The sequence below is a fragment of the Vibrio sp. E150_011 genome, from assembly GCF_053544015.1.
On sequence record NZ_JBHFOL010000025.1, the window covers coordinates 1 to 52,694 of the forward strand.

Annotated in this window: 46 protein-coding genes, 1 tRNA gene and 2 pseudogenes; 11 read left to right on the forward strand and 38 right to left on the reverse strand. The window is 45.3% G+C overall.

What is annotated here, in order from left to right:
* Positions 1 to 404: pseudogene (locus tag ACE1OE_RS22560) on the forward strand (diaminopimelate decarboxylase family protein); the annotation flags it as partial.
* Between the two features lie 351 nt (positions 405 to 755).
* On the opposite strand, the gene ACE1OE_RS22565 reads toward ACE1OE_RS22560, so the two are convergent.
* Positions 756 to 2,324: a phospholipase effector Tle1 domain-containing protein gene (locus tag ACE1OE_RS22565; RefSeq protein WP_449212332.1), complete on the reverse strand. Its 1,569-nt coding sequence runs from the start codon at positions 2,322 to 2,324 to the stop codon at positions 756 to 758.
* A 470-nt stretch (positions 2,325 to 2,794) separates the two neighbouring features.
* Here ACE1OE_RS22565 and ACE1OE_RS22570 point away from each other — a divergent pair, with 470 nt between their 5' ends.
* Together ACE1OE_RS22570 and ACE1OE_RS22575 are read left to right on the forward strand one after the other, a co-directional pair.
* On the forward strand, positions 2,795 to 3,241 hold the full coding sequence (locus ACE1OE_RS22570; protein ID WP_449212333.1) for a hypothetical protein: 447 nt from the start codon (positions 2,795 to 2,797) through the stop codon (positions 3,239 to 3,241).
* Positions 3,242 to 3,244: 3 nt separating this feature from the next.
* A complete protein-coding gene (locus tag ACE1OE_RS22575) occupies positions 3,245 to 3,787 on the forward strand; it encodes a hypothetical protein (RefSeq protein WP_449212334.1) in 543 nt (180 codons plus the stop codon).
* A 631-nt stretch (positions 3,788 to 4,418) separates the two neighbouring features.
* Here the strand turns inward: ACE1OE_RS22575 and ACE1OE_RS22580 are convergent.
* Positions 4,419 to 5,708 carry a phosphoenolpyruvate-utilizing N-terminal domain-containing protein gene (locus ACE1OE_RS22580; RefSeq protein WP_449212335.1) on the reverse strand — a complete coding sequence of 430 codons (1,290 nt, stop codon included), beginning with the start codon at positions 5,706 to 5,708 and terminating at the stop codon, positions 4,419 to 4,421.
* A 193-nt stretch (positions 5,709 to 5,901) separates the two neighbouring features.
* Between ACE1OE_RS22580 and ACE1OE_RS22585 the strand changes: the two genes are divergently transcribed.
* On the forward strand, positions 5,902 to 6,507 hold the full coding sequence (locus tag ACE1OE_RS22585; RefSeq protein ID WP_102471447.1) for a GntR family transcriptional regulator: 606 nt from the start codon (positions 5,902 to 5,904) through the stop codon (positions 6,505 to 6,507).
* A gap of 78 nt (positions 6,508 to 6,585) precedes the next feature.
* On the opposite strand, the gene ACE1OE_RS22590 is transcribed toward ACE1OE_RS22585, so the two are convergent.
* The 12 genes from ACE1OE_RS22590 to ACE1OE_RS22645 all read right to left on the reverse strand — a co-directional run bounded on the left by ACE1OE_RS22590 (position 6,586) and on the right by ACE1OE_RS22645 (position 17,366).
* A complete protein-coding gene (locus ACE1OE_RS22590; protein WP_102471446.1) occupies positions 6,586 to 6,846 on the reverse strand; it encodes an HPr family phosphocarrier protein in 261 nt (86 codons plus the stop codon).
* Positions 6,836 to 7,297 carry a PTS sugar transporter subunit IIA gene (locus ACE1OE_RS22595; protein ID WP_449212336.1) on the reverse strand — a complete coding sequence of 154 codons (462 nt, stop codon included), beginning with the start codon at positions 7,295 to 7,297 and terminating at the stop codon, positions 6,836 to 6,838. Before ACE1OE_RS22595 ends, ACE1OE_RS22590 begins: the two co-directional genes overlap by 11 nt.
* Entirely contained in the window at positions 7,298 to 7,813 is a 516-nt protein-coding gene (locus ACE1OE_RS22600; RefSeq protein WP_372060898.1) for a YjbQ family protein, read from the reverse strand.
* Positions 7,810 to 8,499 carry a triose-phosphate isomerase gene (locus ACE1OE_RS22605; protein ID WP_449212337.1) on the reverse strand — a complete coding sequence of 230 codons (690 nt, stop codon included), beginning with the start codon at positions 8,497 to 8,499 and terminating at the stop codon, positions 7,810 to 7,812. Before ACE1OE_RS22605 ends, ACE1OE_RS22600 begins: the two co-directional genes overlap by 4 nt.
* A complete protein-coding gene (locus ACE1OE_RS22610) occupies positions 8,492 to 9,328 on the reverse strand; it encodes a class II fructose-bisphosphate aldolase (RefSeq protein WP_372060895.1) in 837 nt (278 codons plus the stop codon). Before ACE1OE_RS22610 ends, ACE1OE_RS22605 begins: the two co-directional genes overlap by 8 nt.
* 4 nt (positions 9,329 to 9,332) lie before the next feature.
* On the reverse strand, positions 9,333 to 9,620 hold the full coding sequence (locus ACE1OE_RS22615; protein ID WP_449212338.1) for a PTS sugar transporter subunit IIB: 288 nt from the start codon (positions 9,618 to 9,620) through the stop codon (positions 9,333 to 9,335).
* Positions 9,617 to 10,975: a PTS galactitol transporter subunit IIC gene (locus ACE1OE_RS22620; RefSeq protein WP_372060894.1), complete on the reverse strand. Its 1,359-nt coding sequence runs from the start codon at positions 10,973 to 10,975 to the stop codon at positions 9,617 to 9,619. Before ACE1OE_RS22620 ends, ACE1OE_RS22615 begins: the two co-directional genes overlap by 4 nt.
* Before the next feature lie 822 nt (positions 10,976 to 11,797).
* Positions 11,798 to 12,925, reverse strand: a complete 1,128-nt coding sequence (locus ACE1OE_RS22625) for an HNH endonuclease (RefSeq protein ID WP_449212339.1) — start codon at positions 12,923 to 12,925, stop codon at positions 11,798 to 11,800.
* Positions 12,915 to 13,541 carry a class I SAM-dependent methyltransferase gene (locus ACE1OE_RS22630; RefSeq protein WP_449212340.1) on the reverse strand — a complete coding sequence of 209 codons (627 nt, stop codon included), beginning with the start codon at positions 13,539 to 13,541 and terminating at the stop codon, positions 12,915 to 12,917. Before ACE1OE_RS22630 ends, ACE1OE_RS22625 begins: the two co-directional genes overlap by 11 nt.
* Positions 13,542 to 14,048: 507 nt before the next feature.
* A tRNA-Ser gene (locus ACE1OE_RS22635) sits at positions 14,049 to 14,136 on the reverse strand.
* 139 nt (positions 14,137 to 14,275) lie between these two features.
* Positions 14,276 to 14,725 carry an L-alanine exporter AlaE gene (locus ACE1OE_RS22640; RefSeq protein WP_449212341.1) on the reverse strand — a complete coding sequence of 150 codons (450 nt, stop codon included), beginning with the start codon at positions 14,723 to 14,725 and terminating at the stop codon, positions 14,276 to 14,278.
* A gap of 424 nt (positions 14,726 to 15,149) precedes the next feature.
* Positions 15,150 to 17,366, reverse strand: a complete 2,217-nt coding sequence (locus ACE1OE_RS22645) for an ATP-binding protein (RefSeq protein ID WP_449212342.1) — start codon at positions 17,364 to 17,366, stop codon at positions 15,150 to 15,152.
* A 196-nt stretch (positions 17,367 to 17,562) separates the two neighbouring features.
* On the opposite strand from ACE1OE_RS22645, the gene ACE1OE_RS22650 reads away from it, so the two are divergent.
* The gene (locus ACE1OE_RS22650) at positions 17,563 to 18,132 is read left to right on the forward strand and encodes a UPF0149 family protein (RefSeq protein WP_449212343.1); all 570 of its coding nucleotides are present in this window, start codon (positions 17,563 to 17,565) and stop codon (positions 18,130 to 18,132) included.
* A 226-nt stretch (positions 18,133 to 18,358) separates the two neighbouring features.
* Here the strand turns inward: ACE1OE_RS22650 and ACE1OE_RS22655 are convergent, their stop codons facing one another.
* From ACE1OE_RS22655 to aspS, 20 genes are all read right to left on the reverse strand, one after another.
* Positions 18,359 to 19,660 carry a BamA/TamA family outer membrane protein gene (locus tag ACE1OE_RS22655; RefSeq protein WP_449212344.1) on the reverse strand — a complete coding sequence of 434 codons (1,302 nt, stop codon included), beginning with the start codon at positions 19,658 to 19,660 and terminating at the stop codon, positions 18,359 to 18,361.
* Between the two features lie 241 nt (positions 19,661 to 19,901).
* Positions 19,902 to 20,936 carry a potassium channel family protein gene (locus ACE1OE_RS22660; protein ID WP_449212345.1) on the reverse strand — a complete coding sequence of 345 codons (1,035 nt, stop codon included), beginning with the start codon at positions 20,934 to 20,936 and terminating at the stop codon, positions 19,902 to 19,904.
* Between the two features lie 102 nt (positions 20,937 to 21,038).
* On the reverse strand, positions 21,039 to 22,100 hold the full coding sequence (nadA, locus tag ACE1OE_RS22665; protein WP_449212346.1) for a quinolinate synthase NadA: 1,062 nt from the start codon (positions 22,098 to 22,100) through the stop codon (positions 21,039 to 21,041).
* 244 nt (positions 22,101 to 22,344) lie between these two features.
* The gene (ybgF, locus tag ACE1OE_RS22670) at positions 22,345 to 23,133 is read right to left on the reverse strand and encodes a tol-pal system protein YbgF (RefSeq protein WP_449212347.1); all 789 of its coding nucleotides are present in this window, start codon (positions 23,131 to 23,133) and stop codon (positions 22,345 to 22,347) included.
* A gap of 31 nt (positions 23,134 to 23,164) precedes the next feature.
* Entirely contained in the window at positions 23,165 to 23,686 is a 522-nt protein-coding gene (gene pal / locus ACE1OE_RS22675) for a peptidoglycan-associated lipoprotein Pal (protein WP_102471429.1), read from the reverse strand.
* A gap of 29 nt (positions 23,687 to 23,715) precedes the next feature.
* Positions 23,716 to 25,050: a Tol-Pal system beta propeller repeat protein TolB gene (gene tolB / locus ACE1OE_RS22680; RefSeq protein ID WP_372060978.1), complete on the reverse strand. Its 1,335-nt coding sequence runs from the start codon at positions 25,048 to 25,050 to the stop codon at positions 23,716 to 23,718.
* 31 nt (positions 25,051 to 25,081) lie between these two features.
* Positions 25,082 to 26,107 carry a cell envelope integrity protein TolA gene (tolA, locus tag ACE1OE_RS22685; protein WP_449212348.1) on the reverse strand — a complete coding sequence of 342 codons (1,026 nt, stop codon included), beginning with the start codon at positions 26,105 to 26,107 and terminating at the stop codon, positions 25,082 to 25,084.
* Between the two features lie 13 nt (positions 26,108 to 26,120).
* Positions 26,121 to 26,564 carry a protein TolR gene (tolR, locus tag ACE1OE_RS22690; protein WP_372060871.1) on the reverse strand — a complete coding sequence of 148 codons (444 nt, stop codon included), beginning with the start codon at positions 26,562 to 26,564 and terminating at the stop codon, positions 26,121 to 26,123.
* The gene (gene tolQ / locus ACE1OE_RS22695) at positions 26,564 to 27,250 is read right to left on the reverse strand and encodes a protein TolQ (RefSeq protein ID WP_102471425.1); all 687 of its coding nucleotides are present in this window, start codon (positions 27,248 to 27,250) and stop codon (positions 26,564 to 26,566) included. The genes tolR and tolQ overlap by 1 nt, the downstream gene beginning before the upstream one ends.
* Positions 27,240 to 27,662, reverse strand: a complete 423-nt coding sequence (gene ybgC / locus ACE1OE_RS22700) for a tol-pal system-associated acyl-CoA thioesterase (RefSeq protein WP_449212356.1) — start codon at positions 27,660 to 27,662, stop codon at positions 27,240 to 27,242. The genes tolQ and ybgC overlap by 11 nt, the downstream gene beginning before the upstream one ends.
* 234 nt (positions 27,663 to 27,896) lie before the next feature.
* Positions 27,897 to 28,199: a cyd operon protein YbgE gene (ybgE, locus tag ACE1OE_RS22705; RefSeq protein ID WP_102471423.1), complete on the reverse strand. Its 303-nt coding sequence runs from the start codon at positions 28,197 to 28,199 to the stop codon at positions 27,897 to 27,899.
* Positions 28,192 to 28,299: a cytochrome bd-I oxidase subunit CydX gene (cydX, locus tag ACE1OE_RS22710; RefSeq protein WP_000270284.1), complete on the reverse strand. Its 108-nt coding sequence runs from the start codon at positions 28,297 to 28,299 to the stop codon at positions 28,192 to 28,194. Before cydX ends, ybgE begins: the two co-directional genes overlap by 8 nt.
* Before the next feature lie 12 nt (positions 28,300 to 28,311).
* Entirely contained in the window at positions 28,312 to 29,448 is a 1,137-nt protein-coding gene (gene cydB, locus ACE1OE_RS22715; RefSeq protein WP_102471422.1) for a cytochrome d ubiquinol oxidase subunit II, read from the reverse strand.
* Between the two features lie 15 nt (positions 29,449 to 29,463).
* The gene (gene cydA / locus ACE1OE_RS22720; RefSeq protein ID WP_102471421.1) at positions 29,464 to 31,050 is read right to left on the reverse strand and encodes a cytochrome ubiquinol oxidase subunit I; all 1,587 of its coding nucleotides are present in this window, start codon (positions 31,048 to 31,050) and stop codon (positions 29,464 to 29,466) included.
* Between the two features lie 561 nt (positions 31,051 to 31,611).
* Positions 31,612 to 32,616: a Holliday junction branch migration DNA helicase RuvB gene (ruvB, locus tag ACE1OE_RS22725; RefSeq protein WP_102471420.1), complete on the reverse strand. Its 1,005-nt coding sequence runs from the start codon at positions 32,614 to 32,616 to the stop codon at positions 31,612 to 31,614.
* Positions 32,617 to 32,646: 30 nt separating this feature from the next.
* Entirely contained in the window at positions 32,647 to 33,258 is a 612-nt protein-coding gene (ruvA, locus tag ACE1OE_RS22730) for a Holliday junction branch migration protein RuvA (RefSeq protein WP_102471419.1), read from the reverse strand.
* Positions 33,259 to 33,363: 105 nt separating this feature from the next.
* Positions 33,364 to 34,806, reverse strand: a complete 1,443-nt coding sequence (locus ACE1OE_RS22735; protein ID WP_449212349.1) for a methyl-accepting chemotaxis protein — start codon at positions 34,804 to 34,806, stop codon at positions 33,364 to 33,366.
* Positions 34,807 to 35,137: 331 nt separating this feature from the next.
* Positions 35,138 to 35,659, reverse strand: a complete 522-nt coding sequence (gene ruvC, locus ACE1OE_RS22740) for a crossover junction endodeoxyribonuclease RuvC (protein WP_102471418.1) — start codon at positions 35,657 to 35,659, stop codon at positions 35,138 to 35,140.
* A gap of 2 nt (positions 35,660 to 35,661) precedes the next feature.
* Positions 35,662 to 36,405 (reverse strand): YebC/PmpR family DNA-binding transcriptional regulator, encoded by a 744-nt coding sequence (locus ACE1OE_RS22745; protein WP_102471417.1) that lies wholly within the window; start codon positions 36,403 to 36,405, stop codon positions 35,662 to 35,664.
* A 210-nt stretch (positions 36,406 to 36,615) separates the two neighbouring features.
* Positions 36,616 to 38,391, reverse strand: coding sequence for an aspartate--tRNA ligase (aspS, locus tag ACE1OE_RS22750; RefSeq protein WP_449212350.1), 1,776 nt, complete (start codon positions 38,389 to 38,391; stop codon positions 36,616 to 36,618).
* Positions 38,392 to 38,611: 220 nt separating this feature from the next.
* Between aspS and ACE1OE_RS22755 the strand changes: the two genes are divergently transcribed.
* From ACE1OE_RS22755 to ACE1OE_RS22780, 6 genes are all read left to right on the forward strand, one after another.
* Positions 38,612 to 39,478: a DUF72 domain-containing protein gene (locus ACE1OE_RS22755; protein WP_449212351.1), complete on the forward strand. Its 867-nt coding sequence runs from the start codon at positions 38,612 to 38,614 to the stop codon at positions 39,476 to 39,478.
* Between the two features lie 280 nt (positions 39,479 to 39,758).
* The gene (gene cmoA, locus ACE1OE_RS22760; protein WP_102471414.1) at positions 39,759 to 40,487 is read left to right on the forward strand and encodes a carboxy-S-adenosyl-L-methionine synthase CmoA; all 729 of its coding nucleotides are present in this window, start codon (positions 39,759 to 39,761) and stop codon (positions 40,485 to 40,487) included.
* Between the two features lie 21 nt (positions 40,488 to 40,508).
* Positions 40,509 to 41,486, forward strand: coding sequence for a tRNA 5-methoxyuridine(34)/uridine 5-oxyacetic acid(34) synthase CmoB (gene cmoB, locus ACE1OE_RS22765; RefSeq protein WP_449212352.1), 978 nt, complete (start codon positions 40,509 to 40,511; stop codon positions 41,484 to 41,486).
* A gap of 150 nt (positions 41,487 to 41,636) precedes the next feature.
* Entirely contained in the window at positions 41,637 to 42,371 is a 735-nt protein-coding gene (locus tag ACE1OE_RS22770; RefSeq protein WP_372060864.1) for an ATP-dependent zinc protease family protein, read from the forward strand.
* A gap of 54 nt (positions 42,372 to 42,425) precedes the next feature.
* Positions 42,426 to 43,931 carry an inactive transglutaminase family protein gene (locus tag ACE1OE_RS22775; protein WP_449212353.1) on the forward strand — a complete coding sequence of 502 codons (1,506 nt, stop codon included), beginning with the start codon at positions 42,426 to 42,428 and terminating at the stop codon, positions 43,929 to 43,931.
* A gap of 3 nt (positions 43,932 to 43,934) precedes the next feature.
* Positions 43,935 to 44,906, forward strand: a complete 972-nt coding sequence (locus ACE1OE_RS22780) for an alpha-L-glutamate ligase-like protein (RefSeq protein ID WP_102471410.1) — start codon at positions 43,935 to 43,937, stop codon at positions 44,904 to 44,906.
* Positions 44,907 to 45,942: 1,036 nt separating this feature from the next.
* Here the strand turns inward: ACE1OE_RS22780 and mukB are convergent.
* The 4 genes and pseudogenes from mukB to ACE1OE_RS22800 all read right to left on the reverse strand — a co-directional run.
* Positions 45,943 to 50,391: a chromosome partition protein MukB gene (mukB, locus tag ACE1OE_RS22785; protein WP_449212354.1), complete on the reverse strand. Its 4,449-nt coding sequence runs from the start codon at positions 50,389 to 50,391 to the stop codon at positions 45,943 to 45,945.
* Entirely contained in the window at positions 50,388 to 51,134 is a 747-nt protein-coding gene (mukE, locus tag ACE1OE_RS22790) for a chromosome partition protein MukE (protein WP_449212355.1), read from the reverse strand. Before mukE ends, mukB begins: the two co-directional genes overlap by 4 nt.
* Complete coding sequence (gene mukF / locus ACE1OE_RS22795) at positions 51,115 to 52,452, reverse strand: chromosome partition protein MukF (RefSeq protein WP_102471407.1); 1,338 nt, start codon at positions 52,450 to 52,452, stop codon at positions 51,115 to 51,117. The genes mukE and mukF overlap by 20 nt, the downstream gene beginning before the upstream one ends.
* Positions 52,449 to 52,694: pseudogene (locus ACE1OE_RS22800) on the reverse strand (tRNA uridine 5-oxyacetic acid(34) methyltransferase CmoM); the annotation flags it as partial. The gene mukF and the pseudogene ACE1OE_RS22800, both read right to left, overlap by 4 nt.

Below are 52,694 nucleotides of genomic sequence, written 5' to 3' on the forward strand. Positions count from 1 at the left end.
TTTTTGCTCGTACTACTGAGGTATCTGGCCCAATCTGTATCCCATCAATCTGGGAAAGTGGCGCGGTTATGCCGAAGCTGGTACCAAACGATGTATTGGCCATCATGGATGTGGGTCACTACGCTGAGTCTCAAGCAAGCCAGTTTAACTCACTACCACGCCCAGCAACCGTATTGGTTAAAGATGGCGAAGCTGAGCTAATCAAACGCGCTGAAACGGTTGAAGATGTATTTGCTACACAAATTCTTCCAGAGCGTTTCAAAAAAGCAAAAGCGGAAATTGAAAAGAAAACAGCAAAGCCAGCTGCAAAAAAAGCAGCCACTAAGCGCCGTGTTGCAAAGACACCGAGCTACGTGAAAGCAGCAAAGTCTGTGAAAGTTAAAGCAACAAAAGCGACGAAGTAAGTCAGTCAGCAACCGTTGCTAATATGAGTAATCAAAGCGCCCATTGGGCGCTTTTTTGCGTTTAGGCTTCTATTCTGAATTAGTTAGTCATAAGTGAGGGAGGTATAGTCATATTGAAATTTAAGGATAAAAAGTGCCAACCGAATGCGGCTCTCCCCATACAGAAAAAACAGTAGGCATAGAAGTGAAGCGATAGAATGTAACATCGCAGATACGAAACAACATAACGGTTAACGATATGCTCGCTTCCATGAACTGGCTAATGTGTAAATGCAACATTGGTTAGCGGCTGCCGCTCAAAACAATAAGAAAATAGTATTAGTAGTGAGCTACCTGTCAATAAATTAACCACTAACACCGTTCAATAAGCACCCTTAAACTTCCGCTATTATTACCATACTTAATACTCAAATCATTGGCAAAGAGCTTGAGCTCTCCAGTGGCTGTGACTTGATAATCGCCATTCTGCCCGACAGCCTTCGCGTTAGCCTCTTCACTCCCAACTGCGGCACACAAAGTAAACCAATCCGCTTCTGGTACGCGTCGTAATTTCTTCAACATACGAATTGGCAATTCCGCTATCCCTAACCGAACAACATCACAGTTCCAGCCATCACCATCACACGAGATATCGGCACCATCGTGCCATTGATCGCCTTCTACTACAGTTATTTGATAACGCTCACCTTGTTCAACCAGTATTCCAGTAAAGTTATAGTATTGCTCTGCCGCCACAACTCGTGTCACCGTTTCACCTTTGTCGAGCACAGTCCAGTTAACTGAAGAGGCATCAATATGAGTCGTCAAGTTAGGACATTCTATCGGGGTGTTAACAAAGTCATACCAGATATTGTGAGGTGTATTCAACAGCGATTTCGAGCGATAATTATCATCACGATGCACGCGCTCGGCGACCGAATTGTGGATTAGCGGCCGTAAGCTAGGGTTTATATCATCACCTTGAATCACACAACACTGGCGGTCATGCAAGGTAAGGTTATCGATTATTGGCCACCTTTTCTGTCGATGGTTTTTACCCATTGGATTGGGGTTGCGCTGGAGATCATCAACGCCAATCATTCCCTTTATAGACTCTGGGCATGCTGCATCGATAGACGCTTGACTGGGTAAGATAAAACGGAGCGATGGACAGGTGTTGTCACGACTCATATGCTCGAGCCATTTTATCGCGTGACTCAGTGCGATATCCGATAGTCCATCACGATAATAGCCACCTCCCACATCCGAATGGGCACCAAGAAACCAAATCTCATGCACACGTCTCGCCTCATGATTCATTAGAGTAGGCTGAAAAGCTTTACGTTTCTCATCCAAACTCACCAGATGAACCGCCTGTTTTACCGTAGGGGCTAATGTGCAGCCATGCTCAAACACCACATCATAAGCTGGCCTTTTTCTCGTGTTTAAGTCTGGTAAGCCAATACTCGCAACTGTGTCAAACACACACAGAAAAACGAATGGCGTCGTGTGTTCCCCCTGAGATGAATGTTCCTTACCGATAATATTCACAAAACGGCGTGCTAATGCTGCTCCCCGAGAAAAGCCAATAACCAATATTTCATCACCTAGCTGATAGTGTGCATTAAAGTCTACTTTTGCTTTATTGAGAATAGCGGCTACATTATATCTCTCAGGCGCTAACCCTTGATTAATTACCCGATTAAGCCACCCTCCATACGTACCAACACCTTGGTAGTAAAAGCAGTTGTTAATGGTATTTTGTTGCGACTTGCCATATTGTTCGCCCTCTAGAAATAGGTTCCCTCCCATCATTAAGTGCAGTTTTAATACATTGCTTATATTGTTATCTTCTTGTTTAACTAAACCTTCAACCTTTTGTTTAGCGTCCGCAGGTTCATTTCCAGTTCCATCAAAGCTAAATACGTGAAATGCTGTCATAACCACCTCTGTAAAAAATATACTTTTAGTAACAGTAGGCATATATGTTCAACGTAGTAATACCAGCAGTCAAAAATGTTAGCTAGGTAACAATATCTAAGGTTATAAACAAGCAATATCATTAATTACCACTTATTTATTCTTTGTAAGTCAAAACCGAAGTTCCACCAATATTCATGCACATTATCAATCACTAAATCATTTGAAATGGTAATCGATTCATCAAAAATTAGTTATATAGACAAGCATCTCAAAAAGACAAATATTATCATCAGGTAAACCCCTACTAGTTTACAGTTCCGTACCCAAATATGACAGTTGTTAACCTAAGAAAATCAAGACTAAGGTCACAGTAGAACTAGGGTGATTTTGCCAACACCTATATGATGAACTAGTGTAGATATATTTAAGCAAGAAGAAAAATGACTTTTTGTAATATATACAAATAATTACGAAGACAAGGAGATGTAATGAAATACGTACTGCTCTTCACCCTGTTAGTTATGCCTTTTTGTAGTTGGTCTAACGATACTATCACACTGAAGATTTTAGATAGTTTTGACCAAAAGCACTTCACTCAAGCAGATGGTGTCACTAGTGTAAAAACAGATAATAGCATAATAAAAGTATGGGCTTGGGTTAAATTTAGCTCTGATACACCACTAATCAAAGAGCAGAAGTATTACTTTGAGTGGGAGTATGACAACGGTAACGGTACCGTAAAGTTAGAGAACCACACAAATAATGCCGACGTTTACACCCGTCAAAGGCGAGAAGATAGAATTGAGGATTACACTTGGCTAGTTAAAAGGATTTGGCCCGTCAACAAAGGAAAATACATCTTCAAGGTTAAGGTTATAGAGCCCAGTTCAAATAAACTAGTAACTTTAAAATCCTCAACAGTACATGTGGAGTAGAAAATGAAGAACCTAAGAATTTCATTTTGCATTCTGATGTTTTCATTCAGCAGTCATGCTAGTCAGAATGAAAGCCAACTTTTGCTAGATGAGCTTGATCAAACTCAAATTAAGCTAGAGCGTGACATTCAGTCTCTTGATTCAAATTTAAAGGGTCTTGAGAGTCGCGTAATTCGATTTAATAAAGATATCATGCAGATCAATAGCATAAAAGAAGGGGTAAACGAGAAGTACAAGGAAATTTCCTCTATCGAGGCTAAGTATCAAAACATTTTTGAACAAATTAGTGAACAAAAGTCTCAGAATAGCCGTCTGAATGAAAAAATAAACAGTTTAGAAAAAGAGATTATTCGTATTCAGGGTGAAATAGGCTCTTCTGAACAGCTTATTGCTTGGATTACAGTCATAGTCTCCATCATTATCGTTTTGATCGGACTGTTTTTCTCTAAGTTGTTTTTAAATTTGTATACTAATTATCATGTTGTCTGTTCTCATTTACCAAAAGATGTACTAGATAAAGCTGAAGGCCGTTTTTCAAAAGAGTAAACAACATTTGTCTCGGCACGAGCGTGTAAAGGCTAAGAGTGAATATTGAGACTTAACGAAGTAGTAAGTTGGTATCAAACCAGTCAGTACCTTGACGCCAATGCATGTTACGAAACGACATTTAAAATGAGATCGCACCCGTTATAAACAAAGATATCACCTATACCCTCCGCTTTGGGTGTGAGGATCAGCCAAATAATATCCCAACGATGGAAGGTAACAACCGGGGGGGTTTGATGTGCTTATCCGCCATTACAACCCGAGTGAATCCGTGAGTAAAGGCGAGAAAAGCTATAACCCTGTCACCATGGTTAAGAAAGTAGGCTAACTTTCGCTAAGGAACAAACAAGCGTAATAAAAATGCTGTGACACCGATTAGACAGACACTTGTATGGTAGCGTGGCTTTTTAAAGCGAATACAAGCAAGGCAGAATCAAGAGCAACCACTAGATGTTGAACCCATTCATCAATCAGAGAGCCATTACACTTAGGCTTTAATCAAAAAAAAGCTCCATCTTACGATGGAACCTAGTGAGTCATGGCCATGGAGGGTGATCAAAATAAGTGTTTAGCCTATGACCTTAAGGCCATTCACTCATCGGCTACCGTCGACAATCTGATCGCCTCAACATTAATCACTCACGATGGATTCAAGAAAGCGATTACGTCTAAATATGTCTCTCGCATCCGCTTCATTAGTTACGGCTAAATACGCTACCGTAAGCGCCTCCATTTCAGCGTAGGATAAGTAACGAATCACCGACTTAAAGCGAGCCCCACTCGATTCATTGATATAAAACCCTCGAATCCCCATACCTACGGCAAGTACAATTAACCGCTTATCTACGTGGCTCGTTATTTTAGCGCTTACCGATTTTCCGCTCTTAATCATCGACTGGACGCATTGATAGAATGTTTGTAGGGATGAAAACTCCCAGTCAAGTAGCTTGTCCATTCCCTCGAGTACGACAAAGTCGACAGTGGAGAGAACAGACGGATCAAATGGCAATGTTTTTGCGTTAACTTGCACACCAACCGATAAATCCTCGGCTCTATTAAAGGTATCCAAATCGCTACAACGTAGGGGTGAAATCGACTTAACTTGTTCGAGATTAAGTATCCCCCTTACCTGACGAACATTAGTTTGGGATTTCAAAAGCGAGGCGGCAACTCTCAATTCTTCAGCAATCTCCATTGGCTCTAACTCTGCTTCGCGGTAATCGATATCGAGACGAATGGCCTTCATATCAATATTATCAAGCGCGCTCAGAGCCTGTTTATCATTAAGGTTAAGTTTCGAACTGCTGATGAGTATGTTCGCAGGAACCATAGATCTTTGCTTGTTTTCCAGTGAAAAGACCAAATCGATTTCAATGTTATCCGTCGTTCGAGCATCTAGGCCGCGGTAGTATTCTGCCAATATCGTACTGTTGTTGACTCGTTCTAGTAATTGGGTGACGTCTAGTGTTGAGCTATCCCCAGCGTCACTATTACTGTCTCGGTGTTGTGGGCTGAACTCAGAGCCAAGCAACCTCTTGAGCAGGTCTTTCCTCATACTTTCGAATCGCAACGCCTCGTTTGAATAATCGGCGACGTTGAGCTGCTGTATAACATCAACGAAGGAATGTACGAGTTCATCTACAATGGTGTCAGCACTGTAAACATTGCGTCTGATATTCTCCTTAATAGCCGCTTGATTCTCGGGTTTTAAAAGCGCTGTAGCGTGTCGCTCAAACATTTTAGCTAACTCAGGTTTTGCCTCATACTGAGCCTCACTTCCAAGCAATCCCATTTTCTGAAATAGTGTTCCCATGGCGACGTCATATTTATCAATTTCATCTTTGTAATGGGATTTGATGTGCGTACTTGTGTGCTTCTTGATTGCTTTCGCCAACGCGATGGGGGTAACTATTACGTTCATTGGTTGATCTCCCTGATGAGCCACCTTAATGATGTATCTGTACAATTATTCAGTTACTCGATAATCCGTTCGAGATATAATGTTGAAAGGACATAACTCATTGTTACTGGCATCACGCCCACTCAAGATACACGAACTTATTAATGGTTAATCTTGTGTTATAAAGGTCCTAATTAGAATTTTGGGGTGTTACATGAAAGCAAGCCAACGTGCTTATGAATCCATACTTAATATGATTCAAACGAATGAAATCAAAGATGCTGTCGTCGAAAACGACCTTACTGAGTTATTGGACACCAGTCGCACTCCTGTAAGGGAAGCCATAGCACGATTAATTGTTGAAGGCTGGGTAGAAGTCCTAGAAAACGGCGGTAAGGTTGTTTGTAAAATAACCGTTGATCAAGCACGTGAAATATTTCAAGTCCGCATGAGCCTCGAGTCATTGTTACTAGAACTCGCTTGGTCTGAAATTGATCGAGAAAAAATCGCTCAGATAAAAGAGCAGTGCGAGCACGTTGCCTCAAACGGTGATTATGAGCACATGCCTCAAATAATGAATGACTTCTATCAAGAGCTAAATTCGAAATCAAATAACAAACTCCTAGCTGAACACATTAACGTCTTACATAACAAAGCCAATCTCATTAAAGTTGAGCTTATTGACCAGGTTAAGAAAAAATCAGTCGAAGAAGTGATCGCCCTTCTCGAGGATATTTGCAACGAAGACCAAGAAAAAGCAGCTCACCACCTAAAATTCCATTTGGCAGCATGTTACTACCGACTATTTGGCGAGCTATAAGCGTGAGTCCATACCTGTAATCTGTAATCTGTAATCAATAGTGCACAATCTCCATAACGGGAGGTTGTGCACTCATACTTACTTAAAGTTGCTACTAATCGACTTCACAATTTCACTTACGGCGACATCTTCATCTGCCCCGTCGGCCCAAATTGTTACTTTCCCTCCCCCTTTTACACCCAGCTTCATCAACGCCATAATTGACTTCGCGTTCGCCTTTTTGTTGTCATATTCAAGGAAAACATCGGCATCGAATTTTTTTGCAGACTTAACCAATAGCGACGCTGGTCTCGCATGCAAACCGGCGACATCTTTCACGATAACTTCGTCAGTCTTCATACACTAACCCCTCAGACAGTACCTGATACATCTCATCAACGCCTGTACTTCTTGTTAACGCCTCTAACGCCTCTCGTGATTGCGCATAACCCATGATGGTTTGTAGTGTCTCTATCTGTGCATCATTCGAAGACATCGCGAGCATAAATACGACACTCACCAGGCACACCTCATCTTCTGACCCCATCATTACAAATTCAACGGGGTGAGATAAAACCGCCACCGCAATGGCATCCGTAATCGTGTGTTCACGGTCGGTATGAGGGATAGCTAACCCTCCTAGCCCTGTCGGAAAAATACCTTCTCTAGCGACAATGGCATCCGAGAACGACGCTTTTACGTATCCATGCTCAGTAAGAACGTTGGCTAATTGTCGAAGTGCTTCTTCACTGGTTGAGGCATTTAAAGAAGACACCAACAATTCCTTTTTAAACAAGTTGTTATTGTTCATCTATTGCCCCATCACCATGACATCAAATTTCCGGGTCCGCTCTCTGTTTTGATCGAAGTCGACAAAATAAACGTACCCGACACTCCCTAGATTCAGCTCATTCCCTTTTAAGATGAATGTCTTACTAGGCCCAAAAAAACTTGCTCGTATATGCGCATCACCGTTTAAAATCGTGCCTGGATCCGCAGGATAGTTCGGATCATCAAGCGACATTAAGAAATCTAAGTGCTTGTCTCCAGGGTAACGATAATTTGTGTTCTCTGTTAATTCTCGAGGCACCACCTTGTCGAGGATCTTGTTCAGATCTACCTGCAAAAATTCGTCTCCGTTAAAGTCGGTATCATGGACATATTCTTCGAATATCACAGAGCAGGTGGTGTGCGCCGTTTGAATAACACAAATGCCATCAGCGATGCCGCTTTCTCGAACAATGCTTTTCACTTCATTCGTGACATTGTGATAAGAAACCCGACCCACAACGGTGTCTAAAGAAACGGTTCTATTGTAGAAATTCATGAGACTAAACTCCTTCCTTTGGCCACAGCTTCGATCATCGAAACCATCGTCTGCATTGGATCTTCGGAAGCAAAAATACCACTTGTTGCGCCAGTACCATGTGCTCCGTTTTTGATGACATATTCCACATCTTGCGGTGAAGATATCCCTGCGGCTTGCAGCCCCAGTGTTTTGGGTGATATCTCTGCGATCGCCGCCTGAGTGGAAAGAATGTACTCTTTGCTCGCCGTTTGTCCCGTTCCAATAAGCTCAGTCGGCTCACACACCATGATATCTGGGTGAAGCATCGCGATTGCTTGTGCATCTTCTAGCGAGTCGGCACAAACTATAGAGAACAGTCCTAATTCCTTAGTACGCTTTATGGTTGCGACAAGCTCAGCAAGCGTTAAAGGCCTTTCTGCATGATTCAAAAAGACAGCGCCAACGCCGGCATCGAGTAAAGCATTAGGAAGTATGTGTCCCATCCCTCGACCAACCGCGATAGGATCCATATGTTGAGCGGTGACAATAAGACGGGACGTATTTTCTTTGATCATTCGCAAGTCAACATGTTGAGCTGTAAAGAAAATATCCAGATCGTATTGAATCGCAAGTTCGTCGGCCTTCTTCGCCATAGTAAGAAGTTTGTCACCGTATAAATACGATTTAGGGTTTACCGTAAAAAATGGTGCTCTTATTTCAGTCATGTGTCTTTGTCCCATATACCGAGTAATAGTGAGAGAGTGTTTCTCCAACACGCTCGTTAATCGCTCTCTTCATCGACAGATAATCGGGGTAATGTTCTTCATTGGCGGCATTTTGCGCCGCGATGACAAAGTCGGTAAAAATATTGATTTTCGATATACCAAGAGACGCGCAAGTAGAAAGGTTTTCATCACCTGTTGAAGAGCCACCATGCAGCACGAGAGGAATACCGACCGAACCTCGTATTTCCTTTAATCGTTCGAAACTTATTTTTGGTGTACCCGAATAGGTGCCATGAGCGGTCCCAATAGAAATCGCTAACGAATCAGCACCAGTGAGATCAGCGAAACTCACCGCTTCTCGAACATCGGTGTAAACTGAGTCGTTGTGTTCATGATCTTCAAAGTTCTCTCCCGCGCCCACATGGCCAATTTCTGCCTCTACGGGTACGTTGTGCTGATGCGCGTATTCCACGACTTGCTTTGTCAGCGCCACATTACGGTCAAATTTCTCATCGGATGCGTCGACCATGACGGATGTGAATCCGCATTCGATGGCCTTTTTTATCACATCAAAGTTCATTCCATGATCGAGGTGAAGTGCTATATCGACGCTTGCTTTTGATGCAAGGAATGTTGCGATATTCGCGGCTTCTTCTAATGAGAGGAGGTCCATGTGACACTCAGCAAAAGAAAGAATTAACGGCATCTGTTTCTGTTCAGCAATTTCTACAAATGTTTTGGCCATTTCATAGTCAATGAAGTTTGTGGAGGGGACGGCATAGCCCCCTTCACGTGCATCCATCAACATTTTGTTTGTTGATACAAGCATGGTTTTAACTCCTTATCATCTGTTCCAGTTTGCCGTAAAACTCTTCAACACCCATACCTTGCAATAAAGGTAAGCTCATCAAACACCGATCACTGAAGCGGTCGGGTACCGCGGTCGTACTGATGATGATGTCAAATTCTTCAAGTCTGCCGATTTCATCTGCAATTTTGCCCTGATACATATTGACCTGATTAGAAAGATTATTGTCCGACAGCCATTCTTTTACGGTTGTCGTCACTAGAGTTGAAGTCGCGATTCCGGTACCGCACATAACCATTAAATTCTTACTCATGCTTTACTCTCCTTAACAGACGGCGTCTTTCCAGACTTTCCTTTAACTTTATTTACATAAAACAGACCGGCTAAACACACACCACCAATCGCGATGATGCCAGTCCAATTTAGGAGCTTAGTGACTAATACATAGAGGCCAGTAGTCCATAAACCGCCTTCAGCTAATGCTGTTATGGTCGTATTGCCTTGTAGGTCAAAATTCGATGCGATGGCGGCCTCTGTCACCAATGGGGCAACCCAAGTGGTGATGCACAGAATCGTCGCCATATAGAATGTGCCTGCGATAATGGTTCTAATAATATTGCCATTGAAAACAGCGGCCATCAGACATACGACAAAGGGGATGGTTGCCAAATCACCAAACGGTAATGTGTTGTTGAAAGGCAGAACAACCGCAAGTGCAATGGTGATTGGAACCAAGATAAGTGACGATGACAACACCGCTGGGTCACCAACACTCAAGGCTGCATCCATTCCGATATAAAGCTCTCTATCTGGGAATTTTTTCTTAATGAATGCATTGGCTGCTTGAGAAATAGGGGTTAACCCTTCCATCAATAGCGCCACCATTCTTGGCATCAGCATCATTACCGCACCCGTCGTCACGCTCAACTGAAGCAATTCTTTTATTTCATATTGTGCCAACAGACCAATTCCAAGACCGATTAATACGCCCATGACCGTACTGTCGCCAAAAATACCGAGTTTTTCTTGAATCGTTTCAGGGTCTCCTTTCCAATCTTTAACCACTGGAATTCGGTCAAAGAGCCAATTAAATGGCAGCGCAAATATATACCCAGGAATAGCGGTACCATGAGGAAAGGTAATATTTGGAAACTTATAGTAGCGATTAATCGTGCCACCGAGTATGTCACCAAACAGAAGTATCATTAATACATAGGAAACGGTTGCCGCAATACTAATAGCAAAGTCACCAGTAATGATATAAACCAAGGAGGAAATAAACGCGGCATGCCATATATTCCATAAGTCGACGTTCATCGTTCTCGTTAAACCAAAGAAGATGAGTACGATGTTTATTCCAATGGCGATGGGGATTGATAAGCCCCCGAGAGCAGTACCATAACTAATGGCAGCTGCAGCAGGCCAGCCTACATCGATGATGTTCAAGTTGAGGCCTAAATGCTCAACCATTTGCTGAGCGGCAGGGCCTAAACTGCTTCCTAATAGTCCGATAACCAAATTCAGACCAATAAAACCGATACCCACGGTTAAGCCTGATTTTATGGCCTTTGATATAGGCGTACCAAGGGCTACGGCAAAGACAAATATAAGTATGGGTAGAACAACAATGGATCCTAAGTCCAAAAAACTTTGTATGAGATCTAGCATAAGATAACGTCCTGATGTTAGTTAATCGTAATCATGCTAAACAACTGTCCCTCTATGTTTTTGCGTTGTATACATGATGTATACATAGTATGACCATCATAAATCCAATGTGGTGATTTACGTCACATTGGATTTATTTCGCAAGGGATAATAAATAACAACTTTGAAGTTAAACAGCTTTAATCTAATTAAAACGAATACCGACAAAATAAAAATACGCTATTTAATTACAACACTAAACAACACGCACTATATCAACCTCGGTCTCTTTATAAGATAATAATATAACTATCAGTTTGGTAATTACTGTTCATCATAGGGGCAAGTAACCTCAACGGCCGTAGCTTGTAACTTGTAGCTTGTAAATTTTGTTAGCTTGCAGTTTCTGGTTATTTAACGTGAAGCGGGGTTTAAGAATAAGTGAGCAAGCCGCCAACGATTTTAGATTCACACATGACAGTGTTTATTTTGGTAACCACCATAAAGTGGTTCAGTTTGTGACGCATCTTATTACTACGGTGTTGCTTAACGTATAAGGCGCATTGTCTGTGTAGTAAAGAGGCCTATCAAGGCGTAGCGAGTATCGTAGAGCGTGGGTGGAAACAAAAATACATGTTCTGATGCGAGTTTGTAGAATTGATACCTGCGCCTACGTCATCATGAACCGTTGCTCTACACAATTATAAACAAGAAGCGTTATATTCATCGTTATTAGGATTAGTTAGTCGTTACGGGGCCAAGGACACAAATGACCCCGATTATACCGCGTTGGTAAAATGAGCAGCTGACGAGTTGGGCAGTGAGGCTTTGACCTTTATCGAGTCAAAAACCTTTAAATAACAAGCCGCGATGGTGTTCTAAATAACGCTTATGCTGGCTAACAATCGGAAATGACATGCTGTCATGAAGACCAATAACTTCAGGTTTTTCAAGATACTTAGAGATCATCACTTTACCTTGATTATCAAACGAAATGAAACCTAGGTCGAACGCCTTATCCAAATTCGCTAGTAACAGCAATCCATTGTATTTATCCAAACGTTCTTCATTATTGGAATCACGCCAAGGTTTTATATGTGAAGCTAGTAGAAGCTGAGTATTTTTGTAACCTGTTAATGCGCAGCCACCCCACATCTGAATCAACTGAGCCCTAAAGTTTCCTTGACCGACCCTTGTATTTACAAGTATTGTCTTTTCAGTTTCAGTGAGCTTCTTATCGGACATCACCTGTCGTATATCCGCATTGACATCAACCTGCGCTAAGTCAGCCAGAAAATTATTGTAGTGAACCAGCGCAGCGCTATACATGCCTTTACCTTTACTATCGCGCTGCTTAAAAATATCAAGCATTCGAGCTCTTTCTTCCAATCGTACGAACTCTCTATAAGATCTCACCTCGGTTAGAGGCTCGCGAATCTCATTTGCATCCATTAACCAGTTTGAAATTGACCCACGTACCGCCCCTAAATAATTACTCGCGGTCTTTTCCGATTTACCGAGATCCAGTAACCATTGATAGTAAAGCGACGCTATGTTGGACAAATTACTAACCAAAGCATCTTTTATCTCATTTGACACGATATAACTTTTCATAAAATCAAAAAGCTCATCGTCAAGGTAAGCATAAGAAACCGCTTTTGAGGAGTAACGCTTGGTGCTTTGTTCCGTAAACCCCTCATTATATTTAAGGTGCCAAAAGCCTTCACTTCTAAGGTGAAAATATGGGTTTTCAGGGGTGTTTTTATCGTTGCCTTGGGCAAGGTTATTAAAATGGTGAGTAAATTGATCTTTGAGGGCTTGGTTAAATAGGATTTGATTGGTCGTAATACTACCCACATGAATGAGGTCTATCACCGCCAGTAGCATGCATACTTTATGAGGGCTCTTTTTACCACCAGCGCTGTTCATATTAAGGTTTCTAAACTTTTCCAAATACAATTCAAGCGCCATGCTTTTTCCCTTTATCAGCAGCGATAACCTTTTGCATGACCACAGTTCGCCAAACTATGTCCTGCCGGAGCTGTAAGTCATCTCCCTCAAATTCGTCTACCATCGCAAGATCAGCGTTATCAGCCAACGCCTTTAATTCCGTCACTGATACTGGAAAAGATTCTCGATCATCATTGAAACCACCATAGCGTAACGAGATAACCAAAATACCTTTGCTTTCGAGAAGACTTGCTAGGCTTTGGATTGCTTGTTGCCTATGTTTAATAGGAAGGTGCATCCACACCGCAGACAATAAAATCACATCAAACTTCTGTGCCAGCTTCGAAACCTTATCAACGCATGGTAGCTCATCATTCAGCCACAGGACTTCCCTTCCGGTTAGCCTCTCTCCTATTTCACGTAGGCTGTTGCAAGGCTCACAAGCAATGACCTGACATCCTCGATCATTCAGCCAGTGCGAATCACGCCCCGAACCCGCACCGACATCGAGCACTCTGTCTCCAGTGTTAGGCCAGTACTTACACCACACATGATGTACCGATGTTGCTGACAAGCGGTTATATTGTTCAGCAAGTCTCTTTGCATTTTGTTCGTAAAAATAGGATGTTATCGACATAACCTAAGCCTGCTATATAATCCACACCATAGTATAAGGCTTAGTTTCATAAGGCTAGAAAGTGCTTGGATAGTATTAGGTGTTTTGATGTTAATCACAGTTTTTTGAATCAAAATTGTAGCTAAATAGCATTATTTTTATTGCGTGCTTGAGAACATGTATCAAAGAAAAGCAGCCAAAGCCACACCCAATACTAGTGCTGAAAAATTTGCCATTACCTATTGGGCCGCATAGAGCCGATAACTTATTGCCGCGTTTGAGCGAGTCACGCGCTTTGGAAGATCCTCATGTTCATGAGGATGACGATATGGTGGGTGTTGACAATACTAGTGAGCCCTGCGGTGCAATAAGTGTTGTGTTTATCGTGGATACGGTGCGAGTGTAGTAAGTACTTGGGGATTGTAGCTGTAGACTCTGTAGACTCTGTAGACTCTGTAGACTCTGTAGACAAGATTATCCGCTACTTGAAACGAGAAAGCCCCAGCATTTCTGCTGGGGCTTTGAATGTGGCGGTGAGTGAGAGATTCGAACTCTCGGTACGTTGCCGTACACACACTTTCCAGGCGTGCTCCTTCAGCCACTCGGACAACTCACCGTTTTGTTGTCAGCCTTGCGTGCTGACGAGGCGCTAATTTAATGATTATCCGTGTATTGGTCAACCCTAAACTTGGAAAAAAGCGCTCTTTTTTAATTGTTTGCTTACTTTATGATTAATTCGATCAAATGTTCGTCGATTAGATGCTTTGATGGTAACCGGGAACTCGGAACCAGCGGCGGCAAGAATCTAAGAAGTAGCCATAAAGTACACCCATCCCACACGATACAACGGCATTACTCGACACGGCGGTGATGATTTGGTCCGTCGACGCGCCAACCGTGAGCAAGATAGCGGCATACACGGGTGATTGAAAGGCAACGTAGGCAATAAGGTCGGCGACCGCTTTCATAAAGCCTGAACCAGACACTTTCGCACCTTGCTTTAATGCCCAATCACGAAAAATTCCGTAAGGCATGGCAATAGCAATGTTAACTGGAATAGACAGTAGACGTGAGGCAAGTGACTGCTCAAAGGTCATACCGGACACCAGCACTTCGATCAACATGCCAGAAACAAAACAAAATACTACCATCGCGAACGTATCTGCTGCTGCGTTGCGAATGCAAAAAGGGGCTTTAGGTTTCACCGCTCAATTCCTACAGAATAAAAAACTAATGTAATAGATAAATATCAAACCAATAAACCAGACTAAACAAAACATCCAGTTATGTGCGCTATTAAATCACCATATTAGTAGTTTTACATTCCGTATTTTTGCTGAGCAGGTAAATTAATCACCATTTTTCAGTACTAAGTTAGAGATAATCACTAGATTCCGTAATATTCCTACATTACTTGCAAATACCGCCCGCATTCAGTGAGTTATCGACTTGAATAAGTAATTTAATGACGAGGTAGGGATAGCTGGTTCAGTCCAAGCCTGAGGGATGAGACGGAGGCGATAGCGGAGCGTACGAGTGAATGAAAAGACGCGCTGCCTACCTTCAGAACAAAGGTAGACAAGATGGGTACATTAATGGATGAAAGTTGTTGTTTTGGGCAACAACATATTAGGTGTTGCTCGAGGCTTTAACGGGCAATGCACCTTGGAACTGAAACAGCTTCTTGGCATGCTGGTACAAGGCGTCATCAAGGACGAGCTCATCAATCGGCTTAGCGATGATAACGTCTGCCCCTGCCCCTAACATGCGCTCTCGAGTCTCTTTAAACACGTCGGCGGTACAACCGAATATCAGCGTGTCTTTTTCGCTACTCTCCATGGCTCGAATACCAGCGATAGCATCAACGCCGTCCATGACTGGCATGTGATTATCCATGAGCACGAGGTCATATCGCTGCTCGGTAATGGCCGAAAGGGCCAATTCACCATTAACGACGCTGAACGTGCTAAACCCTTTCCTGCGCATGAAAGCCTCAATAATGATGGTATTCGTGCGGTTGTCTTCCACGATAAGGACCTTCAATCCGCTGTAATCCATTTTGCGTTCAACGTGGATAGCATCACTTTGAGGTTCGCAACAGTCAAGTTGTAAAGAGATATCAAACCGAGAGCCCTGCCCTTCTTCGCTCTTAAGGACAATGTCACCATCCATACCCAGCACAATCTCACGAACAATGGCGAGTCCCAGACCAGTGCCTCCAAATCGGCGAGTGGTACTGGATTCAGCTTGCTCAAAGGGTTTGAATATCCGTTGTTGTGCTTGGGGAGAGATACCAATGCCGGTATCCACTACCGTGATCTTCAAGATGTTTTTATTTTGCTGCGGCTCTTGCTGCAATTGTTCAGAAAAATAGACGTCGACCTTCCCTTCAGGGGTGAACTTGATGGCGTTGTTGAGCAAATTAAACAAGACTTGGCGCAGGCGAGCCTTGTCACCCTCATACCAACGGGACTCGTCTACATCGGAATGGACATTAAAGGTCAGCCCTTTCTCGTTACACAGCGTATGGTAGACGCTGTGTATGCTACCGATGATGGAGCTTAACGGGAAAGGAATACGTTCTAGCTCTAGATGGCCTTGCTCAATCTTCGAATAATCTAGGATTTCATTAAGCAGCACCATCATATGGTCGCCAGAGTCGTAGAGTGTTTTTAGATGCTTGCGCTGCTCTATTGATAACTCAGATTTAAGCAACAGCTGCGCGGTGCCTAACACGCCATTCATTGGTGTACGAATCTCATGAGAAAGCGTGGCAAGAAAAGCGGTTTTCGCTTGTGTCGACGCTTGGGCCTTAATCCGTTCTTGTTCCAGGTACACCGTTTTTTGGTTTAACGAATCAATAAGGTAACGAATCTCATCGGGGCTTTCGTAGCGCATATCAATGTTGCCGCCCTGACGAGAAGCATCGGCTTTCTTTGCGATGATAGTGATCGGCTTGATCAAATACTGATTGATCAAGTAATACCCAAACATCACACACGCAAGCAAGACGGGCAGAATGCCTAATTCAACACTCATAACGATATCAAAAACCTGATCGGCAACGAGGTGACGAGCATTGACGACTTCTAGATGCCAATCAAAGTCACCGAAGGTGCGCTTGCTGGTATAGATCTCTCGACTGACACGAAAATTGTATTCGGTGATGACTTGTTTGTTGGCGTCTCTGACGACTATCCCTAAGTCACGCTCTTGCGCCTTGCGTTTTACAAAGCGAATGAGGTTATCTAAGGACAAGTCAACGGTTGCAACACCAGCAAACTTATCATCGATGTAATAAGGCGATGAAGCGGTGATCATTTGTACGTGGGTATAAGGGTCGATATACACTTCGGACCAAGCAATTGTATTAGCCGGTTGTCCTATGACCGATGTGTACCAAGGCTCAACATTGTAGCCGTCGGCCTCTGGGTTATTCCACAGGTTTATTTTATCCACCTCCCCTTGTGCGGTTCGGTTATAAAATAGGCTTGATAGCCTCACATGGTCGTCAATAGAATACGGTTCTGGCCACAGTCCGCCACTCACCACAATGCCATCGTTCAGTTTAAAGATTTGACGTAACGCGACATCGAGTGAATGTGTATCTTCAATTGCCTGCCCAATACCGACAATACTTTTCAGTACGCCAGCTGAGCTATGTAAAGGCGCCGAAATTTCAGCGGCTAAAAACTCATTTTTGATATCTAGGTTTTCTTCGAGCTTTTCTCTTACTGGCGATTCCACCGCCCAATAAGCAATACTGCCAAACACAGCAAGAAAGATCGCAAGGTAGATCGTCAACGCAACGATACTTTTTTTCTTTAAAGACTTTCGAATCAACATAGCGTGAGAAGCAATCCTTTCTTCTATTAATATCTAGAGAGTATCAGGTATCTAGAGGGTATCAGGCATCTAGAGGGAATCCGGTATCTAATAGGCATCGAGCGATTTATTAATAGATAGTTCGACGAAGCGATAGATCTACTCAGCGATAGCTTGATACTATTGGCTATCATTTGCGTCTTAACGGTAAATCATTTTGGAATTAAAAGACATACTTTCCCTTCCTGAACTTGACGGAAAACTCTTGAACGAAGCGCAAACTCAAGGTTTTATTAGTTCAATGGCTTCAGCTCCTCATACGCTACCACCAGAAGAGTGGTTACCTTTCCTATGGGGAGGCAACGAGGTGGCACCGTTTACGTCCGGTGAGCAGCTTGAAACTTATGCTCACGCGGTCATCGAGCTATGGAATCAATACCGTCCGGCACTGTTAGACGGTGAATGGCAGTGGCCTGAAGCATGCCAGCTCGATGAAGAAGAGATCGTGACGCAACAGACCAAAGATTTCTGCGAAGGCGTTCTCCAAGGCTGGCAGCTCGCTCGTGACGATTGGGAAGTGCTGATGCCAGAAGACAGTGAAGATAATGCGCTGCTTGGGGGTGTTTTGCTGTCTCTAAGTATGTTGTTTGACCCTGAAACGTCGATTGCGACACTTCAGGCGCAAGGCATTGAAGGGTTGGAGCAGTTCGAAGAGATATACAACGCAATGCCTGTCATGCTTTGTGGCATTACACAAAAAGGCGCGATGTTAGCTGAGCAACAATAGCGGCCTAGCGGCGCTTGACTCGCTTTAATAGCTTTAATGGCTTTAATGTCGTTAATAGCTGCCTAAGCATTAAAAAGTCATCGTCGTGACGTACGAAAAAGCCTCGGCAATTCTCCGAGGCTTTTTTACAGGCGTTGTCACCAGATCAGTCTTTGCTTTAACCACTAAAAAGCTCTGAGCGCACTCAGCACGGCCGGTACGTTTCATCAACCTTTCGCGGATAGCGTTAGAAGGCTTCGGTAAAGTTAAAGTAAAACGCCGAACCGTGTTTTCCCATACCTAAGTCAAGTCGTATGTTCATTCTAGGCTGCAGTTCGTATCGGTAACCCACCCCGTAAGACAAAATGGCATGGCCTGATAAATCCTCAACGGCCTCACCCACCGCACCAACACCCGTCCACACCGTCATGCCATGGGCAGACAGCGCACCATTATTACGACGGAAGGTATGACGATATTCTGCCGTCACCTCGGCTGTGGTTCGGTCACGATATTGCCCTTGATAGTAACCTCGCATCGAGTTAGCACCACCCAACTCTGGCATATCATAATAGGGAACATCCCCAAACGCCTGTTGATACTGGCTGAGAACCGCAATCACTCGCCCCTCTTCAATACTGTAGTAATGACGAAAGTCGACGTTCAGCTTTTGGTACTCAGCTTGGCTGCCTAACGCTTCGCTAAATGCTAATGCCTCAGCTCGAAATAGTGAGCCACTCCACGCATTCACCACGACATCGCGGCTATCGTATTGCAGTGTCGCGCCTAAGCCCCAAGTAAATGGCTTGTCTTTAAATTCATTGTAATTACTGTCTAGAATGGCGGAGTCTGGATCCGTTGTCGGCTTAAAATAGTTCACACGGACTGATGGACCAACAAACCAATTGTCGACCATTCTAAAGATCAACGCGCCATCGTAGTTATTAACCGTGGCTTTATATTGAGTGGTTTCTCCAAACTCAAAATCTTGCGCGTCATCGTAACCCACACCCCAATAGTGTTTGCCTTGAGATCCGGCTTCCCATGCACCACGAAACTGGATATCGTTATTGTTCCAAAATAAATTGTGATTGGCTCGTAGCCCATAACCCGTTTCAGAGTCCACGTAGTTCCCAATAAGGAACATTGATAAGCCGGAACGTTGCAAATCTTCTTGGTCACGATCGGTTTTAAAGGAATACAGTCCACCTACCGCCACCACGAGACCTTGTTCGGGTGTATAAGCCGGACCGCCAAGAAAGCTAAACATCGGCATACCATTAATTTCTTGGTAGTTCCGTTTGCCATACTTTAGGTCGGTAATGGTGTCTGCGTAGCGATCGCTATCGGGTTCTTTTTTTAAACGATCGACCGCCGTGTCATAAGATTGAACCACTTCTTGAGCTTTATTCACATCCGACTCAAACTCGATGGCGTCTTTGTCCACCTCAAGTTGTGCATAAGACGGGATCACGAATGCATCACCAGCCTGAGCAGCGAAGGCAGTCGTGAGCAAAGATAAACAAAACGTAAGTGAAAGTGCGCGCATAACCTAAAGCATTCCTAGACTCAATGAATGAACGTTCATTCATTAGAAAAACGCGCGCATAATAAACAGAATATCTTATTGTATCAAGCTATATTTTGAGCCTAAATATTACTTACCGCTATCGGTCCGGAACCAACGCCAATGCAGGCGTCGCGGTCGGTGGCTAAATGAGCATCTAAGCAAGCATCTAAGCAAGCATCTAGGCAAGCATCTAGGCAAGCATCTAGGCAAGCATCTAGGGCTACTGGATGGCATGCCAAGAAAAGCTATCAATACGCTCATCGGCAATATAAAACAGCTTACAACCCGCTTGAATCGGCTGTTCTAAATCCGGATTCAATGTAATGCCTGTGCCTGAATCAATCGCAATGAGCGTGGCTTGATAGTCTTTTTTCATCCAGTGGAATAAAGTATCAACCGTTGTCTCCGTGGCATCATTCGGATAACGGGTTGAATATTGCGTCATACCTCGCGTAGAGCTTAATAGCTCTTGGTGCAAAGCACTTGATCCAGGATCAACAGCCGCTTTAGCAAGCATCTCAGCCCCCACGGCTGGGATACATTCTGAGTTAGGACAATGTTGGCTCAATAACTCACTCAGTGCTTCATCTTTGAAATAGACCAGCAGATGAGCGGTCGGATTTCGGTTCGCGCAATACAATGCGGCGGATAAGGTGATGTCATCTTCTGGATTATCAATCAAGATACAGCTGGCTTGTTCGATGTTCGTTTTTTCCATTTCCCTTCCGTCGGTGTAGCTGTTCACTTTGACGAAATCAATTTCTCCAGGTAATGGGTTTTCAATATCAGAACGGCTGCATAATACGATTGGCCGACGCCCGGTTTCTTCATGTTGCAGCATTCGAATTAAATGCATGGTTCTTTGGCCATTCCAGCCTAATATCAAAATGTGTTGGTCCACTTTTACTGTCCTTCTGCCTAACTGTCCTGAACGCCAATAATCTAACCCTAATGCCGCCAACCTTCCGAGAAGTGCAGCAAAAAGGCTCAAGCCTCCCGGTATAACAAAGAGTACCGTCACCCACCGTCCAGCCTCGGTCGTCGGTGACAGATCGCCATAACCAACCGTGGATGCCGTGACAATCATAAAATAGATAAACTGAGAAAAAGGAACGGTAAGATCCGCTTCTCCACTGCCCCAAAGCAGTATCCAAGATAAGGCAACATAAAGACCAAGTATGAGCGCAAGGCTTTTTAACCTGAGCTCGAACAAGTGAGAATGAAACCACTTTCTTAGCTGTAACCAAATGACCACAACATTCCTTTCTATTCGTGGGTATTGCTATTAAGCATATATGAAAAAACCAGCCAAAAGGCTGGTTTTTAATAAAATTATCGATTCTAGGTGATTAGCGCGCTACGCGTTGCCTTTCACTTGAATCTGCAGCTGCTCAGCAAAATCTAGCATGCGGTTCAACGGTATCAGTGACTTCACTCGAACGGCTTCGTCAACGAAGACTTCATGTTCTTTTCCGCCATCAACCAAAGCGCTCTCAATCGCTTTCAAACCATTCATCGCCATCCAAGGACAGTGCGCGCAGCTACGACAAGTCGCGCCAGCGCCCGCAGTCGGTGCTTCGATAAGTTCTTTCTCTGGAACCAATTGCTGCATCTTAAAGAAGATGCCTTTATCGGTGGCCACAATAAGCTGTTTATTCGGCAGTGCTTTTGCTGATTTAATCAACTGGCTCGTCGAGCCCACACAATCTGCTAACTCAACCACACTGGCTGGCGACTCTGGGTGCACAAGAATTGCCGCATCAGGGTATACCGACTTCATGTCTTTCAGCGCTTTTGCAGAAAACTCGTCATGGACGATACATTCGCCCTGCCAAAGCAGCATATCTGCACCGGTTTGATTCGCGATATACGAGCCAAGGTGACGATCTGGACCCCAGATGATCGGCTTGTCTTCCGCATCTAGATGCTCAACGATCTCGAGTGCGATACTCGAGGTCACCACCCAATCGGCGCGCGCTTTAACTGCCGCTGACGTGTTGGCGTAAACCACTACCGTATGGTCAGGGTGAGCGTCACAAAATTCTGAGAACTTGTCTTCAGGACAGCCTAAGTCTAGTGAGCATTCCGCCTCAAGCGTTGGCATCAAGATACGTTTTTCGGGGGTTAGGATCTTTGCAGATTCTCCCATAAAACGCACACCAGCAATAATAAGGGTTGATGCAGAGTGACGGTTACCAAACTTGGCCATCTCAAGCGAATCACCAACAAAACCACCGGTTTCTTCGGCTAATGCTTGAATTTCAGGATCGGTATAATAGTGGGCAATAAGCACAGCGTCTTTTTCTATCAACAATGCTTTGATTACTGATATGTGCTGCTGCTTCTCCTGGTCCGTTAATAGAACGGGCTTAGGAGGGAATGGGTATATTGTATCAATCGAATCTAAGATGTGGCTCATAGCGGGCTCTATGCTACTTCCAAATAATCCGAGTATTGTACACGGAACTGAGCCCAAGGACAAAATTAAGGCATGCTTATCTATTGATTCGCCAATAGATGACAAACAAACCAGGCGCATTCAAGGGTAGATGAAAAAAGGCAGATGAAAAAAGAGAGCTCAATCGAGCTCTCTTTTTCTGGAAGTAATGAAGTGGCAAGCGTGTGGGATAAAAAATCTCCTCACGAACTCGCGTCACTATGCCTTACTGCAGGTTAGTCTGGGCGACTTTAGCAGAAGAGCTAGCTGGGTATTCATCCACGACTTGCTGATAATACTTTTTAGCTTCCGCCGCTTTATTACCACGTTTTGCGAGATCGCCTAGTTTTACCAACGCATCGGCGCGCTTATTAGACTCTTTAAACGACAGTACCGCTTTGAAGCTGGCTTCTGCTTCGCTGTCTTGACGCTTAGCAAAATACAATTGGCCTAGCCAGTAATGCGTATTAGGTGCGAAGGTCGAATCAGGGTAATCGGTTTGAAACTGCTTAAATGCGGCAATCGCACCGGCGTAATCACGCTTCTTTAGGATCAAATCAACCGCGTTTTGGTAGGCGGTTTGCTCATCAACATCGGTACTAAACTTCCCGGTTGATTCTGCGGCTTTGCCCGCAGGTGCAACCACAGCGGCAGTGCTGCCTTTTGAGCGAAGTTTATCAATTTCGATAAAGAGCTCTCTCTGGCGCTGCAACATTTGATCCATGTTATAGCTGTTTCGCTCTAGCTCACCACGAAGCGTTGCGATTTCTTGTGTCATTTCATCGAGTTGCTGCTGCATCTGCGCTTGCACTCGATTACGGTTTTGAAGCAAACGCTCCAAACGTTGAATATCGGTCTCGTTGGTCGCAGCGTGTGCGGATGCAAGAGAAGCCACCGTCGCCGAAGATGATGTTGCAGTGCTCAAGTCGGTAACCGGTGCTTTCGCAGCGAGCACTGAGCTCGCTGCGCCGGCTAGTAACGTAAGCGTAACTGCGCGCTTAATGTTACTTGTCATAAAGGTTAAACCCTCAGTGGCCGTTTTTAAATTAGTATACTAGAACTGCGCGACGATTTTTTGCATATGCATCGTCAGACTGACCTAGAACTAATGGTTTCTCTTCGCCATAGCTAACGATAGAGATTTGGTCTGCTTGAACACCCAGTGCTTGGATGTACTTAGCAACAGCTTGTGCACGACGCTCGCCTAGTGCGATGTTGTACTCAGGCGTACCACGTTCGTCGGCATGACCTTCGATAGTCACTTTAAGCGCTGCATCTTTGCTTAGGTACATTGCGTGAGCCGCAAGCATGTCTTCGTAGTCACCCGCAATCGTTGAGTTATCAAACGCAAAGTAGATAGTTTGATTTTCACGAAGTGCTTTCTCTTTCATTTCTTGCTCGGAAAGCTGTGCACTTTGGTCAATAGGCGTTACAACGGTTGTTTCTTGTTGTTGATTCGTTGTTTCTGAACCTGTTGTTGATGCTGCGTCGTCACTTGAGCTACAAGCCGTCATAGCAAGAACTGGTAGTGCGATTAGCAAACCCTTAAAAACTTTGTTTAGTTGCATTGTTTTTTCCTTAACCTAAAATTTATTTGCTATAAAAACGGTGACCATGCAGGCGCTCGAACACGCCCATTTGTTGCCGGTAGTCTAGCTTTAAATCGTCCATCAATTGAAACCATTGAAAGAACGTTAGTCTTGTTATAAATGGAGCTATATATCACCATGCCGCCATTTGGCGCGATACTTGGTGACTCATCCAGCAGTGTTTTCGTGAGGATTTGTACTGAACCCGTTTCTAAGTCTTGTTTAGCAAGATTAAAGCCCGTGTTCGAGCGATTGACCATCACGAGGTAACGACCATCGGGGGTGATCTGCCCACCAAGGTTTTGGCTACCCTGCCATGTGATTCGTTTTGTTTTACCGTCGGACAAATTTACTTCATAAATCTGAGGGTTACCACCCCTATCCGACGTAAAAATAAGGGAATTTCCACCTGGTTTCCAATACGGTTCTGTATTATTTGACCGACCGCTAGTTATTTGACGAAGTTTTCTCGTTTCTAGGTTGAGCGTATATACATGCAGTTGCCCAGTCTTTGATAACGTGATCGCCAGCGACTTGCCGTCAGGAGAGAATCTTGGCGCACCATTGTGACGAGGGAATGACGTAATCTTTTCACGCTTACCGGTATAGATATTCATGATAAAGATTTCAGCTTGACCATTTTGGAAGCTCACATACGCCAGCTTCTTACCGTCTGGTGACCATGCTGGAGACATTAATGGCTGCTTTGAACGAAGCACGAGCTTTTCGTTGTAGCCATCGTAATCGGCAATACGCATTTGGTACGGGTACTGGTCTTTATCGTTGACAACAACGTAGGCAATACGTGTTAAAAAGGCACCACGCTCACCCGTCAGCTCTTCGTAGACCAAATCGGCAATACGGTGCGCATATTCACGTAAACGGTTGGCAGGGACAGTCGCTTTCTTTTTAAATAATACATGGTCATTAGACAGGACCAACTGGCCATCGTCGCTTAACGCTTTAGACTGACCACCAGTTAATTGACCACGCACGACATCAACCAGTTGATAGCTAATTTCATAATTACCATCGGCTTTTTTGACTATGGTGCCGGTCAGCAATGAATCGACACCGATCGGCGTCCACGACTCAAAGTTGATGTCAGCCGCATCGTAAGGCGTTTGCGGCATTTTACTGGTCGCAACCGGACTAAATTTACCACTGCGCTGTAAATCGGATGAAATAACACCCGACACATCTTGCGGTAACTCACCCTCGCCTGCCCATTTGAATGGCACAATCGCGATAGGACGTGCGGAATCAATACCATCGGTAATGACAAGTTCTAAAGCGGCATTGGCTGTTTGCGTGGTAACGCTAAACAACAATACCATTCCCATTAATATTCGCTTAATCACGAGCTCTTCCTTATTACTCTGGAACGACGGTCAGATTGATGTTCTTAAGTTGTGCATTTACATCGGCTTCTTTGGCAAGCGGGAAGGTTCCTACTTGCGTAATTGCCCTTCTTGTTGCAGCGCATAATCGGTTGTCCCCATCGAGTACCTTTACCTCACCAGCAATAGCGCCATTACCAGCAGGAATCAACTTCAAATTAACTCGACATTGCTTTCCCCGAAAACTGTCCTCAAGCAACAGTTTTTGTTGAATAAGCTGGGTGTAAATCGCCCCCATTCTCTGCAACTCAGATGCCACATGCTGTGAGCGTGCTGATGTGTTCAACTCAGATTCGCTTTCAAGCCCTGCAAAAATATCATTCATTGCGGCTTCTTGTTCTTGCCTCTCACGTTCAAGTTGTTTCAAACGTTCTTGCTCTTGACGTGCTTTCTCTGCCGCGGCTTTGGCTGCCTTTTCTTTTTCGATGCGTTGTTGCTCAGCTTTCTCTGCCGCTTCTTTTTCACGGCGAGCTTTTTCTTGCGCCTCTTTTGCGGCTTTTTCTCGCTCAACACGTTCTTGCTCAGCCTTAACGATCGCCGCTTCTTTGACGAGACGTTCTTGTTCGGCTTTGCGGACTGCCGCTTCCTGAGTTTTTCTTGCTGCTTCGGCTTTGGCGGCACGTTCGTTTTCTTGCTTAGCGCGTTTTTCAGCTTCGCGTGTCGCTTGTGCTTGCTTAGCTTGTTGCGCTTTCAAGGTGCGAATGCGCTCCTCTTCCGCTTTACGATTTCTTTCAAGCTGCTCACTTTCTCTGCGCAGTTTATCTAAGCGATCTTGCTCTTTCTTTGAGGCGGTTTCGCGTTGCTTACGAATTTCTTGAGCTTGCTGCCGAACTCGCGCAGGGTCAATGACAACAGCCTGAACCATGCCCGCAGGCTCAGGTTCTTCCATTGTAAAATCCGTACCCAAAAGCAGTGCCGCAATCAAAATCACATGCGCCAATAAAGAAATGGCAATCGGCTTTCCGTAACGGGTGGCGTTGTTTTTATTATTTTTCTTCATACTGCTGCGATGACTATTCCCTGATATCGGTCAACAGGCCTACTTTAGGTATCCCTGCTTGACTCAACTCATCTAATAACAAAACCACTTCGGCGTAGGGTGTTGCGGCATCGCCGCCCACAGCCACTGGCGAATTAGGATTAATGGACAATTCTGCACGCACCCTGACGATTATGTCTTGCAGGCTTAAACCACGTTGTACGTCTTCGTTGTTGACACTAAGGCCAAAATTTCCATCACGATCCACTTCAACAATAATAAAGCTCGCGTCGGTATCGCCGGCAAGATCAGACGCAGGCTTCGCCGTTGACGTTTTTGGCAATTCCACATCCACCCCTTGAGTAACAAAAGGTGATGTCACCATAAAGATAATCAGCAGCACCAACATCACATCGATGTAGGGGACAACGTTTATCTCTGCGGTCAGTTTTCTTTTCTTACGTTGGTAACCTGCCATTACTGTTCCTTACCGGCCATCGCTTGACGGTGCAGGATTGAGTAAAACTCTTCTGAGAACGTTGCGTAGTTATGCTCTAGCTTACCTACTTTTGTGCTCAGACGGTTATAGGCCATGACGGCTGGAATAGCGGCAAACAGTCCCATCGCGGTAGCAATCAATGCTTCAGCGATACCCGGTGCCACCATTGCGAGCGTTGCTTGCTTGACTTCACCAAGGGCAATGAAGGCATGCATGATGCCCCAAACAGTACCAAATAAGCCGATGTATGGGCTGATAGAACCCACGGTCGCTAAGAATGGTAGGTTTGCCTCAAGATCATCCACCTCACGAGCCACCGCAACACGCATAGAACGGCCAGTCCCTTCCATGATGTAAGCTGGCGAATCTGAATTAGATTGTCTTAATCTTAAAAATTCAGTGAAGCCGCTGTAAAAGATCTCTTCGCTTCCTGAGAGTTCATCTTTACGTTTCTTCACGTCTTGGTAGATCACCGACAAATCGGCACCCGACCAGAACCGATCTTCAAAGACATCAGAGGCTTTGGTCGCTTGCGTTAAAACCTTACTACGCTTGATGATCATAGCCCAAGACACGACCGACATTCCCAGCAAGATCATCATGACAAGCTTTACAAGCAAACTGGCTTGTAGAAAAAGATCCAAAAACGAAATTTCAGCGTTCACGTTTTAACTCCAATAAGATTGACGAAGGTATTGCCTTCGGCTTCATTTTAACATTATCAATACATGCCACTTTAACCAGTGCCTTCGCGAATGTCACACCCTCTGCATCGACTATTTCTTGTTGAAACGTTAATGAGGCGCGTTTAAATTCTGAAACAACGGTTTTGACGGTGAGATGGGCATCTAATCGAGCACCTCGAACAAAGTCGATATCCATGTGGCGAACGACAAAACCAATATGCTCTTCTAGTAAGATATTTTGACTCACGCCGACACTGCGCAGTAGCTCGGTACGTGCGCGCTCAAAAAACTTCAAATAATTGGAATGGTAGACCACGCCTCCCGCGTCGGTATCTTCGTAATACACGGTGACCGGGAATTCAAAATACGATGGTAAGTCAATCAAATTGATAATTTCCTATAAACAACAACGCCCTAATATAGCGTAAGTGGATATGATTGTTATTACTGCTGACAAGAAATTTGGGATAAAGTGCGAAAATTTACACTCAACTGATTAAGTTGTTACCAAAAGTGTCCGTTTGGTGTGGTTTATAAATAAAAACGGTATGCCAGAAAACAAAAAGCCCGAGCGAATGCTCGAGCTTTTTCCTAACTGACGGCTTTAGTCACTAACGTATGTTTTCTAACTAACGTACAGTATCGTCAAGTAACTCAATACAGTGAGCGGTATATAGGGGCTAAAGACGATCTGCCAAAGCCAGAATCTTGGTTTAAAACCAACGCCATATACCATGCTGGAACATAGAGCAAAGACAAAAACCAGCCCTAAGCCCGATGGAAAGCCACCGATTTGTTCTGCGTACGCATCCGGTCGCCACATGAATATCCCAACATGACCAAAACCGAGCAACAATGATATAACGCGTAACCACGTTTTATCGAGCCACTGGTGAAGGTTCGCAACCTGCGCGTTGAGACTACTCACTGTCCTTGTCCATCATTTCACTGTGTTCTAGCCACAATGCGTTAATGATGCCGAACGCACACGCTAGAAGAACACCTAAAATCCAAGCAAAATACCACATTCTATGTGCTCCTTAATAAAGTGAGTTTTTGTTTTCTTCGATGAACTTGTCATCAAGACGACCAAACATTTTGTAGTAGGTCCAAGCGGTGTAGCTAAGAATCACCGGTACCATGACAAACGCCACCCCTGTCATCAAGTTCAACGTCAGTTCACTTGAGGTTGAATCCCACATTGTCAAACTGTGGCTAGGATTCAGGCTGCTTGGCATCACAAACGGGAACATCGCAAACCCTGCGGTAAAGATGATACCGCCATTCGCTAGACTTGAAGCGATGAACGAAAACGCACATTTTTCAAAACGAGATGCAATCGCCGCGAGTAATGGCATGAACACACCTAGTGCAGGTGCAATCCAAAGCAATGGATACTTCTCGAAGTTCGCCATCCACGCACCCGCTTCACGTACTACTTCTTTATTGAGAGGATTCGACGCTGCGCCTGTATCAAGGCTACTTACAATTACGTAACCATCAATGTTTTGAATCCAGAAGCCTGCTGCAACAAAGGCACCGACAACGAGTAGACCCATAACCTGAGCGATACTGCGAGCTCGGTCATGTACCTCACCAGTGGTTTTCATCTGCAACCAAGTAGAGCCTTGCAAAATGATCATGAACAAGCTAACAAAACCACATAGCAATGCAAACGGGTTGAGCAAGCCGAAGAATGAACCGTGGTATGTCGACATCATGAATTCATTCAGCTGGAACGGTACGCCTTGTAACAGGTTTCCGAATGCCACACCAAAGATAATCGGCGGGACAAAGCCACTGATTGAAATGGCGATATCCCAAGTATTACGCCATCTTGGATCTTCGATTTTAGAGCGGTAATCTAAGCCCAAAGGACGTAGCCAAAGTGCTGCCAACGTCAAGATCATGGCTAAGTAGAAACCAGAGAACGACGTTGCATAGACCAATGGCCAAGCGGCAAACAGTGCACCACCCGCGGTGATCAACCATACTTGGTTGCCATCCCAGTGCGGAGCGATGGAATTAATCATGACACGACGCTGCGTATCCGTTTTTCCTACGAATGGGACAAGTGCGCCCACACCCATATCAAAACCGTCGGTGATAGCGAAACCAGCCAGTAGTACGCCGATTAGTATCCACCAGATAAATCGTAAGACTTCGTAATCAAACATTCTATTTCTCCCTGCTTACGCTTCGACTTGTCGATTAACTTTATCTTCAGCCGAGTCGCCATTTTGTTCAAAATGATAACGGCCTGTCTTCAAGCTACTTGGTCCTTTACGTGCGAATTTCACCATGAGGTAAACTTCAGCAACAAGGAATACGGTATAGAGCGCTATGATGGCGAACAACGAGGTCCATAATTGACTCATTGTTAATGCGGACGCCGCTACGTGGGTAGGAAGGATTTCACCCACCGCCCATGGTTGACGACCGTACTCTGCGACAAACCAACCGGCTTCAATTGCAATCCAAGGTAGTGGCATACCAAATAGCGCGGCTTTTAGAAGCCATGGCTTTTGGGTGATCTTTTGACGACACGTTTGAACAAATGCCGCACCAAAGATGAATAACATGATAAAGCCACACGCTACCATCACACGGAACGACCAGAATAACGGCCAAACGGTCGGGATTGAATCATCCGCTGCTGCTTGAATTTGGTCTTCCGTCGCATCAACCACTTGATCGGTATAACGCTTCAGTAGGAGACCATAGCCGAGGTCTTCTTTTACTTCATCAAACGCAACAAGGTTCTCGTCACTGCGGTCACCGGCGCGAAGTTTTTCAAGCAACTCATAGGCGTACATACCGGTACGAATACGGTCAACGTGTTCTTCACGTAGGTCGCGTAGGCCCGTCACTTCTGTATCAAGAGAACGCGTGGCGATGATGCCCATCACGTATGGGATCTTGACGGCAAAGTCCGTATGCATTTCGTCTTGATTTGGCAGGCCAAACAGGGTGAATGCGGCTGGAGCAGGTTCGGTGTGCCATTCAGCTTCGATTGCCGCCAGTTTCACTTTTTGAACGTCGCCTAACTCATAGCCAGACTCATCACCTAGGATGATAACAGACAGGATAGCCGCCATCCCAAAAGAAGCAGCGATAGCAAATGAACGACGAGCGAATGCTAGATCGCGGCCTTTCAAAATATAGTATGAGCTGATACCAAGAACGAACATCGCACCTGCGGTGTAACCAGATGCCACGGTGTGAACAAATTTCACCTGAGCAACCGGATTCAATACCACATCAGCGAAGCTCACCATTTCCATACGCATGGTTTCGTAGTTGAACTCAGCACCTACAGGGTGTTGCATCCAACCGTTCGCAACCAGGATCCATAAAGCAGAAAAGCTTGAACCCAGTGCAACTAGCCATGTTACGGCTAAATGCTGACGCTTACTTAGCCTATCCCAGCCAAAGAAGAAAAGACCGACAAAAGTGGACTCTAGGAAGAAGGCAACAAGGGCCTCGATGGCGAGTGGCGCACCAAAAATATCACCCACATAATGTGAATAGTACGACCAGTTGGTACCAAATTGGAACTCCATGGTCAAACCGGTGGCAACACCAAGTGCAAAGTTAATCCCGAACAGCTTACCCCAGAACTTTGTCATGTCCTTGTAGATTTGCTTATCGGTCATTACGTACAGAGACTCCATTATAGCGAGAAGAAACGCCATACCGAGTGTCAATGGAACGAACAAGAAGTGATACATCGCCGTGAGTGCAAATTGCAATCGCGACAGCTCCACTACGTCTATCATGGTAACTCCTTTTGTGTCGGCTGAACGACACGTTCTATATTAAGCGACAAGGATGACTGTTTAATTTACATTAAACTTGTTGAGACTTAGCATCATCCTTGTTGCGAATATGTACCCTAATGGTTAGTTATTTGTTAAGCTTGCGCTAATATAGCTGCGGCTAATATTACTGGTAAATTGAATCAGTTTCAAAAGGTTTATTTGCTGGCGTGCTTTGATTTACATCAATAAAGACAAAGAGTTGATTGTACGATCTTTGCTCACAATGACACAGATCAAATTTAGCGTGGATTTGTAACGAGATTGGGGAATGGGCCAGTACGGCGGTAAAGCGTAAGCAACCCTTTAGTGGTAAGGGTTATAGCCAACAACATGCTCAGATCGAATGAGTCACTGTTTAGTATTCAGCAACATCAGCATGCCGCGCCATATCAACGGCATGCCGATTAGTAGGTGTAAAATTGAAAAGTAATTTTTTATTTATCGTCGATGGGCACGGTTAACATTGCGGGAGCGTTTACCATAATCGCTGACGTTTATTGCCCAATCCGTTTACATTGGTTACTTATCAACACCAAAATGCAAATAGGCACGGTCAGAAGCAATTCTTCCTCGCGGCGTTCTTTGCAAATAGCCTTGTTGAATCAAATACGGTTCGATCACATCCTCAATGGTGTCTTTTTCTTCACCAATGGCTGCGGCTAAGTTGTCCAAACCAACTGGACCGCCTGAAAACTTCTCCATAATGGCCAAAAGAAGTTTGCGGTCCATATAATCAAACCCTTGATGATCGACATCGAGCATATTCAAGGCTTTATCGGCAATATCAGAACAAATATGGCCATCACCTTTCACTTCGGCGTAATCACGTACGCGGCGCAATAAGCGGTTGGCAATTCGAGGCGTTCCTCGGGCACGACGCGCAATCTCTAATGCGCCCTCAGGCTCCATAGACAGATTTAGGCAGGCTGCACTTCGCTGAACAATACGTTGTAAGTCAGCAATTTTATAATATTCGAGGCGTTGTACAATACCGAAGCGATCACGTAACGGAGACGTTAACGAGCCCGCTCTTGTGGTCGCGCCGATCAAGGTAAATGGGGGTAAATCGATCTTGATTGAACGTGCTGCTGGGCCTTCGCCAATCATGATGTCCAACTGATAATCTTCCATAGCAGGATACAAGATCTCTTCAACCATAGGGCTCAGTCGATGTATCTCATCAATAAACAGGACATCGTTTTCTTCAAGGTTAGTGAGCAATGCCGCCAAATCTCCTGCCTTTTCCAATACAGGTCCAGACGTCGTTCGGATACTCACTTCCATTTCATTGGCAACAATATTGGCGAGCGTTGTTTTACCTAGGCCTGGAGGGCCAAAGATCAACAAATGATCAAGCGGTTCATTTCGCAACTGCGCAGCCTTAATGAAAATTTCCATTTGGTCGCTAACATGCTGTTGTCCTTCGTAGTCGGCTAATTTTTTTGGCCGAATTGCTCTATCAATCACGTCTTCGTCTTTGAAAACTGGATTTTCTGGAGCAATTAAGCGATCAGCTTCAATCATATATTCGTCTCTATTGAACCGTTATCAAGCTTAAACCATGGTACGCAATGCTTCGCGGATAAGCGCTTCGCTGCTCATTCCAGGCTTTGCTACTTGTGACACCACTTTGGATGCTTGCGCAGATTTATAGCCTAGCGCAAGCAGCGCACTCACCGCTTCATCTTCTGCGTTATTCGACGATGACATGCCATCAATTGGCGCTGCATCGGTTGCCGGAGTAAATAGGTCACCGGCCCCCCACCCTTTCAGACGGTCTTTCATTTCAACAACAAGGCGTTCAGCGGTTTTCTTACCGACACCAGGAAGCTTCACTAATGTGGAGATGTCTTCACGCTCAACACAAGAAACAAACTGACTCGCCGACATACCGGAAAGGATACCTAGGCCCAGTTTTGGTCCGACACCGTTGGCCTTAATGACCTCTCTGAACAGCGCTCGCTCGCTCACCGAGTTAAAGCCATACAAAAGTTGCGCATCTTCTCGCACGACAAAGTGTGTATAAATAATGGCTTCTTGACCGACTTCTGGCAATTCATAGAAACAGCTCATTGGCATTTGGACTTCATAGCCAACACCCCCTACCTCAATCAATAATTCAGGGGGCTGCTTCTCGACTAGAATTCCGCGTAATCGTCCTATCACAGTGTAATTTCTCATGCTTATTGTAATAGGGCTTAGGATATAGAATAACTGGATGGGTATCCAGTTATTTAGGTGAGACCGTTCGAAGCGGCAGCTACCGCGTAATTAAGCTAATACGGTACGAAGACGCTCAGACAACTCTGTTCCCTCATTGATCTGTTGGTTCAGTTTTAGGGTAATCGATTGGATGTCTTCCGCGACCGTTTTACTGTCCGCGACTGAATGTGCGACCTCACTACTGGCTTGATCTAGCTCGCTAATTGCTTGGTTCTGTTGGCTGACAAGTTGACTTAGGTCGCTAATCTCAGTCGAAATCACCTGAACTTGCTCAATCATCTGACTTAATTCCGTCACCGTCGTCTGAATCGTTTGCTGGCCAGAGGTAATCTCTCTTTGACTATCCCCAATGAGTGCACGGATCTCTTCAACCGAGTTACTGGTTTTGGATGACAACTCTCGTACCTGCTCTGCCACCACAGCAAAACCTCGGCCGTGCTCACCAGCGCGTGCCGCCTCAATAGCAGCGTTAAGTGCGAGTAAATTGGTTTGGTCAGCCACGGTCGTGATCAGCGCCATCACCGAGACCACTTTTTGGTTACTTTGGTCTATGTTAGCGATCGCTTGGGTTGACGCGCTTAGCATGTCACTGCTGCTTTCTGCCTGGGATTTTATGGCTTCCGTTTGCTGCGTCACTTGTGACATGAAGGCCACCGAATCTTGAGTAAACGCGGAAAGCTGCTCTAGCTGTTGACTCATTTCTTCCGCAGCGCTCGCTTGAGAGGCGCTATTTAACCCTAAGGATTGCACATTGTCGGTGAGTTGCGACGACTGCGTATTCACATGGTGGATGACCTCATCCAGCTCTTCCACACTCTCATTCACCACCACAAATGTCGCATCGAGTTTCGATTGCCCCTCCGCCGATTTCTGCGCTTCACGCTCACTTTGCTGTAACGATTTTTCTGCGCGGGCAATGGCGCTCTCTTTCTGTTTTGAGGTAAAGCTTTGCGCAAAACAGATCACCAACAGCGGCAATATCATCCCAGACCATATCTCGATAGTCTGCTTACTTGCGGACAACTCTATCTGGGGATAAGCATAATCCGTCGTGTGAAGATACGTCATCGTACAGGCGACGAGCACGATAGTCAGGCTCCAGGTTAACGCCATCACGCGTGATGCAGACAGGTAAAAAGCCACAATAAGTAACGGCGCCCAAAATGATTGAGTGGAATCAACAATACCGCCACTTTGGTAAATGATATTCAGTGCATGCGTGGTCATGCCAAGAAAGCCAACATTTAGCGCTAGGGTAATACCGCGTGTCCAGCGTAACAGTGCAACAGAGATACACTCCAACACGATTAGAATGAGAGACGTCATGAACAAAGCCGCATGACCATTGCCATGCCACTTAATTGCGCTATATAAGCCCACAATAAAAGCCACAACAGCAAAAACAGCCGTAATTTCAGCCCTTCTTAATACCGTATGGGACAAGCGAGAAGCATCAAATATAAAGGTGTGCCAGATGACATTGTTTTTCATTCTAATTGGTCCGTTGACATGACTCATCGGACCAATTATAGATATTAACAATAATTTAACAATACATTCACTCGGGTTTGCCACAAAAGTGTGGGGTGCTTATCGTTAAAAATATCATCGACAACAAGGGCGACGCGTTCTAGAGCGCTGGCCACCAGCTTAGCTAGATAAGCCACTATGTATAGCATCATGTATAACATCGGAGAAGGCGCTATGCATAGCATCTGAGAAGGCGGCGAATCAGGGGAATACGGGAGATCAAGCAATAAATAGTCAGGTAGGACAATATATGATTGGCTAACTGAATCAATAATTGATAGGGCAATACGCCCTATCGATAGCGTCCACGCTTAGCGCCGGTGGCTTTACCCGCCAATGCAATGAGTGTTTTATTGGTGTTCGCATGACAAATCGCGACACCCAGCGCATCCGCTGCGTCCGCTTGTGGTTTTGCTGCAAGCTTGAGCATACTCATCACCATATGTTGCACTTGCGCTTTATCTGCCCCACCCGTACCTGTCACGGCTTGTTTGATTAAACGCGCCGCGTATTCATGGACCGGAAGGTCGTGATTAACCGCCGCAACAATAGCACTGCCACGTGCTTGCCCAAGTTTAAGCGCTGAGTCGGCGTTTTTAGACATAAACACTTGCTCAATGGCAAAAACATCGGGTTGAAACTGAGTGATAATTTCACTCACGCCTGCGTAGATCTGTTTGAGGCGTCCAGGCAGCTCTTTTTCAGACATACGAATACAGCCACTGCCGAGATAGTACAAATGCCTGCCTTGCTGACGGATGACACCGTAACCTGTAATTCGAGATCCGGGATCAATACCAAGAATAATCGACATGATTATAACGCTGCCGCGACATCGTCAGAGATGTCACCATTGTGATAGACCTCTTGGACATCATCTAAGTCTTCTAACGCATCGATAAGGCGCAAGAGTTTCGGGGCGGATTCTATATCCAGATCCGCTTTCGTTGACGGTACCAACGTTACTTCAGCGTTCGCTGCTTCTAATCCCGCTGAATCGAGTGCATCTTTTACCTGACCAAATTCAGCAGGTGCTGTATAGACATCAATGGCTCCATCATCGCCCGTTTCAATATCATCGGCACCGCTTTCAAGCGCGACTTCCATGACATCATCTTCATTTAGGCCCGGGGCGTAGGAGATCACACCTTTCTTTTCGAATAGATAGCTGACGCTGCCGTCCGTTCCCAGGTTACCACCTGACTTTGAAAAGGCGTGGCGCACACCTGAAACGGTTCGGTTTCGGTTGTCGGTCATGCATTCAACCATGACTGCGGTGCCCGCGGGTCCATAGCCCTCATAGATCACGGTTTCCATATTGTCGTCGCCTTCGCCACCCGCTCCACGACTGACGGCACGATTCACTGTGTCTCGCGTCATATTGTTGGATAATGCTTTATCAATTGCCGCTCTTAAACGCGGGTTGTTCTCAGGCTCTGCGCCGCCTTCTTTTGCTGCAACCACAATTTCACGAATCAGCTTAGTGAAAATCTTGCCACGCTTTGAGTCTTGCGCCGCTTTACGATGACGTATGTTCGCCCATTTACTATGACCAGCCATAAGGAATCCTTTGAATTCTATTTAATTGGATAAGATTGAGAAGGTGATTGTCATTACTATACCTAAATTAGGTATAAAAAATCCCGCCGGAGCGGGATTATTTGTTTGATTTCATTGTATCTATATATTCATAGCCTTACAGGCGCTTGAATCGATATATGCGCGTATGGCTAATCTGTACACCAGAAATCATCGGTACAAAAAAACGTCTTATGCGTCTTTCTCTTTGGCAACTTTCACCGCAATCGCAAGCTCATCAAGTGAAGCAGGGTTTGCAAGGCTAGGCGCATCTGTCAGTAGACATGCTGCTGCCGTCGTTTTAGGGAACGCAATAACGTCACGGATATTGTCAGTTCCACACAGTAGCATCACCAAACGGTCAAGGCCAAACGCAAGACCAGCATGAGGTGGCGTACCGTACTTCAATGCGTCAAGTAGGAAGCCAAACTTCTCGCGTTGCTCAGTTTCTTCAATACCTAAGATGCCAAATACCGCAGATTGCATTTCTGAATTATGAATACGTACAGAACCGCCACCCACTTCGTAGCCGTTAATGACCATGTCGTATGCATTTGAAATCGCCGCAGCAGGGTTTGCTTTAAGCGTTTCTGCATCCATGCCTAAAGGTGATGTGAATGGGTGGTGCATCGCGTGCAAGTTACCTTCGCCATCTTCTTCAAACATTGGGAAATCGATAACCCAAAGTGGTTTCCATGCTGATGTATCTGTTAGCTCTAGGTCTTTACCCAGTTTTAGACGCAACGCGCCAAGTGCTTCAGAGACGACATTCTGAGTATCAGCACCAAACAAGATAATATCGCCAGATTCTGCTTGAGTGCGCTCAAGGATACCGTTGATCACTTCTTCGTTTAGGAACTTAGCCACTGGAGACTGAACACCATCAATGCCAGCAGCACGATCGTTCACTTTCATCCATGCCAAGCCTTTCGCTCCGTAGATACCAACAAACTCGCCGTAGCCATCAATTTGCTTACGAGTCAGCTTCGCGCCACCAGGAACACGAATAACCGCTACGCGGCCTTTTTCGTTGTTCGCAGGGCCAGAGAACACTTTGAATTCGACATCTTTAACAAGGTCAGCAATATCAACAAGCTCTAATGGGTTACGTAGATCAGGCTTATCAGAACCAAAACGACGAATCGCTTCAGAGAACGGCATGATAGGGAAATCACCCAGATCAACTGTCAGCAATTCCTGCCACATGTCACGAACCATTTTCTCTGTCGTTGCACGCACTTGCTCTGCTGACATGAATGAGGTTTCGATATCGATTTGAGTAAATTCAGGCTGACGGTCAGCACGCAAATCTTCATCACGGAAACATTTAACGATCTGGTAGTAACGGTCAAAACCAGACATCATCAGAAGCTGCTTAAATAGCTGCGGTGATTGCGGCAATGCGTAGAATGACCCTTTGTGTACGCGGCTCGGTACCAAGTAATCACGCGCACCTTCTGGCGTTGCTTTCGTCAGTACAGGTGTCTCAATGTCGAGGAAGCCATTGTCATCTAGGAAACGACGAACAAAGCTTGACGCTTTAGCGCGCAATTTAATGCGGTCGCTCATCTCTGGACGACGAAGATCGATATAACGATACTTCAGGCGCTGCTCTTCTGAGTTAGTTTGGTTGAAATCAAGAGGCAGTACATCTGAACGGTTAATGATTTCTAGGCCTGATGCCAGAATTTCCACTTCACCCGTTGCCATGTCTTTGTTCACTTGGCTTTCTGGACGAACACGAACTTCACCCGTCAGCTTAATGCAGAATTCGTTACGAAGTTGGCTTGCCACTTCGAACACATCCGCCATATCTGGATCGACAACTACCTGAACGATACCTTCGCGATCTCGCATATCAATAAAGATAAGACCGCCTAAATCACGGCGACGATTAACCCAGCCGCACAAATCTACAGTTTGTCCTGCAAGGGACTTGTTCAGGTGACCACAGTAATGGCTACGCATAGTGAATTTCCCAATTTCCAATTATTAAAAGAATCAAATTGCCCGTGAACTGCTTATTGAATAACCACAATTACCACGTACAAAATTAAAGGTTCATTTATACTCGGAAAATCGTCTAAAATCGACCTAAATTGACAGTTTTGTTGTGTTTAATTACCGTCAGACTTCGTCTATTTGACCAAATGGACAAAATATCAACAATCCAGCAGCGGACGCCAGAATGAACGAACTGAGTTTACGATTAGGTCTAACCATGTGGTCCCACAGTGACTGGCTTCATTCCTTATATGGCTCTGGCACTAAGCCAAATGAACGCCTAGAGCGCTATGCCTCGGTGTTCCATACCGTGGAAGGGAATACGACGTTTTACGCCACACCCAGCGCCAACACGGTGAATAATTGGCATGCTGCCACGCCTAACAACTTTCGTTTTACTTTCAAGCTTCCGAAAGCCATTACTCACGATCAGCAACTTAAACACTGTAAAGCGCCACTTAAAGCATTCTTAGATACCATGCAACCGCTACAAGAAAAACTGGGTATGTTGACGATTCAGTTACCGCGTAGCTTCGGTCCCGATGCATTTTCTGCATTGCAGACCTTTCGCCAACAACTCCCTTCCGACATGCCGTTGGGCGTAGAGGTTCGTCACCCTGCTTTTTTCGATAAAAGCGACCATGAAAAACGCTTGAATCAATGGCTCGTTGAACAAGAGATAGATCGAATCATTATGGACAGTCGGCCTGTTTTTTCTGCCAAACCAGATACGCCGGCGGTCATCGACGCCCACAGCAACAAACCTAAGGTACCCGTACACGCTATTGCTACGGCTCAGCGTCCAATGATTCGATTCATCGGTCACCCTGACCTTGCGGAAAACGATGCTTTCTTTAAACCTTGGCTATCCAAACTGCCTCAATGGATAGCAGAAGGAAAACAGCCGTATTTAATGATCCACACCCCCGATAATCAGTTCGCACCAGAGCTGGCTAAGCGACTTTATTTGCAACTCAACGACTATGTCGAACTTGCGCGCCTTCCAGCATTTCCACCGAAGGAAAATGAGCAACAAATATCGATGTTTTAGGTATGTTCACTTGAGTCATTTTCATAGTTAACATCACTATAAATAAGACATCTTCATACCGATATAAAGCATACGCCCCACTAGTAAGACAGAACATTGCGTCTGAAAAAGTTTCTCATCTTTGCAGCCATACACTAGGCTTTATTGACCTTCTGTTACCCCACTCTTTCTCCTCATCGTCTGCACTTAATTTGCCCATTCTTTTCTTCTAATGACAAGCTATAGTGAATAGCGTAAAATGCGCGCCTTTTTATTACGTCTACAGAATGAGAGAGACGACATGGAAAACAAAGATACGATATTCTCTGCGCCTATCAATAAAATTGGTGATTTCACGTTTGATGAAAGGGTTGCAGAAGTCTTCCCAGACATGATTCAGCGATCGGTACCAGGCTACAGTAATATCATTTCAGCCATCGGTATGCTGGCTGAACGCTTTGCCAAACCTCATTCTGTTGTGTACGACCTTGGGTGTTCATTAGGGGCGGCAACCTTGTCTATGCGTCGCCATATTCATCAAGAAGGTTGCAAGATCATTGCCGTCGATAACTCTTCAGCCATGGTCGAACGATGCAAGCTGCATATCAATGCTTACCGTTCGGATACACCGGTTGATGTCATTGAGGCCGATATCCGCCACATCGAAATCGACAATGCGTCCGTCGTGGTACTTAATTTTACCTTACAGTTCCTATCGCCAGAAGACCGCCTAACGCTACTTGAAAAAATCTACCATGGCTTGCGTCCTGGAGGCATTTTGATCCTCTCTGAAAAGTACATCTTTGAAGATGAGGCGGCTCACGAGTTATTGATCGATTTGCACCATGATTTTAAACGAGCCAATGGCTATAGCGAATTAGAGATCAGTCAAAAGCGAAGCGCCATTGAGCACGTCATGCGTCCAGATTCGATCGCCACTCATAAACAACGTTTTAATGATATCGGATTCAGTAGTTCTGAAGTCTGGTTCCAATGTTTCAATTTTGGTTCTATGTTCGCCATTAAATAAGTCAACCCTATCGAGATTCCCATGTTTAACTTTGCAAATTTTTACCAACTTATTGCCCAAGATACACGCTTACAGCCATGGTTGACCGTACTGCCACAACAATTGACTGATTGGCAAAACGCACAACATGGTGACTTCGACCGTTGGTTACGAGCACTGGCAAAAATCCAAGACGGCACGCCAGATCAAGTCGACCTTAAAAACAGTGTGAGCTTATCCAATAATGACGCGCTGCCAGTTGGAGAAATGAAAAAACTCGAAAGCCTGCTTCGAACGTTCCACCCATGGCGCAAAGGTCCGTATACTGTCCATGACATCCATATTGATACCGAATGGCGCTCAGACTGGAAGTGGGATCGAGTACTTCCTCATATTACCCCTCTAAAAGACCGCTCTATTCTCGATGTCGGCTGCGGTAATGGTTACCACATGTGGCGCATGCTAGGCGAAGGCGCACGCTTGTGTGTGGGCATCGACCCTTCTCATCTATTTTTGGTGCAGTTTGAGGCGATTCGTAAACTCATGGGAGATGACCAAAGAGCTCATTTGTTACCGCTCGGTATCGAGCAATTACCAGAGCTTGAGGCCTTCGATACCGTCTTTAGTATGGGTGTCTTGTATCACCGCCGTTCTCCGCTCGACCATTTGATTCAACTAAAAAACCAATTGGTCCCAGGTGGTGAGTTAATCCTTGAGACGCTGGTTATCGACGGCGATGAAAACGCCGTATTGGTACCATTTGATCGCTATGCGCAAATGCGCAATGTTTACTTTTTCCCATCTGCATTAGCGTTAAAGGTATGGCTCGAGAAAGTAGGCTTTGAAAATGTTCGCATTGTTGACGAAAACGTCACCTCTGTCGGCGAACAACGAACCACGGAATGGATGACCCATAACTCACTACCTGATTATCTAGACCCTAATGACCCAAGCAAAACAATCGAGGGTTATCCAGCGCCACGTCGCGCAGTACTAATTGCCGATAATCCAAGCAGTTAAATCGATTTTTGCGCGGTTTTTCTACGATCAATACCGACAAGTAATAACTCTGACGTAGCGCTGACAATAGGGAGTATCATACTCCCTATTTGATGCGTTAAAATTCGCGTCGACCCATTCCCACTGACCACTTACTATTTAGGATTTAAGATGTACAAACGCTTGGTACCGCTTGCCGCCATCGCTCTGCTCGCTGGCTGCACTTCCGTAAACCACCAAGAACTTCACCAAAGTACCTTAAACGCGATTGAGACCTCAGAGCAGCGCATTGATAATCGCCTGACCAATTTAGATTTACAAATTAGCAACCAAAGTGACTACATCGATAGCCTTGAATCCGAAGTGATTGCGCTCACCGAACGCATCGACACATTACAAAGCAATCAAGAAAGCGCTGTTGAAAAACTTGCAGAGCCCCAGAAACAACCTGCCCCTATCATTGCTTCTAATTCATCGAAGCCCGTATTGTTAGGTTCAGTGGAGAAGGTTGAGCTGGATGCCCTAAAACGCGGCTTTGACGCTCGTGTGGATACTGGTGCCGCAACCTCTTCATTAAACGCGGTTGATATTCAGGTATTTGAGCGGGATGGGAAAGAATGGGTCAAGTTTCATCTCATCGACGATCACGCTAAAGAGCAAGAAAAACGCTGGATTGAATCTCCAGTAGTACGCTACGTCAAGATTCGCCAACCAACAAATGACAAAGCTGAACGCAGAGCTGTCGTTCAATTATGGATTCGTGTCGGAAAAATCCATGAAAAAGCGCAATTTACATTGGCAGATCGCTCTCAAATGACCCACCCTATATTACTAGGAAGAGAATTCATCAAAGATATTGCTTTAGTAGACGTAAGTCAGCAATATATACTTTCTTCTAACGAATGAATCTCTTTTGAATAACACTTTCAGGGAAAGTAAATTACAATAATAAGGTTGTTTATGACTTCACGTATTCCATTTTTTTTATCAGTTGGCGTACTGATTGCAATAGGTATCGCGCTTAGCGTCTTAAGACACGACACCTACGGTGTGCCTTGGACCCCGGGCGAAGCTCGTCAAGTTTGGGATATTGAATCTCGTGTCGAGTTCAATGGAACGGGCGAACCAGCTAAAGTCTCCCTAGCCGCTCCCTATACACAAGACGGTTTCACTCTAATCAGTGAGTCAGCCTCTTCACCTGGTTACGGCATCTCTTATGTAGACACCGATGCTGGTCGACGAGCAGAATGGTCTATCCGTGAAGCTAACGGGCCACAAACGATATACTATAAAACACAGTTTTTAGTCGATGACCAAGCGGTTGCACAATCAGAGCCACCCACTGGCGACATGGTAATCCCAACCTTTGACGGCCCAGAAGAAGCCGCGGCGATTGCTCTAATTGATCGCGCAAATAGCCGCTCTTCTGACAACATCACCTTCACTCGCGAACTCATCAAAACCCTTAACGATGTCGATAGCCAAAACTCGGCACTTATCCTCAATACGATGAATAAAACCCAAGCGGCGGCTAAGCTGTTAGCGTTTGCTGAAGTTCCAAGTAAAACGGTTGGCGTGATTGAGCTAGAAGATGGTCGTCGTAGACAGTCGATTCAGCAAATGATTCAGGTCTGGGACGGCGCTAAATGGCAAATTTTTGCGCCCGAGTCTGCAGACGGTCTCAAAAAGAACAACCTACTGGTTTGGGATGCTTCAAACGTGTCATTACTTGACGTCGTAGGCGGTAAAGACAGTAAAGTGCACTTTACTATGATCGCTCAAGAAGTCAGCGCGCAAGAGGCAACAAACAGTAAAGTCGACTCTGATGGTCTATTAAATTTCTCTATCCACAGTTTGCCGCTCGAAGAGCAGGCTATGTTTAAGACCATTATGTTGATTCCGATTGGTGCGTTAATCGTTGTGTTATTGCGCGTTCTCGTCGGATTAAAAACATCGGGTACTTTCATGCCAGTACTGATTGCGGTCGCATTTGTGCAGACTCAGCTGGTCACTGGTATTGTGGGCTTTTTGCTCATTGTCGGTACAGGTCTTGTCATTCGTAGTTACTTATCCAAGCTCAACCTCTTGTTAGTCGCACGGATATCTGCCGTCATAATCACGGTTATTTTGATTATTTCCGTCTTTACCGTAGTCGCGTTTAAGATTGGCCTTACAGAAGGACTCTCTATCACGTTCTTCCCTATGATCATCCTGTCGTGGACGATTGAACGTATGTCTATCTTGTGGGAAGAAGAAGGCGTGAAGGAAGTCGTGCTGCAAGGCGGTGGCTCTCTAGCAACGGCTGTGATTGTCTATCTGGCAATGACCAATCCATACATCCAACATCTAACGTTTAACTTTATCGGTTTACAGCTGGTCATCCTTGGAGCGATTTTATTAGTCGGTACTTATACAGGTTATCGTCTAACAGAGCTTCGTCGATTCAAACCTCTAACGGAGGATTAATCTATGTTCGACAAGATTACTAGCCCGTTTAAGCTACGCGAGCGTGGCATTATGGGAATGAACAAGCGAAACCATAGTTACATTAGTAAATACAATGATCGCTCTAAGTACCCCTTGGTTGATGATAAATTACAGACCAAGATTATTGCGGAAAAAGCCGGAGCTACCACACCGGCTTTGATTGGCGTTATTCGCAGCCAAGCCGAAGTAAAGAAAGTTCATAAAATGGTCAAAGAGTGGCCAGGTTTTGTTATCAAACCCGCTCAAGGCAGTGGTGGTAAAGGTATTCTGGTGATCATTGACCATAAAGATGGGGTGTACACCAAACCATCAGGGGCAACGATCAACGAGGTCGATGTTGAGCGTCACATCAGTAACGCGCTAGCAGGTTTGTTCTCTTTAGGTGGCAAAAATGACGTAGCGGTCGTCGAGAACCTCATCAAGTTTGATGATTGCTTCGACGGCTTTAGTTACGAAGGTGTGCCTGATGTGCGTATTATCGTCTTTCAGGGCTACCCTGTTATGGCCATGATGCGCTTGTCGACCTCGATGTCAGACGGTAAGGCAAACTTGCACCAAGGCGCCGTAGGGGTTGGTATAGACATTGCCACTGGCAAAGCCGTTCGCGCAGTTCAATACGATCAACCTGTACTGCTTCATCCTGATACAGGAAAAGAGTTGTCTCAATTGGTGGTTCCGCATTGGAAGCGCTTATTGACGCTTGCCTCCAGTGCCTATGAGATGACAACGCTCGGTTACATGGGCACAGACATGGTGCTCGACCGTGAAGAAGGGCCAATGGTGCTCGAGTTGAATGCTCGACCAGGGCTTGCTATTCAGATAGCGAACGGCAGCGGATTGCTTCCACGCCTTCAACACATCGAGTCACTGGGAACGCCAAACCCATTCGAATACCCTTCTCCGGAAGAACGAGTCGAGTACGCGGCGAAGATGTTCGGTCACCCAAACGACTAACAAACTAAACAAGAACGGTGAGTTTTATACTCACCGTTTTTTTTGAGCAAAATACAGGTACTACTAATCGATCACTTCATGCTTACACTAGTTGTCGCTTACAGACGAGGGTCGCCCAAAGCGTGTGAATCACTTAAATAGACACGAATGACACCAGAATAGGTTCACAACACGCTGATGAAGATCCCCTTTTTCAAGGGGATGACGGTTAGTTTTATTTGTGAGATCACTAACATGCCAGAGTTCATTCTACGCTGGTGAAGACTAAGCCGACTCATTTCTGAGCAGTGACTTCCTAGCTGATCGCTTTTCACCCCCCTATTACGCCTTTATGCTCGTGCAGACGAGGATCGCCTAAAGCGTGTGGCTCACTTAAATAGACACGAATGACACCAGAATAGGTTTACAACGCGTTGATGAAGATCCCCCCTTTTTCAAGGGGATGACGGTTAGTTTTTATTTGGGATAGCACTAACATACTAGAGTTCAATCTGCGCTGGTGAAGACTAAGCCGACTCATTTCTGGGCAGTGAATTCCTAGCTGATCGCTCTTCCCCCCCTATTACGCCGATATGCTCGTGCAGACGAGGATCGCCCAAAGCGTGTGACTCACTTACATAGACACGAATGACACCAGAAAAGGCTCACAACACGCTGATGAAGATCCCCTTTTTCAAGGGGATGACGGTTAGTTTTTGATATTGTTTTGGTTCAGTGAGCGCTGTCGGTAGATTCCTTTCTTCAAAGAAATGACGAATTGTTGGATGTTTTCGTTCCTGATTAAGGCTAGCTTTTGTCTGGAAAGGTTTTTGAAATTTAGGTTTAAATACGTCTCTGCTGACCCACGAGAAGTAGAGTGTCGAAATCACTCTAAACCGATACCGTCTTATACGAACGGAAACAACCCCGTGAGCACTCTTCAGCATCGCCCACAGAACGATTATCACACTCATTGAATAAGGTTAAAGAGTGACAACAAAAAAGAGGCATGACACTTATCGTGCCACGCCTCTTTGTATCTATATCCAATTAGATCTTAACCTAAGATCTGCTCTTCAAGCTCTTTTATCTGTTCTGCTTGCTTATTCTCACCAAACCCTCGCAGACCAACGACGTGTACATGCTCGTGATCTTTAAAGACCTTACGAACGAGTTTATACGTTGTACCCTTCTCTGGGCTGATGTTTTCAGGGGCCGCTATCAATAACTGCATGCCTTGACGATCACATAGCTCAAACAAGGTAGCGATAGACTTCGCATCTAAACGCGCCGCTTCGTCCAAGAACAATAACCGGCAAGGAACAATGTCCTTGCTACGTAAGCGTCTCGATTCTTCTTCCCAGCTTTGTACGACCATCAATAGGATAGATTGGCCAGTACCAATGGCTTCACCTGTCGACAACGCACCAGACTCGGCTTGCAACCAACCATCGGACCCACGGTTCACTTCAACGCTGAGTTCGAGATAATTACGATAATCAAGAAGCTCTTCACCTAATACCTGTGGCGAACGTTGTCCCATATCGATATGTGGATTAACGCGCTGGAACAATTTCGCCATAGCTTCAGAGAAGGTATAGCGCATGGTTTCAAACAAGTCAGTATGCTCACGCGTCAATGCCTCGAGCAGCTGCTCATGGCTTTCACGAACTTTCACGTTGAGACGCACACCCTTGACTTGCCCAAAGTGGATATTGGATAAGCCTTGATTGAGCATTCGAATACGATTTTGCTCTCGTTGGATGGTCTTTTTAATGATGCTAGAGACAGAATCTGAGCTCAATGCAAGACGGTTTTCACGCTGTGTCAGTTCTTCAGTCAGTCGAGCAAGCTCCACTTCCATCTCTTCAATCGCTTCTACCGGATCATCGGTGCGAATAATATCTTGGCGAATTCGTTCACGTAAGTGTTGATAAACTGCGATATAGAATAAGACCTTACGCTCAGGCTTGGCATTGTCTTCCGACAACCTTAGCGCATCACGTAAGTTTTCATTATCAGCAACCGCTAAACGTAGCGCACCTAGCGACTTATCCGACATAGAACGCAGTTCATTTGCGCTAAGATAAGCCAATTCACGACGATGCAGTCGACGTTCTACATCATTTTCTTTTGCTAGACGTAGGACGCTGCACCAACCCGCCTTGGCGGCAACCACATAAGTGCGCAGTTCAACATACTCTTTTTGAGCCTTTTTCAGGCGCTTCACCAGCCCCTTCATTTCGAGCTCTGTCGCTGTCATGGTTTTTTCATACTCGCTTTTACGAGTACGTGAGGTTTGCAGCGCTAAATGCAGCTCTTCACGACGCTTTTCTGCACGCTCAAACGCGGTTTCATCCGCAACCACACCGTAGTCTTGCAACTCAACCTTAAATTCTTGAACGGTTTCTTGCTTCGCTTGATATGAACTTTTCAGCGAGGCCATGACTTGGTTGTATTGATTCGATTGTTCTTGAGCTTGTTTCAACCCATCACGCAGGCGACCACGAGCGGCTTCTGCTTGAACCAATTTAGCCTTGAGTTGCTCACTCAATTCGCTGCTTTTACTTAGCATCTCAACGGAATCTGCATAAGCGAAATGTGGACGACGCTCTACCAAATCAGCGACGGCAAAAATCTGACCTTTCAGGGTCTGCAGCGCGACATCAAGTCTGTTGTACTCACCTTCTAGCGCATCAAACTGTTCTGGATCGCTATCCAACGCATTCGACACTTCCGCCAATTTAGCAAGCACCGCTCCATGAACAGAGACAAATTGCTTCGCTGAATTCAGTTCTTCAATACGAACCTGTAAGGTTTCAAAGCGCTCAACAAGCGTCTCATCAAATAACATGTTCGCTGCCATGGTAAGACGGTCAAGTAACACAACCGTCTGTTTGGCTTGTTTAAATTGTGAGACCACACTCTGTTCTTGTTGCTTCAGATCGTTGTTCTGACGATTACATTGCCCTAATTGCTCACGCAATACGGCAATCGCCTGCTCAGGATCCTCGTCAAAAGCGAGCTGCATGTGTTCGGCAACAAACGCATTGAACGCTTGATAAAGTCGTTGAAGTTTCTGAGCATCAAACGCAGCTTTTGCATGTAACTCGACGGTCTCATCTCTTTGCTCACGCAACAACTCTAAACGCTGATCACGCGCAGCGCGTCCAAACAATGGAATGGTTGGAAAACGTGAATAACGCAGTTGGCGTTCATTTAACTGAACGCAAACCGCGCCGCCGAGTTCGTCTGCATCAAAGGTGCTGTCATCAAATGCATCAATATCACCTTCAATGATATAGAGGTCTTCCGGACAATCATCCAGCTCGACTAACTTTTCTTTAATGCCGTCTAGGTTTGAGACCACAATAGCGTGACGAGCTGGACCATACATGGCACTAAAATACGGGGCGTCATCTAAGGTAATATCGTCATAAATCTCTGACAATAGAACGCCACCTAACGTATCGGCTAATCCCTTGAGACGAGGATCGTTTGAACCACCCGGCGAAGCCAGGCGCTCGATCTCTCTTTCAAGCTCTTCACGTTTGATCGCTAGTGTGTCTCTAGAAGACGCTGTCTGGCGTTCAGATTCATTGATCTGTTGCATTGAGGCGATCACATCAGAGCGGTCGACCAACTCTAGCGCCGATTGTTCACGTAATGCTTCTAAGGCGTTAAACGAGCGAATCCATTGTGGTGCGTGCGCTTCTAACTTCGCGATGTCAGCACTGTAGGTTTGTGCTTTCTGTTTTGTATCGCGCTGCGTATCTTTTAGCGTTTCAAGCTGTAGTTCTGTTTCCAGTACGCGTTCGCGCTGACTTTCTGACTCAAGTTCTAAATCGGCTTCACTGTTAATGACGACGCCTTGCTGCTCGACATCGGTTAGCAACTGCTTCGCTTGCTGCTGCTGTTCCATTGATTTCTCAACATCACGATACTGAGCGCGCAGTTGATTTTCATCTTTTAGCGTTTGCTGATGTTGGTTGAAATCTTTCATCAACCCTTTCGCGACACTTGACGCTTCAGCACGGCTCACGTTAGCCACTACCTGTTTGACCAACGCCAGCGCAGACTCGAATTGTTGCGCGGCTGCCGACGATAAATCGACACGATGCTTAAGCTCAAGCAGGGTGGTCGTGGTCGTGGTTTCTTGCGCTTTTAATGCCGTAAGCTGAGCCGCGGCCGTGCTTTCATCAAGATCAACTTGACCCAACAACTGGCGAGCTTTCTCCAGCGCTTGCACGGCTTGTTGATACTGCAAAGTTCGTGTTTGCTGAACATCAAGCGCTTGTTGGTAATCAGCGAGTTGAGTCTTAAGGCTATCCACCTCTTCCTCAGCTTGAACACTTTGTTCTTCTGCGATGAGTTTACGCTCTTGCGCTTCCTCAACCACCATCACCTGCTCTTCTAAACGCTCGCTCAACTCTTCAAGATCTTCCTGATAGCGAGCAATTTTTTCTTGCTGGCGTAGGGCGTTTTGCACCAGTTGTAAATGGTCTTGCGCCGCTTGATGGTCTTGTTCTAAGCCAGCCTCACTTTCCACCAGCATGGTCAACGCCTGCTGAACGTTGTTGAGCAATTCGTTTTGAGAAATAAGACTTTGACGCGAACCAAATAATTCACCACGCAGCGCCAGTGTTTGCTCTAGCTTATTACGCCTTTCATTTGCATGACGCATGTAATCAGCCGCCACGTAATTCGTTGACTCGGTGATCAGATGTTTAAACAGATCTCGGTCGGCTTGTGTGGTTTTGATCGCCTCTAGGGTCATGCGGTTTTCACGCAGCGCTGACTCCATATCTTGGAAGGCTTTCTTCACCCCACCATTCTGCGGTAATAGATAATCACGAAGCGAACGAGTAATCGCGCTTGAGATCCCGCCGTATAATGAGGCTTCAATTAATCGGTAAAACTTAGAGCGGTCGCTGTTATTACGCAACTTTTTCGGCAATACGCCGAAATCAAACATTTGCGAATGGTATTCAACAATCGAGCTGAAGGCTTTGAATTGAACGCCTTCCATCGCACTCACGACTTCTTTGACTTCGTTGATCTGGCGAACGCGAGCATGGTTGTCTGACACATTTTCGATCAACACATCGGTCGGTTTAACATGACTTGGCAAACCCTGAATAACAAAGGGCTTGATATCCACTTTCTTATCGCGACCCGCGACTTGCTGCAGCTTAACCACAAACAAAATGCGTTGATTTCGTGAATTCACCACGTCCAGCGCTGAATAACACGTACCCGGCTGTAGTTTTCCGTAAAGCCCTTTGTCACGCGAGGCTTGGGAGCTCCCTGCTTCTGTGGTGTTTCTAAAATGCAGTAAGCTTTGATCCGGGATTAATGCCGTAATGAACGAGGCCATCGCCGTCGATTTACCAGCACCATTTCCGCCGGATAAGGTGGTTACAAGACCGTCGATATCAAACGTACGAGCAAAGAACCCGTTCCAGTTGATCATGGTCATTGATTGATACTTGCCTCTTTCAATCATACGTCAGCCTCGAATTGTCCTTGCTCGTTTTCGTTGTTACTTAATTGCTCATCATTACTGGTCGATTCTTCGCTAGGAATCAAGCTTTGTTGCATAGGCGCTTGAGAGTGAGCAACTGCTTCACCATCTCGAATCAAGCGAAGTTGTGCATCTCGCATATCGTCACCCAACCTCACGTCTGCACCAAACCTGAAGACCGCTTCGCTGATACGAAACTTGCCAGTATCACCGATAGAAATCGTCATACCTAAACGGCGTAAACGACGAAGAGACGTTTTCACCTTATCAAACAGTTTTTCTTTATCGAGATCAGAGCCGGTCGCGCGATTCGTTACGAGACGCATTAGTTTGGTTTCATCTGCCAATGATAGAATCTCTTCGTAGAGTTCTTGATTGGTGAAGATACCTTCATGCGCAAGACGCTCAGGGCTCAGATAAAGGAAACACAGTACTTTACCGACTAGCATATCGAGCTCTGAAAGCACGCTTCGTCCAATCAACGTTGTAGAACGTGGTCTTAGGTAGAAGAAGCCTTCTGCGGCTTTCACCAGTTCGGTGTTATAGCGTTGATAGAATGAGGCAAGCTCTACTTCAAAATCACAAAGTAATGCGTGGTTGTCTAGGTCTTCCGACGAGACGTGTCGCCCTGCTCGAAGGGCACTATCGAGTGCGGGGAACAGGGGATTAGTGATTGCTTTTGCCAGTTTCTCTGACATGTATTCGTCAATATTTGTCGATGACATTTGCTTGTACCTTTGCGCCAAAATCGTTGATCGCTTGCCAGTCGGGCTGAATAGCCGCGTAGTCAGATTGTGAATAACCGAGTCTGACGGCTTGATCGATCACGATTCTTGCTAAATCAAAATGATGTGTTTGAGGATGGGCGGTTAAATAGTCTCTTAGCACTCGGCCTAAATCGATGGCCGCACCACGTTCTCTGTGCACTTTCAACATCTCAGCGATGCGCTCTGCAAGCTCATCATTCACTTGTTCAAATTCTTCGTATTCGACGTCTAATGGTACGGCACCCGTCACTTCTTCGTTACGCAGTACGAGGGCATCATCACGTAGGTCTGACAGTTTCTCAGCGTCAGCGTAGGTCAGATACCAAGGCGCATCAAAATAGTCCGTGACCGATTGGCGTAACCGTTGGCTAAACGCTCTGTTTTGGTCCATATCAATCGCGGTTCGGATGAACTTGTGCACATGACGGTCGTAGCCGATCCAAAGATCGATGGCCTGCTGTCCCCAGCTAATAATGCGGTCAAGCTTCATTTGAAGCCCAAACAGTGCCTCACCAACAAATTCGAGCTCATCATCACCGTAGACGATCTCTTGAATATCAAGAATCTGGGTTTGTAGTTCATCACCAGCTGCCTGCAGCGTATCTTGCAATTCTCTAAGATTCGCAGACGTTTCTGATAGCAATGATTCACAGTTATTGATCGCCTCTCGCCAGTCTTTATTTAGTAGCTCTGCGATCTGCTGCTTCACTAATTGCTGCTGTTCATCCATGACACGTTGGTTAAGATCAATCTGGTCGAAAATCTCCCCAACCGAATACTTTAAAACGCCAAAGACATTTTTACGCCAATGACCAACCGTGCCACCTTCTTGCGCAGACACAATGGCCTTCGCCATCTCATCAGCCACCATAGACAGCTGAATCGATAAACGTAGCTTAGAAAATTCGCGATGTCTGACGTAATAGTCGGTAATACCAATCGCCAATGGACTCAAGCGATAAATGCTCGCCCCATCGGTCACTTCACTGGTAAAACGACTCATGAGCTTCTGTTTTACGAGCTCATTAATCGCATTATTTGCGCGGAATGCAGATGCATCACCGGTCTCATCAAACTGCTGGGTTACGATCTTGAACGCGTCATGCAATTCTCCTTCGCCCAGCTCTTCATCAAACCTTTCGTTACTCAAAACTGCGATAGAAATGAGAAACGCCAACCGTTCTGTTGACAGATTTAATGAAAAATCATGCTGTTTAACCCATCCGACAAGTTCGTCAATAGGTTTGTCTCCAGCAGGAAGAGCGTGTTCACTCATGATCTTTCCTGTTCATTTTTTTGTGCCCATACATGAATATATCGACCCATAGAGAGATAAGGCTCTTGCCGACACAGCTGCTGCTCTAACTTCAGAACCTCTTCAGCCGTGTAATCTCCCATGTACTGCATATTGCCGATGTAATCACTAAATGAGCGAATGCCAGATTTACCATGAATCATAAATCCCGCTTCCTCAATCCACTGATACACCTCGTCTGGCTTCAACCCCTGTTGCGGCTG

Excerpts from the sequence above, each read along its gene's own strand:
- ACE1OE_RS22565 (WP_449212332.1), bottom strand. The coding sequence starts at position 2,324 with ATGACAGCATTTCACGTATTTAGCTTTGATGGAACTGGAAATGAACCT.
- ACE1OE_RS22570 (WP_449212333.1), top strand. The coding sequence starts at position 2,795 with ATGAAATACGTACTGCTCTTCACCCTGTTAGTTATGCCTTTTTGTAGT.
- ACE1OE_RS22575 (WP_449212334.1), top strand. The coding sequence starts at position 3,245 with ATGAAGAACCTAAGAATTTCATTTTGCATTCTGATGTTTTCATTCAGC.
- ACE1OE_RS22580 (WP_449212335.1), bottom strand. The coding sequence starts at position 5,708 with ATGAACGTAATAGTTACCCCCATCGCGTTGGCGAAAGCAATCAAGAAG.
- ACE1OE_RS22585 (WP_102471447.1), top strand. The coding sequence starts at position 5,902 with ATGAAAGCAAGCCAACGTGCTTATGAATCCATACTTAATATGATTCAA.
- ACE1OE_RS22590 (WP_102471446.1), bottom strand. The coding sequence starts at position 6,846 with ATGAAGACTGACGAAGTTATCGTGAAAGATGTCGCCGGTTTGCATGCG.
- ACE1OE_RS22595 (WP_449212336.1), bottom strand. The coding sequence starts at position 7,297 with ATGAACAATAACAACTTGTTTAAAAAGGAATTGTTGGTGTCTTCTTTA.
- ACE1OE_RS22600 (WP_372060898.1), bottom strand. The coding sequence starts at position 7,813 with ATGAATTTCTACAATAGAACCGTTTCTTTAGACACCGTTGTGGGTCGG.
- ACE1OE_RS22605 (WP_449212337.1), bottom strand. The coding sequence starts at position 8,499 with ATGACTGAAATAAGAGCACCATTTTTTACGGTAAACCCTAAATCGTAT.
- ACE1OE_RS22610 (WP_372060895.1), bottom strand. The coding sequence starts at position 9,328 with ATGCTTGTATCAACAAACAAAATGTTGATGGATGCACGTGAAGGGGGC.
- ACE1OE_RS22615 (WP_449212338.1), bottom strand. The coding sequence starts at position 9,620 with ATGAGTAAGAATTTAATGGTTATGTGCGGTACCGGAATCGCGACTTCA.
- ACE1OE_RS22620 (WP_372060894.1), bottom strand. The coding sequence starts at position 10,975 with ATGCTAGATCTCATACAAAGTTTTTTGGACTTAGGATCCATTGTTGTT.
- ACE1OE_RS22625 (WP_449212339.1), bottom strand. The coding sequence starts at position 12,925 with ATGGCGCTTGAATTGTATTTGGAAAAGTTTAGAAACCTTAATATGAAC.
- ACE1OE_RS22630 (WP_449212340.1), bottom strand. The coding sequence starts at position 13,541 with ATGTCGATAACATCCTATTTTTACGAACAAAATGCAAAGAGACTTGCT.
- ACE1OE_RS22645 (WP_449212342.1), bottom strand. The coding sequence starts at position 17,366 with ATGTTGATTCGAAAGTCTTTAAAGAAAAAAAGTATCGTTGCGTTGACG.
- ACE1OE_RS22655 (WP_449212344.1), bottom strand. The coding sequence starts at position 19,660 with ATGCGCGCACTTTCACTTACGTTTTGTTTATCTTTGCTCACGACTGCC.
- nadA (WP_449212346.1), bottom strand. The coding sequence starts at position 22,100 with ATGAGCCACATCTTAGATTCGATTGATACAATATACCCATTCCCTCCT.
- ybgF (WP_449212347.1), bottom strand. The coding sequence starts at position 23,133 with ATGACAAGTAACATTAAGCGCGCAGTTACGCTTACGTTACTAGCCGGC.
- pal (WP_102471429.1), bottom strand. The coding sequence starts at position 23,686 with ATGCAACTAAACAAAGTTTTTAAGGGTTTGCTAATCGCACTACCAGTT.
- tolB (WP_372060978.1), bottom strand. The coding sequence starts at position 25,050 with ATGGGAATGGTATTGTTGTTTAGCGTTACCACGCAAACAGCCAATGCC.
- tolA (WP_449212348.1), bottom strand. The coding sequence starts at position 26,107 with ATGAAGAAAAATAATAAAAACAACGCCACCCGTTACGGAAAGCCGATT.
- tolR (WP_372060871.1), bottom strand. The coding sequence starts at position 26,564 with ATGGCAGGTTACCAACGTAAGAAAAGAAAACTGACCGCAGAGATAAAC.
- cydX (WP_000270284.1), bottom strand. The coding sequence starts at position 28,299 with ATGTGGTATTTTGCTTGGATTTTAGGTGTTCTTCTAGCGTGTGCGTTC.
- cydB (WP_102471422.1), bottom strand. The coding sequence starts at position 29,448 with ATGTTTGATTACGAAGTCTTACGATTTATCTGGTGGATACTAATCGGC.
- cydA (WP_102471421.1), bottom strand. The coding sequence starts at position 31,050 with ATGATAGACGTAGTGGAGCTGTCGCGATTGCAATTTGCACTCACGGCG.
- ruvB (WP_102471420.1), bottom strand. The coding sequence starts at position 32,616 with ATGATTGAAGCTGATCGCTTAATTGCTCCAGAAAATCCAGTTTTCAAA.
- ACE1OE_RS22735 (WP_449212349.1), bottom strand. The coding sequence starts at position 34,806 with ATGAAAAACAATGTCATCTGGCACACCTTTATATTTGATGCTTCTCGC.
- ruvC (WP_102471418.1), bottom strand. The coding sequence starts at position 35,659 with ATGTCGATTATTCTTGGTATTGATCCCGGATCTCGAATTACAGGTTAC.
- ACE1OE_RS22745 (WP_102471417.1), bottom strand. The coding sequence starts at position 36,405 with ATGGCTGGTCATAGTAAATGGGCGAACATACGTCATCGTAAAGCGGCG.
- aspS (WP_449212350.1), bottom strand. The coding sequence starts at position 38,391 with ATGCGTAGCCATTACTGTGGTCACCTGAACAAGTCCCTTGCAGGACAA.
- ACE1OE_RS22755 (WP_449212351.1), top strand. The coding sequence starts at position 38,612 with ATGAACGAACTGAGTTTACGATTAGGTCTAACCATGTGGTCCCACAGT.
- cmoA (WP_102471414.1), top strand. The coding sequence starts at position 39,759 with ATGGAAAACAAAGATACGATATTCTCTGCGCCTATCAATAAAATTGGT.
- cmoB (WP_449212352.1), top strand. The coding sequence starts at position 40,509 with ATGTTTAACTTTGCAAATTTTTACCAACTTATTGCCCAAGATACACGC.
- ACE1OE_RS22770 (WP_372060864.1), top strand. The coding sequence starts at position 41,637 with ATGTACAAACGCTTGGTACCGCTTGCCGCCATCGCTCTGCTCGCTGGC.
- ACE1OE_RS22775 (WP_449212353.1), top strand. The coding sequence starts at position 42,426 with ATGACTTCACGTATTCCATTTTTTTTATCAGTTGGCGTACTGATTGCA.
- ACE1OE_RS22780 (WP_102471410.1), top strand. The coding sequence starts at position 43,935 with ATGTTCGACAAGATTACTAGCCCGTTTAAGCTACGCGAGCGTGGCATT.
- mukB (WP_449212354.1), bottom strand. The coding sequence starts at position 50,391 with ATGATTGAAAGAGGCAAGTATCAATCAATGACCATGATCAACTGGAAC.
- mukE (WP_449212355.1), bottom strand. The coding sequence starts at position 51,134 with ATGTCATCGACAAATATTGACGAATACATGTCAGAGAAACTGGCAAAA.
- mukF (WP_102471407.1), bottom strand. The coding sequence starts at position 52,452 with ATGAGTGAACACGCTCTTCCTGCTGGAGACAAACCTATTGACGAACTT.